The organism is Mesorhizobium sp. LSHC420B00, from assembly GCF_000503055.1.
Lineage (GTDB): Bacteria > Pseudomonadota > Alphaproteobacteria > Rhizobiales > Rhizobiaceae > Mesorhizobium.
In genome coordinates, this window is the sequence record NZ_AYVY01000035.1 from 56,972 (window position 1) to 114,442 (window position 57,471).

Here is a 57,471-nt window from a genome sequence, read left to right on the forward strand (position 1 = left end):
CGATACGTTGCGCTCGCTGGAGGAAAGGTTCGAGCACCTGGATGCTCCCATTGCAATTCGTGCTCGAAAGGGTGAGGATGCTCGGCGCTTGGCAACAATCCCCGGGGTCGGGCCGGTAACAGCAACCGCCATGGTCGGGTTGGCACCTTCCGCCACAACCTTCGAAAAGGGTCGCGACTTCTCCGCCTGGCTGGGGCTGGCACCACTCCAACGCCCCACCGGCGGAAGCAGAAGCTCGGCGCAACGACGAAGATGGGCGAGCGAACCCTGCGGCGCTTGCTTATCATCAGAGCGAGCGCCGTGGTTCGCCATGCGGCTCGGCGTGGCGTGCCGGAAGGATCGTGGCTTGGGCGCATGCTCACCCGCAAACCGCGCATGCTTGTGGTCGTTGCTCTTGCCAACAAGATGGCCGCATCGTCTGGGCGCTCATGGCAGCGTGACTCAAACGAAACGGCCTCCGGAAAACCCGGCGCGGTTCATGGCGCAACGGTCATAGAGACGGGATCGGGAAAACCAGAAGCGCGACAAGGGCTACCAGCCCGTCAGATTGATTTGGAAACCCGGTCCGCGAACTCCATACGGGCCGGCGGCACGTGAACAGCCGCTTCAGAGGCCGGATACATGACTGCACCCGACCACGCGCTGCCCAATCAAAAGATTCTTCTTGCACCGGGCGTCCATACGTGTCGCGCTATAAAGGCTATCAATCGAGCGATGCGCCAGGGTCAACAGAGCCTGAGGAAACTGGCCAAGCGCTTTGGTTTGGGATGAGTCAGAATACCGCGTGAAGCGGAGGAACGGACCTTGGTAGCCGGGGTGCCGACCGTGCAAGCAAGCCGAGATGGGCGGCGCTTGCGCCGAGGACGAGAGGCGGCTCCTCTTCTTCCGGCACACTACTGCCGCTGGACACGCATCCTATGCGCTCCACCGATTCCGCTTGCAGGGCAATATCGTCTGATGGCGACCCGGCTTGTGGAAGAGATCGGCGAAAGAAGAGCTGCCAGACACTTGGTTCCACATCAATATTGCCAAGGTGAGGAGCGAACAGGTCAAGTGCATATTGTCGTCACTATCGACCGCATGTCAACACTTTGCAAAATTGCACGACAAGTCCACCACCTGAGGTGGTCCAGCCTGATCGCCTCAAGCGCGACCTTGGCCTTGAACTCGGCCGAGAACCGTCTGCGTGTCTTCATGCTGGATCGTCCTTCTCATCGGGCGATCCACCTTATGCCCTGTCTCAGAAACCGGGCACCACCTCAACCATCATTGCGAGAGGGTTCCTGCTCCAATAATTGGATACCCACCAGGCAATTGCTGGCAAAGCCTAACTCGGAATGGGTGCAGGTCTTGGAATGGATGTCTGTCTTGCGAAGTAACGCTTGAAGACACGTCGCGCCACATGGAGATCGTAGACGCCCTCGCTAACCACGGGCCAGTTCTCCACATTGGCCAAATCCACTATAGGCAAACCGTTCGCGACGAGGATCGCCGGGACTTGCGTCCAGCCCAGTGCGGACAAGGCCGCCAGCCGATGGTGGCCGCTCATCACGATGAACCTTTCATCTTCGTGATCTCGCAGCATGACGACCTGTATGAATCTGCTGTCAAGCGCGCCGTCTGAGGCAATATTCGGCTTATAGCCGATTTTCTTTATACTTTCGTAGGTTGCTATTAAGCGCTCGTATTCCTTCCTGCTTTCCTGCTCCACGATGCTCGGGCTTAGGTCCGGCGCCAAGCTACCATTAAGAGCTTTCAAACCTTGTCTGTATCTTGAGATCTCGGAAGGCGTACTCCACGGCATGGGCAGGAACGGCCTGGTGATGTCCAGGGAGGAGACATAGTGTTGGAGCTGAGAAGCCTTGCAGTCATCCTCATAGTCCGTTTGCTGCCCAAATAGCACTTCCTGCAAGTTCCGGGGGCGAAAATCTGCCATGAACCTCCTTATCAAGGATTCCTCATATCTCACACTTGGATCGCTGATGTATTGCCTAAGGAATGCAACCTGCGGATTGGAGCCATTGGCATCAAAATCGATGGCATAACCGTTAAGACATTTATTGATCGGCACTCTGAATTGCGAGCCTAAGACCGTATCAAAATCCGCGACGCGCACCAAATATAGACCCGCGATCCATAGCGCTCTGTCAATCAAGGAACTTGTATATTCCCGCGACCAAGAATACATAAGCGATCTCCTAGGAAGCAAGTATTGCCGTCAAGTTAACTTTCGAAGTCGCAATTCGGCAAGGGTTTAGCGGGTCCGCGGTGTTGAGACCATGCGGGACCGCAATACTACAAGAATTCGAGGGTGACCGCGGAGGGATACCACCTCGCGAGAGCTTGGCGTGACGTCGTGGCGATACGACGGAAATCCAGGCGTCATCAATGCCCCCAATGATTTTCGGGCGGGCAGAGCTTTGAGGTGCATCCGCAGCACGGCCAAGTCCAACCTCTCCTAACCGGGCGTCAGAAGTTTCTTGCCAGCGACAAGCTTCCTCAGGCGCGCGTTTCGTTCACTTCATTGCCAGTCTCCTCTCAAAGACCGGAACAATCTCAATGCGAGGACATTACTGGGGCACGTCACCTTTGATCTCGCGCGGTTCCTGGCAGACGCCGTGCACGCGAAGAGTTGGTATCGGAAGAATGCGCAGAACAGACACCCCCCATGAAACAGCACAAGCTGCGGAACTTAACATAGAATTCATATCGAATTGATTTATAGAAATTAGAGGCCGGCAATCTCGGCTTAATGGCAGAGGCGGTGGCACATGTTGATCGCGGGATCTTTCTACTTGGCTCTCGGAATGCTGCTTGGGTTTTGGATCAATTCCAAACAGCTGGCGCTTGTGGCGGTAGCGCTGTGCGCGCTGGTGATCGGCGCGGGACAGGGCACCGTGCGTAGCACTCTTCTCGCTGCGGCCGCACTGAGTTTGCTACAGCTCGGATACTTTATCGCACTCTTGGTGCGGAGCATCCTTGTCCACCGTCGCGAGCAGACAAAGCCGCTTTACTGGCGTCACAACGGAGGCGCCGACGGCTAGTGGATGGACACGTTTCGGGTGGACTCAAATTCTCCTTCATTTCCTCTACTTGGCCTCCACAACTGCCAGGCGATCAGTAACCCCTCGTCGTTGCGGCCCGCAAACAAGGAGAGTGACGAGCGCATCCATCTGCTCACCGCATCAACAGGCGGCCAGCAATCCTAGTAGTAGCGGCAGCGTCTGCGCATTTGATGCATTCTGGGCAGATCAGTAGGTTCACCATCTTCACCCTTGGGATCGGAAGAGACGCCTCGCTTCCTGCCGAAAGATTCCCAGCATGAATCTGGGGATGACGCGGAAATAGCGCCCCGTAAGCCGCCCCGGCTCCTGTGATATGCGGTAGAGGAATTCCAGTCCGAACTGGCGGATAAAGGGAGGGGCGCGCTTTATTGCCCCGGCGCGAAAATCAAAGGCGGCACCGACCCCCATCGAGATTGCGCCGGGGATCTGCCGTGCATACCGCGCCATCCAAATCTCCTGCTTCGGGCAGCCCAGGCCGACCCAGATGATGTCGGGCTTGGCGACTGCAAGGCGGCGAATCTGCTCCTCCATCTCGACGTCGGTCAGCGGGCGAAAGGGCGGCGAGACCGCGTCTGCTATTTCGATGCCGGGATAGGATGCCTCGAGCGCAGCCACCAAGGACCTTAGGACCTCCGGTGTTGCTCCGTAGAAGGCATGCCGCCAGCCTTTGGCCAGCCCCGCCCGGCAAACCGCTTCGAGTGTGTCGGTACCTGTCACCCGGCCTGCGCGACGGCCCCTGAACCGACAAACCCACACCAGGGGCGCCCCGTCGGGCACGTTCATGAATGCGCCTCGATGCGCATCGGCCAAGGCCGGCTCGACGAGCGCGCGCACCACCCCATGTACATCGCGAAACACGACGTAGACACCAGCGGTGTTGGCCGTGCGCCGGGCAAGCCACTCGTCCACCCTCAGCAGGAAAGACTGCTCTTCGACCACGGCAACTGAAGTCGTCAGGATCTCAACAGCTTCAACAGGCGGCAGCCTTTCCGCAGGCTCGCGCGCATGAGCGATTGACAGGCGCGCCTGGCGGTGTTGCGTGGTCACATCTTTAAGCGGTTTAGTCATAATATTATCCTCCAGTTGACGTACTTCACGAAACTTCGAAGCGACTGGTATAGGCGGCAGCGTCCGAGGTCTCGTGAATCCCAGGGCCAAGACTCATAACCAGTAGCTGACGGTTGCGGCGATGCAGACGGCGGCGAGGAAGTTCCGGGCGAGTCGATCGTAGCGGGTTGCGATGCGGCGGAAGTCCTTGATGCGGCAGAACATGCGCTCAATCGCATTGCGGTCTGCGAAGGCCAGCTCGATCTCGACCCTGCGAAGCTCGTGTTCATCGACGAGACGGGATTGTCGACGAAGATGGCGCGCCTGCGTGGAAGAGCGCCACGCGGCGAGCGCTGCCGGGCCGGCGTGCCGCATGGCCATTGGAAAACCACGACCTTCACCGGCGCCTTGCGGCTGACGGGCATGACAGCGCCCTTCGTCTACGATGGCGCCATGAACGGCAACGTGTTCCTGGCCTATGTCGAGCAGGTGCTGGTCCCGACCCTGTCGAAGGACGACATCGTCGTGATGGACAACCTGCCCGCCCACAAGGCCGGCGGCGTGCGCGACGCGATTGAGGCCGCAGGCGCGAGCCTGCTCTACCTGCCGCCCTACAGTCCCGACTTCAATCCGATCGAGAACGCCTTCGCCAAGCTCAAGGCGCTGCTGCGAGCAAAGGCCGAAAGAACCATCACCGCACTGTGGAACACGGTCGGTTCGGTCCTCGACCTCTTCACCCCAGCCGAATGCGCAAACTACTTCAAAGCGGCCGGATATGACCCAGATTAAACAGGACGTGCTCTAGCGTCGACCAGCGTCCGCCGCTCTTCACCACATGGATGATGCCGCTGATCACGCGGCGATCATCAACGCGCGGCTTGCCTCGGGTGTCGGTCGGCAGATGCGGTTCAAGCAGCCCAAACTGCTCATCACTGAGCCAGAAATATTCGCGATTCATGAGTGGTCCCCCTCAGAGACCCCAGAATCACAATCCCGCCGTCAGGGGAACCCCTTTTATGGGTCCGGACCCTCGTTCGGATATTGAACCGGAGACGTTCTACCGAAGCTCGCCTGTATAGGTGCGGGACCAATCAGAGAGAAGCTGCTGCTCGAACTGATCCACTGGTAACGGTGCCAAGCTCTCGTTTCCGGTGCACAGCGTCGCCCCGGCTGCATCGACGGCGCAATCAGGTATCCAAAGATTGTTGGCCTCAAATACGCCCTTCCGATACGACTCGACGAATATTGAATTCGAATGAGCGACATTGGCGAAGTAGGATTCGTCGATCCCGCCTTCGCCGCAGCATTTCCAGACGTAAATCCCGACTGTCTTCGTTGTTATCTCGTTGCCGTCGATATACCGGGCGGGCCGCACGACAAAGTTCTCGAATACTTCGTTGTTATTTCCTGCCGCTAGCCCAATCCCAGCATTGGAGGCGTAGAGGATACGGTTGGCAAAGATTTTTATCCAAGCTGAGCCGGTCGACGCATCCGTGTTAACTCCGTCGATCATGATGCCGGACCCCGAGTAGCGCCCTGTGAACGGCTGGCGGCCCGGAAAAGCTCCGATCAACAGGTTGTTGGCTATCGTCACCGGTCGATCCTTCCTACCCCTGACGCGGAACAGGCTGATCACGTCCTCGACGGCGCTCTTGCCGGGCTCGTTGCGCACATAATTCCAGGAGATGTCGACAGTGCCCGCTTCACGGATGTCTGCAAGCTGCACGAAATTGGCAACGGCAATCCCCGTCCTGCCAACCCAGGCGCCCACATTCTCCGTAGAGCATTGGTCGCGACAAAGCCCGGCAATGTTCAATGCGTGGTTGAACCGAACTGTGATCTCACGTGCCGGCATTCTCGCGGGATCCGCATAGACCCAGATTCCGCGGCTTCCCTCGACCGAGTTGTGCTGTACATCGATGCGCCGAGGATTCAGAGCCACAATGAACCGTGGCGGGGCTCTATCGCGCAGCTCAGGCTGTTGCCCAATCGCCCTGCAATTCCGAACTGTCACGTCGGCATAATGGGTGTTCCTGGGGTTTACCCCGTCGCTTCGGTGCTCGGCCTCGCCGTAGCGGGTGCTGATCAGGGTTCCGACCCCGCTGACGACACAGTTCTCAATTGTAACCGGCTCGGTCGTTCGAATAGTGACCGCCGGGACGTCCGGATCGTCCGAATGCCAGCGGCCGCTGTAGGTGCCTCCAGCGGTAATGATCAAGCTCCCCGCATGATCGAGGTTTGCCTGCATGGGGACGGGGCTGGTGGCCTTGTTGCCAAGCAACAACGGAAGGCGCGGCACAGGGGGCGACACTGCCCCGCCTATGCCGAACAGTAAAACAGTTGCCAGCAGAGTGATCGGTTTCAGCATGGTCGTCTCCGGGTTGCAGGAAAGCGCGTTCCGCGGTGCTTGGCCAAAGCCCCTGTTGGGAAACGAAATAGCAGTCCCATTTCCCCTGAAGCATTGAAGTGAGCGCATGTGTCGGATTCCAACACGCCATTTGGGAAGTTCAGGGATAGGCCAGTCCCCGGCTTGATAATTCGCGCGCTCTGCTGGATCCTGTTATCGTCTCGCAGTCGTAGCGAAAGTGCGGGAAAAGGAGGGGTATAGATGTCCATTTTTAGAACGTCCCCAAAGCCGCAGACGAACGTTGATCCTGTGGCACCAGCCAATGCAACCGAAATGGACGTTTCGCAGCTTTTCACGCCGTCCGGCCCCGTTCAGGAGGAGTCGCTGTTCGCCGGGAGGCGACAAGAGGTCGACCGCCTTGTTGAGACGCTCTCGGAGCCATCCAAGCATGCCACAGTTTAGGGTGAGCGGGGCGTCGGCAAGACTTCACTCGTCAATATGTTCTTGTGGCAGAGGCGACGGGGGCTTCCTCAGTTCACCGTCGTCGCTCGGGTGCAGGCGGATCCCTCTGACGACTATTCCTCTCTATGGCATAAGGCGCTGAGTGAGCTTAGCAGCATCGACCCAGCCTCGGGTCACGCTTTTGCGGCAACGCCGCTCCCTACTGACCGACCGCTTAAACCAGATCTGTCAGGCGGCATCTGCAGCGTTGCTGCGTCAGAAATACCGCTTTGATAGTTGACGAGTTCGACCGGCTGCAGAGCACTCGCGATGCCGAGCTCACCTGCCGACACCATCAAATACCTTTCCGACTACAACATAAACTGCACAGTGATCATTGTCGGCGTTGCCGAATCTCTGGGCGACCTGGTCAGGAACCACGAATCGCTGCGCCGTTTACTTACCTGCATACCCTTGCGACGGATGCGCGATGACGAGTTCTCGGAACTCATTGAGTCTCGGCTTGACCGCGCCTCTCTGGAGATTGAGGGACCAGCAAAGCTCAAGATACTGCGCTTGTCTCGGGGACTGCCCTTCTACGTTCACACGATCGCCAAGCTTGGTTGCCTCGCTGCTGCGCGCAGCGCGTCCCGACGCATTGGCGTGGCGCAGGTGAATGCGGCGATCGAACAGGTCACTGACGAACTGCGGCAAACCTTCTGTGACGGCGTCACGAATATGTTGGCTGGAAGCCGCGGCAGCATCTTTCCCGAGGTCGTCCTTGCAAGCGCGCTGGCGGACGCGGACGACGATGGCTATTTCAGCGCGGAATCGGTGGCGGCGCCCCTGTCGCGCATGCTTCGCCGCCAGATGAAACCAGCAAGCTTCCAGCGCCATCTGGCCGACCTTGCCTCTGACGAGCGTGGGCGCCTGTTGGTCAGGCGCGGACAGCCCGGAAGCCACCGCTTCCGCTTTCGTGACGCATTGACCCAGCCATATGTCCTCATGGACAGTTTATGCCGCGGCTTAATCGACGAAGCAGAGGCACTGCGGCGGCCCGGCATTGACATCACTGCTCATGCAACCGCGCCTGAAGGCGATTGGACGTATGGCAGCGCACGTCCTGCAAACATGGTTTGACTGGGACCGGATCGCGATGCCCAACTCCGGGGCCCTGTGTTCTGATTTCGGCAACGGCCACCATTCACCGAGCACGGTAGTCGCTGCCATTAGACGCGGAAACCGGTCTTCTGCCGCTGCCCGAAGCGACGCTTGGAACTGTGGCGTTCATACTTGCGCAACCGCCTAAGGTTGACCTTGCTGTAGATGACACCTAGGCATTTCTCCCTAATGCCGTGATCCAAGGACATGGCCTTCTGCACCAGTTTGCGGGAGGTACGCGCCCACTCGATTATGCAGATGAAGGCGTCGATGCGGATGGCCGCCGCACGGGCGTCCATGCCTTCCGCCATAGGCGGCAAGTCGACGATGACGTATTTGAACGTAACCTCCGCTTCCCGAAGCAAGGTGGTGAAGCCAGGCGATGCCACCATATCGCTGGTTTGCGGAAGAGAGCCACGCTTGGATGCTGGAAGAAATGCCAGTCCCGTCTCCCCTTCAAAGAAGAAAAGCGCGTCTCGAAGGCTGCGGCCATTCATCACAACGTCGGCAAGTGTCACCTCGGCGGCAGGAGCCAGGGCTTCGCTCAAGCCCGGATTGGTGAGATCGGCGTCAATCAGCAGGGTCTTCGATCCGCGCGCGGCAAGAAGGGAGGCCAAGTTCTTCGCTGCAGTTGATCTCCCCTCTCCGTTCAGCACCGAAGTAACCCCGATAACCCTCATCTTCTGGTCCGGAAGTTTGAGGTCGGCTGCGACCGTCGCGCTGCGCAGACATTCGGCGAACCTCGAGGTCGGCTTATCGATCACGTCACGTAGGAGGTCATCCGCCCCCTTGGCCAGCGGCCCCGGCAAGGTGTTTCCCTCCGCCTTAGCAACTTGTCTCGGCCACGGCCGCGAAGACCAGCTGCTGCGCCGAACCTTCGGAAGCATGCCGAGGAAATCCAGATGAAGCAAATCTCGAACCTGAGCACCTCTTCGGAAACCTTGGTCTCTGAACTCGAACAGCGCCCCTAGACCAACCCCCAGAACGCCGCCAGCCAAGAGCGACAACACCAAGATTATGGTCTTGGGAGGATAGCTCGTCCAGGACGGGGTATCCGCCCGGTTGATGATGCGGGCGTCGGCAGATGGCGTGGTCTGCTGATGGAGCGCCTCTTGATAACGTTGCAGGGAGGAGGCGTGCAGGTTCCGGTAGGTCTCGGCTTCTCGTTCCAGAGCATTCAGCGCGACCAGGGCCGACGCATCCGCCGCAGTCCTTCTGGACCTGATGACAGCGAGTTCCGCGTCGGCCAGCTTCTGCCTCAGGTCGACAACCTGAACCCGGAGCCATTCGCCCGCCTGGCGCATCGACTCGTGCGTTCTTTCCCGTTGGTCATGCAGGTAGCCTTCTGCAAACGCATTGGCGATGTCTGCAGCAAGGGAGGGATCGGGCGCGGTGGATTCGATGCGGAGAATGAAGGCTGGGCCGACCCGCAATACCCGCACCATGGACTTCAACTTCGCAATGCCCGCCTTGATCCTTCCGTCCGCCGTCTCCTGCGGAGCCGGAGGACGGGCAAGTTGCTCACGAACGAACGACACCAGCTTCCAAGTTGGTGACGTCGCCTCAGAAAGAAAGCGCGGATCATCCATCAGCTGCAGTGCGTCGATCACATGACGGGCAACCGATTCCGACCTCAATACCTCCATCTCGCTGCTGACGATTCCGTCGAAAGCCGCAAGAGGATTGGGAAGATAACTGTCCCCCAGAAAGCTGATTTGACGATATTCGATGAGCAGTTCAGCCGAGGCCGTGTACTGCGGGGTTTCCGTCAGCGCGAACGCCGTGCCCAAGGCCAGTGCAGCGGCCCCGACGGCAATGATTACGCGGAACTGTCTGCCCGCGGCCGCCAGCAACTTGTCCAGGTCAAGCGTGCTGTCTTCGACCGAAGTAGGCCACCGTTCGTCCGTATAGGTAGCGGGAGATTGGGAATTGCGCTGCAGCATATGGATCTCCGCAGGTGATGCGGCTGCAAAGGCCGTCGTTGAGGTTTCGTTCAGCGGCTCTATTCCGCAGCAATCGAGGGGTGGAGAGAGGGAGCGAGTATCCAGTCGACGTTGAGGGTGATCTCCACGACATCTCCGGGCCACAAGTCGGTTTCTTCATTGGCGCTGATCCGGTCGACGGCGTCGGCAGATTTTCTGACGACGGTGATCTCCGGCGGCGACTGCCGGCCGCCGCGTGCGAGTTCCGAGCGCAGTCCTCCGACATAGACGAGCTTCTCCGCATTGCCTTGCAGCTGCGCGTTCAGGTCAGCCACGTCCAACATCGCAGCCGTCAGCTCGCCAAGAAGCTCGATGCGACGGGAATCTTCAATCCTGACGAGATTGCGTTGCAGATCATTGCGCTCTCGCTCCATCCGGGAAGCCTCCGCGAATGATTCCAATGCCCGCGTTGACCACAGAAGCACGGCCCTGCGCGCGTCGTTCAGAAGGGCTACCGAGGCCAGTCCTTTCTCATTGAGTCGTCTGACCCGCTCAAGCTCAATGGTGTCTTCTTCCTTGGCGGTCTGCTCGTTCTCTTGACGCCGGCTCAATAGATCAAGCCGTCGCTCGATGTGCTGGAGAGAAACGCGGACGGCCTGCTTCTCCTTGCTGTGGTCATCGACCCTGTTGGCGAGGAGCTCGCCCTGGACCTTCTCGATTTCCGGCAGCAGGCCCGCCGAAAGGCCCCCGTCAGCGGAAACGGCCAGGCCGGTTTCATCGCGGCCCTCGAGTTCGGCTCTGAGCCTTGCCACGCGGATCTGCGCCGCCGCCAAACGAGGCCAGGTCGTGTTGTACTGAGTTTTGAGGTCCGTCAGCTCCAAGATGGGATTGTCGATCCGTAGCCTGACCAAATCGTAGCCGCCCGCGACGGCGATTGCCTGGCGTACCGTCATTCCGCTGCGGAAGGGCTGTTCGCCAGGATTTGCAACATCGCCGGTCAGGTAGATGGGACGATACTCCACCACCTGCAGCACCACCGCCTCGGGATGCACGAACTGCCAGACGTCTCCCCCGACGCCTTGGACCGGGTAACCCTTCTGCGGCGCCCGGGCCACGACCGCGTCCCGAACCGCGCTGACAGTTCGTCCGGCAGCCTGCACCGCGCCGACGAGCGGTAAAAGAACCGTCCCGTCCATGCCAATAGGCGACCGCTGGCGCAGATCGGGAATTCCAAGCACCTGAAACTCAAGCACGTCACCCTTTGCCAACAGGTACTCCTCTGCCACTGCCGTGTTGCCGAAGCAGATCAGAAGGGCCAGCCCAGCTACTGTTGGCTTCAGGCACCTCGTCAGAAAAACTCCCAAGCTCTTCGACATATCATTCACACTCCACTTAGCGCTTGTGCGATCGCGGACTCCCCGCGCCCAAAAGAGTCAAACCGGCAGACGATGTGCGTCGGGGAGCAGATCAGCGGCCTTGCACAGCCATTGCGTTGACGATTGCTTCCGCCAGCATGGCTGCACCGATACTGTTGAGGTGATTGTCATCGAAATAGAGCGGATCCTGCCCAAGCAGGGCTACGCAGCGGGCCGGGGTGGAGGAGCTGCAGAAAATCCTTTCCGGCCTGATTCGCACCAAGTTCGGATGTCGGGGATCGCGTCCAGTTGGCGGTGTATGCCTTCAACCCTCTCTTCGAAGACGCTGTAGCTCGTCGACAGCCACTCTTCCCGTTGGATCCCGAAGTGCCACTCCTTTGCAAATGCCGCGGCACGTCCCAGCCCACATCGGGGATCATATAGACGAGGAGGACCTGCTTTCCGCTGTCCAGCAGATGCTGGGTCGAAGCGCGATTAAGGGCGCCAAGCTTGTCGATCCGGGAGGGATGCTCATTGGACTCCCGCGCGCCATTTCCTCGCCAGTTCGGCAAGACTGATGAAACGTGCAACCTTCGATAGCACCTCAATGCGTATTCCGATGAAGCCGGCCACCGATTCCGATTTGAAGCCGGCCAGTCATTCCGATTTCATTCCGGCCACCATTCCGATTTGAAGGCGGCCAGTTTTCGGTCTGATCCTGGGTCTCGTTGATGTTTGGGTTGGGTTTTGTTTCAGGTCAAGCTTCGGTGTTTTCGGGGACGATCGGCGGGCGCTGTTTTCGCATGCTTTCACCGGTGAGATCGATGCGATAGGCGTTGTGAACGAGGCGATCCAGGATGGCGTCGGCCAAAGTTGGGTTTGCAATAATTTCCCACCAGCGATCCACGGGCACCTGACTTGTGACGATGGTTGAGCGTCGTTCGTAGCGATCCTCAATGATCTCCAGGAGATCGCGGCGTTGGTCGTCATTGAGTTTTTCAGGTCCCCAGTCATCGAGGATCAGCAGGTCGGTCCTGGCAAGAGATTTGAGGATCCTGCCGTATCGCCCGTCGCCTCTTGCAAGCGCGAGGGCGGCGAACAGCCGGGGAACCCGGTGGTAGGCGACTGAGAAGTCTTCGCGGCAGGCCTGGTGGCCAAGAGCGCAGGCAAGCCAGCTTTTGCCGACGCCGGCTGGCCCGGTGACAAGAAGACCGTGATGCTTTCTGATCCAGTCGCAGCCGGCAAGCGCCATGAACATATTGCGGTCGAGGCCGCGTGCGGCGCGGAAGTCGGCATTCTCGATCTGCGCGTCATGGCGAAGCTTGGCAGCCCTGGCGCGAGCCTCGAAACGCTTCTGGCGGCGCATGGTCGCCTCGCGTTCGAGCAGCATGGCAAGCCATTCGCCATGCTCGAGGCCGCGCACTTCGGACTGTGCGTCGAGTTCCTGGAAAGCGGTTGCCATGCCGTAAAGGCCGAGCTCTCGCAGCATGTCGATGGTGGGATTGATCAGCATGGGTGGATCTCCTCAATGAAAGTAATCAGGGCCACGCAGATTGGCGTGATCGACGATGGCGGTTGGTTCGGTGGAATGGCGTGCGGCTTTGTGGTTGGCGATGAGCGAAGCAATGCTCTTGCAGTTCAGGCCACCGATCTCGACAGCGCGGGCTGACACGGCTTCGGCCCGATTGCGATCGATGTCGCGAAACAGGCGTAGGATGCCCAGACATGTTCGAAAGCCCTGCTCGGGATGCGGACGGCTGGCGAGAATTGCGATGACCAGACCTTCGGTTTGCGGCCCGATCGACGTGGCCCAGCGGCGAAAGCGCTCCGGCGTCCATTCGGCATAGCGCCGGTGGGAACTGGGCATGTGATCCGGATCGGTTCCATGGCGAGGACCTCCATAGCGGCGCTGATGCACCGCGACGCGCTTGCCGCGGTGGAAGACCTCGATGGTGCGCGCCGTTGCTCTCAGATCGACCTGCTGACGAATGAGGCTGTGGGGCACGGAATAAAAGAAGGTCTTGAACTCGACATGATAATCCGTCGAGACGCGGGCCAAACGCCATTCGGCAAACTCGTAATCCTCCAGTGGAAGACTGGCCAAAGCCGGGCGCTCGACGGTCTCGAAGAGCTGCCGGCGACTGACGCCCAGCCGGCGNATGACGTGGTCGTTGATGCGATCGAGCGCCTGGGCAATGGCGGCATTGGCTTCAGCAAGCGAGAAGAAGGTCTGATTGCGCAGACGCCCCAAAATGCAGGACTGGGCGAAACGCACTCCATTCTCCACTTTCGATTTATCCCGGGGCTTTCTTGGCCGTGCCGGAAGAACGCCGACGCCATAGTGGGAAGCCATCATGCCGTAGCTGCGGTTGATCTCGGGATCGTAGAAACTGGCTCGACTGACGCCAGACTTCAGATTGTCGGGAATGACGAGTCTGGGAACGCCATGAAAAAAACGAAACATNAATCGGAATCTTTTTGCCGGAATAATCCACGAAGACCTTGTCGCCGGCCGCATGCTCCTGGCGCATCGTCGGTGACAGTCGCTGCTTAAATCCCCTTAGAAGTTCACAAAAGCGACTATAGCCGTAACCGTCGGGATGCGACCCACGATACTCCTCCCACAGGATGAGCAAGGTGACGCCGGGCTTCTTGAGCTCGACCGCAAGATCGGGCCAGTTCGGTTCCGTGCGTCGTCGCGTGCCCTGTTTGACGCCGTTGCGACTGAAGAGCTTGTGCTCAAGCGCATCGTCGGTCAGCTCGCCCGGCAAGGGCCAGCTCAATCCAACCGCGGCTGCACGCTGCAAATTATCCTGCACCGTACTGCGCGCTATCCCCAATACGACCGCAATCTCGCGGGAGCTCGTCCCGCTTCCGGCAAGCCGCAGCATTTGTCTCAATTGTCTCATGGTCAGCCTTCTCTTTGCCGGCATCAAAATGTCCCCGTTCATGGCGAGGTGATTGATGCCAAAGTTGCTGACCCAGGAGGTAATCTTCAGTGCCGAAAACTGGCCGGCTTTTGATTGGAACGGTGGCCGGCTTCAAATCGGAATGGTGGCCGGTCTTTGATCGGAATGGCGGCCGGCTTCACGTCGGAATCCGCACTCTGGCCGTCGTTGTTGCTTCAAATCATTCTCTCGCAAACTGTCCCGTGATCGAGTGGTCGGAGCTAGGCCAGGAGACGCTGCTGGTGCGCAGGGGCGAAGCATTTCTGCTCGCCGACGCTGTTGGAAATGGCGTGCAGCTTCCCGCAATCGTCGAACATCACGTCAGTGCGGGCATCCTTCTGAGCCTCGTCGGAAACGGTCTGGGAGTCGCTCTGATCCACGACGGAGATGCCAACCGTGTTCCTGAAGGTGCCGTCTGCCGTAAGCTGCGGATCGGGGGCAAGCCAATCCAGATCTGCAATTTTGCCCGTTGGCGCCCGGACAACGCCAATCCTGCCCTGCCGATGTTCATCGCGTTCCTGCGCGATCGGTATTCGTCCTGACTGACGGCGGCAATGACCCGAATAGTCATCCCGCCTTCAGGGTTCGTCGGGCTCTAGCAAAGGCTCTGTCCGTTGCCATGAACCGGGTCAGCATCGGCGCTATCAGCTTGCCGGATCGGCGACTATCTGTCCGGTCTCGCGGCCGAGCAATTCAGCATAGGCGACGAGATCGCGATGAACGGCGCCGGGCAGTTCGACCGTGATCTTGACCGGACGGTCATCGGGAATGGTGGAGAGTTTCAGCTTGGTCATGACGGATCCTTCGGCGCCGCACCCGGTCAGCACCAAAGCCTTCGGCGATGCGCACCAGATCGCTGAGCGCAGAGCGGATTTGCGGCCATGGAAATTCGGAGCATCCCTCTGCCTCGCCCTCGCGCAATACGGCATCGAGTTTGCCTGCCACACCGGCGAGAGTCGTGGCTGGGGTGGTTGAGAAGGCTTCAAGAAGATCCTTCGCCCGGTCGCAAGCCTCTCGTTCGGCCCTGAGCGCAGCGGTGTAACCGGTCTCCTCGGCCGCCGCATCCCAGCGTGCCTGATGCGCCGCCAATTCAGCTTCGGCCTTTTCGCGCAGAGCCGCCATAGCCGGCCCTTTGCCGAGCACTTCATTGAGCGCCTCGATCGAGTGGACTGTCACGTCCTCACCCTCGGGCAGGCGGACGTCCACACAAGGAAAGCCGACGCATTCGACAAGCTTGGTCTCCAGGCGCTGCTGCCTGCGGCAAAGCCGATTGGTTAATTTGTGGGCTGTCTGCCATTCCCGCCGAAGCGCCAGCGCTGGGTCAGAAGGCACAGTGGTCGTTCGGGCGTCGCCTGCGGACGCGTTACTTTCAAGCGTCCACGCGGTAGTAGCCACCACTGTTCCCGCAAGCACTCGCCTGCGGGTGACGAATGGCAGACTCGTGATATTGTCGGAATCAGTCATGATCCGAGCTCCTCAGAAGCCTAGGGTTGTGGTCAGGCCGGGTAAGGTGTTGCACCACCTTATTCGGCCGTTTCACACGCGCTCGTCCTGCCACCGGTCAGTATTGTCCAGGGCTGAGCAAGCGCAGTATCCACTGTACAGTCTTAAACGAAACCGTCGGCATAGTCAAGACTTTTGGCATCAAATGATGCGTTAGGTATAACGATGATAACGAGTGAGCAGTTGCGAGCAGCCCGCGCACTTTTGCAATGGGATCAGAAAGCCCTCGCCGCAAAGTCAAAAGTGTCGGTCGCGACCATTAAGCGGCTTGAGCCACTCGCTGGCATGTTGAAGGCCAACCAGGTGACGATCGAAGCACTGAAGCGTGCGTTGGAGGCCGGTGGCGTGGAATTCATTCCCGAAAATGGCGGCGGGCCTGGCGTACGGCTGGCACGCCCTCTGGAAAGCAAATAACTTGTTGCAAACGGGCGGCAAAGGCTTGGTTCATCCATCTCCGGCATAGTGTCTTCGATGGTGGTTGCGCATGTCCATCTGCCAGCTCAACTTACGATTTTCATTGTTACGGATCGATTGCCCTCACCCGGAATGCGAGAGCATCCCTGGCGAAGCTGAGAGCCGAGGTGGTGAGGAGGCAAGCGATTGCACAGAGCAAAAATCAGTCGACTGCCCGGCTGGCCAACGGGTGGGTGATTGGGACGTTTCCGGCCCCTGCCCCGATCGACGGCCGAGGAGCGGCCAAGCCAAGTGCTGGCCGTCGTATCGTAGACCGGCGGGCGCACTCTCTTCTTACAATCTCATCGAAGACAGGACCGACAAGACTCGTTACGGTCGATCTTGCCAATGCGGAACGGCTCGCTGCCAACAGTTCGGCAGCTCTGGCCGACATTGGCAGCACCACGGCGGCGGATTCTCGACCTTTACTCCGCCGCTCCGCGCTCAGCGCGATTGTTCAAGGCGATGAGGTTTTTTGCCCGGGCCAGGCAATCGGGCTGCTCGTTGCGATAACGGGGTCCGATTTCCACGATGAGGACGGTCCCCGGCAAGAAGGCCAGCTCACTGAAGATGTCATCCCATTCGATATCGCCCCAGCCGAGAGGCATGTGCAGGTCGCCTATACCCAGCGCTGCATCCTCCTGCGGGAGATAGGTCCTGTGGAAGCCCTGCGGGCGCCCAAAGGAGTCATGGACATGCAGGTGCCCTGCCACTGGCGCCATCGCCCGCAGTTGCTCGCGGAAGATCAAGCCGCGATGGGTGGATTCAATATAAGCGTGGCTGAAATCGATGAGCGCCACCAGGTTGGGATGGCCGATCCCCTTCACAGTCTGCGCCACCTCGGCCGGGCTCTGCCGGCACTGACCCGGTTCCATGGCGAAGAGGTTCTCGAAGGCGATGCGCACACCATAGGGCTTGCTGAACTCGGCAAGCTCGAACAACGCTTCGCGTTCGCGTTCGCGTGCTCGGCACCGGCTCGTTCGAGAATCTGGTCGGCGCGAAAATGCCCGCTATGCTGGACAAGCACGCGCGCATCGATCCGATCGCAGAGTTCGACCAAGGCCTTGGCTGCATCAATCTGGTAACGACAGACCGCCGGGTCCATGAGGTTCGATGAGACGACGCCGTGAACCGTATAGCGGAAATCGAACTGCCTCGTCAGCGCGATAAGCCTCTCGGCTCTTTCAGGGACTATACGGCCACCGGCTATGAGGTCGAGGTCGTCAGTCCCAGTTCGACGGCTTCGACGCCCATGTCGGCAAAGCTGCGAAAGTCCGCCGCAAGACTCTCCAACCCGCCATTGGCAGAAATTGAGTTAAAACCTGGGGCGATAATGTTGCTCATATGCATCCCCGATGACGGGCGGCCAGGAATCCCAGGCCGGTCCGGATCACTGTCAGGTGAGATGGCAATCGCCGAACCGATGCCACTCTCGAAACAAGTCTTCGTTCGCCCCCAGGTGCGATCGAGGGGTCTACCGCTGTGATCAGTGGGCCTACATTAACTCGGACCGGACCGCAACGACCTCGAATCTCACAAAGCAGACTGCCTGCCCCGATTCTGCAAGCTCTCAAAAGCACCTCTAGCTCCGGACAGACTTCATACAGAGAATCCCTTTCTCAGGCTAAACTATTACGGTTTCACGCAAATCACCCTGTCATCCTGGCGAATTCATCAGCCTCAGAGCTGGTGGAACTGGCAAGATGCGCCGCATGAGGCAAATCATTCGAACGTCAGAGGCCCAGCCTCTGCAGAGTTTCCGGGTTTTAAGTTTCATTGGTGCGGCGTGCTCGCAGAGCCCACGAAAAGACCGGTGAAGTTCGCAACACGTTGAATTCTCGGCGACACGCAGAGGTTACAGCCCGCCTGTATGCACCCCGCAGTGGCTCAGATTTGTCTGGGTACGGTCTACTCGGCGCCTGGAGAAGGCGAAGATTCCCGGATCGAGGCGCTTGGGCACTGCGCCAGCGCAGAGCGATCAGATTCGTGTCATACCGTCAGAGGCAAGACACTGGCAATTGGGGAAGCAGATGAAGGAAGAGAACGACGTTCAGAAGCTGGTGCGCACGCTGCGTGCTCGAGCACCTGATGACGCGGCTGAATTGCTTGCCCGAGAGTCTCCCGAGCTCATCCAGGACGCACTAAAGTTGTTGCCGGATAGGCTCGCCCGGAAGGTGGTGGAGCATTTGCCGCCGCATATGAGGCCTATCAAGGCTCATAGCGATGGCAAGGGCCTCGCGATCCCGGAGTCGCTCGTCGAGCTGATGGACCCGATTCCCGGCAGCGTTCCTGTCGGTACGGCGGTCGCCGCCGCAGTGGAGGNGCAGTGGAGGCTGTCAGGCGCACTCAGGTGCCGACCGAGCTCACTTATCTCTATGTCACGGACGAGGGCGACAAACTGGTTGGCCTCGTAGTCCTGCGCGATCTGATGCTGAGCGAACCGGACGCAACCGTGGATCAGATCATGCTGCCGAAACCGTTCGCCCTTCCCGTCAGTATGTCTTTGAGCGACGCATGCAAGGCGGCGGTACGCCGTCACTACCCTATCTATCCCGTGGTAGACGCGGAGAACCGGCTGCTCGGGCAGGTTCGCGGCTGGCGGCTGTTCGAGCAGCAAATCATCGAGATTTCCGCCCAGTCTGGCCAGATGGTGGGTGTCCAGAAGGAGGAGCGTTCTTTTACGCCGCTGTTTTCAGCCTTCTTGAAGCGTCATCCGTGGCTGCAGCTGAACCTGCTGACGGCCTTCATGGCCGCTTTCGTGGTCAGTTCGTTCACAGGCACGATCGAGAAGATCGTCGCCTTGGCAGCGTTCCTCCCGGTCTTGGCCGGGCAGAGCGGAAACACCGGCTGCCAGGCACTGGCTATGACGCTGCGTGGCCTTGCCCTGGGCGATGTGGACAAACGACCGAAGCTGCACCTGGTGATGAGGGAGGGCGCGCTCGGGATCGCCAACGGCGTGCTCGTCGGTCTTGTGGCGGCTGCGGCGATGTGGTTCTACGCCTCGCGGCAGCCGGAGTCGGCAGCCCAGGCGCCCATGCTGGCACTTGTGATCCTGCTCGCAATGTCCGGATCGTGCCTCATGTCCGGAATCTCCGGCGTGCTGATCCCGCTGGGCCTGCGCCGGGTCGGCGCCGATCCGGCCGTAGCTTCGGCGATCTTTCTCACCACCGTGACCGATATCGTAGGCATGGGCCTGATGCTGGGGCTGGCCACCATGCTCGTGCTGTAGCAAGGCGCGTCCGCCGATGCGCGTCCTGCACAGGACGCGGTCGGCGGGATCATCACGTTGGATTTTTGGAGCTTTGAACCACCGTGACTGAGCAGGTTGCGATACAGACGGATTTTGCGCGTAATTTAAGCGCAGGCATGGGCTTTCTGGCCCAGGAACTCACCGCGGGCGTGACGACCGCGGGCGTAGCATTGCCGATGTGCGTCTCCTCCGGCGTCCTTGCCCTATCACCGCTCGGCGCAGATCGGGTGGCGGAAGGCGCGCTTGCCGGCGTCATCGCTGCCATTGTCGGCGGCATTGTCGCGTCCGCATTTCAACGGTCGTGCTTCGTGACGACCATGCCCAGCAACTCGCTGATCCAGGCGAGCCTGCTGGGATCCCTGTTGGTCGCTCTCGACGGCAACACGACACAAGCGCTGCTTGCCTTCGTCGGTTGCGTGATGCTGACCGGCCTATGGATGATGCTTATCGGCCCGACCGGACTCGCCCGGATCGTCAAGCTTGCCCCCCATCCGGTTGTCGCCGGGTTCGTCTCGGGCGTCGGAATCCTGGTCATCAAGAGCCAGACGCCGATGCTTCTCGCAGTCTCCTCCTGGAGCGGCATCATGGCGGCGGACTTCAGCCTGGCGACGATCACAAGACTTCCATTCGGACTTGCGCTGATCGCGGCCATGGCGATGATCACGCGGCTTGCGCCCAAGAATCCGGCGCTGCTTGCCGGCCTGATCGTCGGCTATGTGATCTACCACGCAGCCCGCCTGTGGGCGCCCGACATTGAGTTCGGCCCCGTTATCGGCTCGATCGATATAGAGGGCTGGGCACCGGTCAGCATGATCGAGGCTGCCTCAACGCTCCGGCTGGGGCTGAAACATATCTGGTGGACCCTGATTGCGGGCTCGTTGACCTTGGCGATCGTGGGAACGCTCGACACCGTATTTACCCTGCGCACTGCGCGCAATTTGGCCGACATTCAGGTCGGCCAGGACCGCGCCCTTATCGGGCTGGGCATGGCCAATCTTGTCTCTCCCATGATGGGGGGGCTGTTCGTATCCACGTCGGCCGCGCTGACCGCCGCCAACTACCGTGCCGGCGGGCGCATGCGCACGTCGACGTTTGCGAGCCGGGCGGTGCTGCTCGCTGCCATCCTTGCGTTCCCGGATCTGATCTTCTCGATGCCGCTGGTTGTGCTGTCCGCCATTCTGGTCTTCGTCGGCATCAATACCATCGACCGTTGGGCGCTGCGGACCGCGCGGCAGGCACTTCTCGGCGACAGTGCGGCGGGCCGCACCCAGGCACGGCGCAATATGGCCGTGGTCGCCGCTGTGGCGCTCGCCACAGTCCTTGGCCAACCCGTTGTCGGCGCCGTGGTCGGCGTGGCGCTGGCCTGCATTGTCTTCATGATCGAAATGAGCCGACCGGTGGTGCGACGCAAGGAGATCGTCGGCAAGACGCGCTCCAGGCGCATCCGCTCCACTGCTCAGACCGAGTTGCTGGCGATTCACGAGCGCGAGCTGGCGGTCCTCGAGCTGCAGGGCGTGCTGTTCTTTGGCAATGCCGATGAGCTCGCGGAGGAAATTCCGCCTGCCCAGCGTGGTGCGAGTGATCATTCTCGATTTCCGCGCCGTCAGCGACGTCGACGCCTCCGGCGCATTGACCTTGCAGCAGATCTCCGCTCGCAGCGCCCGGCGTGGTCAGCGATTGTTCTTCAGTGATCTCAGGGATGCCGAGGCCCTGGAGGAGTTTACGTCACAAAGCGATGGGCCCAACATCTACCCCGATCTCGAGGCAGCGCTGGAGCGCTTCGAGGAGGAAATCGTCGAGCGCACGGACAGTACTGCCCGCTCGGTGATAGCGGTGCCGCTCGAGCGCACCGATTTCGGCATGACCATGGCGCCGGAAGATTTGAAGGTGCTGATGAGCTATCTCGACCACGTCGAGTTCCCCAAAGGCGCCGTGCTGTGCCGCGCTGGCGATCAGGCGGACCGACTGTGGATGCTGACGCGCGGTTGTATCAGCGTCTGGGTGGATGCGCCTGGCGGACGGCGGCGGCTGGCGAGCATCGGGGCTGGATGTACTGTGGGGGAAATGGGCTTCCTGACCGAGCGACCGCGCTCGACCGACGTGATCGCGGACGAGGACGTTGTTGCCTATGAGCTGGCCTCGTCTGCCGCCAACAAGATATCAAAGGCCAAGCCGCATATCGCGCAAGCCGTGTTGAGAAGCATTGCCCGCCAGCTCTCCGATCGCCTCCGCAATGCGACGGAAGACCTTCGGATGAGCCATATGTGACATCGATGGGGCAGGCAGCGCCCAAACGCGTGCAGAATCACGCGAACTATATTGATCTTGAAGCACACTAGTTTCGTTAGCGGGCGATGAGTTTTGTTAGTTTCTATCGCTACGGAATACTTAAACCGATACAGCAACGCCGATAAGATGTTTTGGCAAGCAGCGCAGCCGAAATACGAATTAACTCGATAGTTTGTTGCGCGGCTGCAACAGCTGTTGAAAACTCGGACGATTTCGTCACAGGTCAGTCGCCTTTTTCTTGTAGTCGTGCTAAATCGTTCGCACTAGTCGGGTTTGGGGTGGGTTCTCGGCATGCAATCTTCGTTTCGGACGATCGTCGGCTGCGCCGCAGCGCTGCTTTGTACCGGCGAATTGCCGGCCGGCGCGCAGGGTCTTTTTTCGGCCTATGAGGATGCTTTTTCAGCCCGCATCGCCAGTCCGGCCGACAACGGAACGCTCGCCCAATTCGTCACGGTTGCCGTTAACGCCGGGCAGTACGATCAGGCGATCTCGTCAATCGAGCAGTATTTGATCAAATATCCCCGCGATGCGCGCGCCCGGCTGGCGGCCAGCCGGTTGTACTATCATGTCGGCTCCTATGAATTGGCTCGGCGGCAGGTGCAGTACGGCATGGAAGTCGGCGGCCTGACCGCAAGTGAGCAGCAGGAAGCTGTTCGCCTGCTCGCCCGCATCGAGCGCGCGTTGCGTGGCGTCACCTGGGAACTCGCCCTGACCGGCGGCGTGTTCAGCGCATTTACCGATTTTGGGCCCGGCGGGGCGCAGGACGACGACAGCTTCGTCTCGCCCTATGGGCGGGCGGAAGGCTTTGTCCGATGGGACCTCGGCACGCCAAGTGCCGACGCTCTCGTTCTTTCGGGGTCATTGACGGCGACACAGCGCTTTTTCACGCCAGACCTGTCGGTTCCGGGTGGCAAGGAGACCTTCATCCACGGCAACGCCGCGATCACCTGGGACAAGGGATTACCCAACAGTGGGATCGATTCGCTGCGCCTGCTGCTTTCGGCGTTCACAGTTACGGATCGCTTCGACAGCGATATCCAGGAAACCGGCATCGGCGTCAGTGGGCGCTTTCTTGTGCGCCCGACGGTCGAGACGACGCTCTTCGCCGGTGGCGGCTACATCGATCTAGGCGCCTCGCAAGGCATTTTCGCCGATAGCAGGCTTTTCTATGAGGCAGGCGGCAGCTACCGCTTCCGCAATGGCCAGGCGCTCGGACTGCGCTTTGTCGGCTCGAATGACTTCGCCTCCGGATCTGAAATCGGCCGCAGCTACACGGGCGAGGTCCGCTATGGCGGCCTGTTGATGAACGTACCGGATCTTTTCGCATGGTCGCACCAGGTCGCTTTCTCGGCCGGACATAGCGACGCTCCCGATCTGTCCATCGGCATCGGCACAAGTATCAAGAGCGACTTCTGGCGCATTGCCTCGGAAAGCGATTTTCAGCTGACGGAGTCGCAGAAGATCAGCGTCGATCTTGCCTATCGCGAAACCAACTTCGACATCGCCAGCCGCGACCGAAAATCGTTCGAAATGCTCATGAGCTACACGTTGACGCTCAATTGAAAGAGGCCGCGATGAGGACCCCGTACCGTCAGATCGCCATTTTTGTCGCCTGCCTTGCCTTTGCGGCACCATCTGCCGCTGAAACGGTCGGGTCGATGACGGCCTACCAGACCAACATCGTCCGCAACAACGGCGGGACAATGAACGTCGGCGCGGGCGTCGAACTCGGCGACCAGCTGCGCAGCAATCCCACTGGTCTTGGAATGCTGGTGTTCCGGGACGAATCGAGCGCCAAGATTGGTCCGAACACCAGCCTGACGATCGATGAATTCGTCTACAATCCGGGATCCGGATCGGGAAAGATCGACATCGGGATGAACAGCGGCCTGGCCCGATTCTATGGCGGCCAGGTTTCGAAAGGCGGCGTCATGCAGGTTGCGACGCCGCACATGGTGCTCGGGGCCAGAGGCGGCATCATCGAAGTGCTGGTGGCAGCCGGCCAGACCGTCGGCATACTGCGCGCCGGCCGCATGACCTGCACGATGAATGGCAAACGGCTGGTCATCACAAACCCGGGCTTCGCCTGCACGTCGGAAAATGGCAAGCTGCTGACCGGCTACGGCGGAATCGACACCTTCCCGATATTGGACAGCATCGACCGGATTGCCGGCACCGGCCTGCCAGGCGCACCGGGTCCGGGATTGGACGTAAGCGCGCTTTGTGCGTCGGCACTCGGCGGCTCGCTCAAGGTCTGCGAGTCCAGCGATGGCGCATTGCCAGGAGTGGTCATGGAGTTCCCCGACAGCCCAACGCCACCTGCCGGGGGCGGGGTGAAGGATGAGGGCGATGGCGATGGCGAGGGCTGCGACTACTACTGCAATTAGGCCCGGCCGCACGACATGAGCCTTTTGGCCGGTTGGCGCTGGGCTGATTGGCGGCAAGCTGGCAGGCGCAAAATATCCGGCCTTGTGGTCGTGCTCCTGCTGCTCGCTTGCCATTTGGCTTTTGACGGGCCGTTGTCGCGCCTGCGTGAGCGGACGTACGACTTCTACCAGTTTCTCGCCCCACGCCAGGCGACGAGCAATCCTGTCGTGATCGTCTCGATAGACGACGCCAGCCTCAAGGCACATGGGCGATGGCCCTGGAACCGTGGCCTCTTGGCCGATCTGGTCGATGGCATCACCGCATCCGGCGCGGCGGTGGTCGGGCTTGCGCTGGTACTCCCCGAGGCCGACACCTCGCCTGAGGGCATCGGCGGAGACAAGCGCCTGGCAGCGGCGCTGGCGAAAAATCGAACGGCGCTTGCCGTCAGCCTAGGCAATGAGGCGACGGTTTCAGAAGCAGAACCCAAAGCCGGCTGGTCGATCGTCGGGCAGGTACCCGATACACTTCCCGGCTTCACCGGCCTGACCGGCTCGCTTGCCGAATTCTCCAACGCCGCCGCGGGCCTCGGCGTAATTCGCACCTTGCCCGATCCCGACGGCGTACTGCGCCATGTGCCGCTGCTGTGGCTTCGCAATACCGCTCAAGGCGTGCAGCTGTGGCCGTCCTTCGCGCTCGAGCTTCTGCGCCTTTACGCCGGGCAGGACGGCTACATAGCCCGGATGAATGCCGCCGGGTTCGACGCACTCAGGATGGCCGGCGCCATCGTGCCGCTCGAGCCGGAGGGGAGCATCCGCCTCTGGGAAACCGCCACGGATACGCCCCGTATATCTGCCAGCACTATCCTTTCGGGCGGCAGTGATCCGCGGCTGCGGGACGCCATCGCCATTGTCGATCTGTCGGCCGTGGGACTGACGCAGTACCTGCCCACCCCGACACGTCCAGCGCGACCAGGCGCGGACATCCACGCCGATGCAATCGGCCAGATGCTTGCCGGGCGCTACCTGGCAGAGCCAACGCACGCGCGTATGCTCGAGCGGCTCTGGTTTGTCCTCAGTGCCGTCGTTTTCATCGGACTTTCCGGAGTGCTCGCCTGGCGTGTCGTGCTTGGTGCCCTGGCTCTCGTGCTGCTGGCCGTCACGCCGTTCGTGTTCGGCGCTCTCGAATACAGCCTGCAGGGTGCACTCTATGACCCGCTGCAGCCGGCGCTTGCGACGATCCTGGTAGCCGGCTTCGAAGGCTATGTTCTCTACAGGCGCAGCGAGCAGCGCCGGTCCACCCTGGCACGGCAGTTCTCCCAGTATCTGTCGCCTTCCGTGGTGCAGCGCCTCGCAAGCTCGGACACCGAAGCGATCCTGTCCGGCGAGAAGCGCGAGATCACGATCCTGCTCAGCGACATACGCGGCTTCACGACGATGAGCGAACAACTCGATACCCAGGAAATCGCCAAGGTGGTCAATCACTTCCTCGGCATTGCGACCGATGAGATCCTCAAGCGCGACGGCACCATCGACAAGTTCATGGGCGATGCGGTGCTCGCCTTCTGGAACGCGCCGCTTGATCAGCCGGACCATCGCGAGCGCGCGCTCGACGCGGGCCTTGCCCTGATCGAACGGGTGAAGCGTGAAGACGCCGCCTTCACCGCGGACGGCCACCCCTCCATCGCAATCGGCGTCGCCATCGAGACCGGCATCTGCTCGGTAGGCAATTTCGGCTCCGAACGGCGCTTCGATTACACTGCGATCGGTTCGCCCGTGAACCGCACAGCACGGCTCGAGTCGACGACCAAGAAGCTGGGCATCCCGCTGGTGCTTGGTCCCGGTTTTGCCGCAGGAGCATCGATGCCGGTCGTCCAGGCAGGCGCATTTGAGCTCCAGGGCTTCAAGGGGGAGGTGCCGGTTTTCACCGTTCCGGAGATGCAAGCTGCTCACCAAGGTATGAGCCGCGAAGTAGAGAGCCAACGTGGTGCGCAATCTGGCGCCCCTGCCGTGGTGGTTGGTTCGCCGCCATCCGTGCAAATGGCACCGCCTGATCTTGCACCCCGAACCCGAAGCACACGCTGACCGGATCCAGCGGATGGCAGGGGTGCCGACCTGCTTTGTGAACTAATACTGCTGGGGAGGCCTAGGTGTCATCAAACGGCCCTTTAATTGCGGGTGGCTGTCAATCCGGATCAGCGCGACAGCCGATGAGACGCGGATAGACGGCGAAGGGATCCGTCGAGGTAACCCCGGCAATGATTGTCGAGGCCGCCGAATTTTCGAGCGATAAGATAGGCCGTGTTATCCAGTTCACCACGAATGGCAGCACGGCTTCGTTGAGTTAGCCGGCGCCATCATGTGGAGGCAGCGCGTGGTTCAGATTGTTTATCCTCGCCGCCGGATCATGCGCTCGGGATGTTCCCAAGAGCATCCAGCCGTAGCACTCCCCGAGCTGCCCTAACGAGAGAGTTCGCTGGGCCGGGATTATGGCCGTTATGAACCTGACGCAATCGATGCAGCGCTGGCCTCGTCGGGCGCGTGGGCGGTCTATCGACATCAATCGGTCGCCGCGGATGTTGGGATGCGCAGGCGTCGGCGTACGTAGCACCGATGCGCCTTGGGCATGTGGGCGTTGACAGTGACATGGCCGCAGCGACGTGTTTCAGACGCCGAGCAATTCCAAGGACTGAGCACCAGAACCGAACCTTCCGACGGATTTTCGCGAGCTGCATTCCTCCCTCCCCTCCTTATCAAAACCGCCGCTCGCGAATTCGCTGGCCAGTATATCTGCGATATGACATACATATATCACTCAGAGGATATACAAATGCCGCTCTTCATTCGCGATCCCGACGTCGATGCCATGGCCGTCGAGCTGCAGCAGATTACCAACGCGCGCAGCAAGACCGAGGCCGTCAGAACCGCCTTGCGCCATGAGATCGAGCGCAACCGCGGCAGCGTCCCGCTGCGCGAGAGACTTGCCAAAGTCAAGGAAATGGCGCGGCGGATCGGGCCGGCCAACCCTGATTTCGATATGAAGAAATTCACCGACCAAATGTGGAGCGACGACTGATGTTCGTCGATGCCTCGGTGATCGTTGCCATCCTGAACGAGGAACCTGGCGCGGAAGAACTGGAAAAGCGGCTCGCGGCCGCGACCAAGCCGCTGTATATCTCCCCGCTCGTCCGGTTCGAGGCAGTCCAGGGTCTCGCGCGAGCATCGGCCGAAGCCATCAAAAAGAACGCCAAGCCCACGGCCGACATGCTGGCGCAAGCCCGTGAGACCGTCGACGCCTTTTTGATCGAGATCGCCGGCAAGGAAATCATGATATCCGGCGACATCGGCGACCGGGCGATCGAAGCCAGCATGAAATACGGCAAAGCAGTCGGGCACAAAGCCGATCTCAATTTCGGCGATTGTTTTGCCTACGCTTGCGCGAAGGCTCACCGGCTTGCCCTGCTTTACAAGGGCAATGACTTTTCACAAACTGATCTGGCGTAAGGCTTTCCTGGCCTTGCATCGCGGCGCGAGAGCCGATGGGCCCTTTTGCATGCTTTGGGCGAATCGTCGTCTTTCATGGTTAAACGCAATATTACGAGGAACGTTCGCTGCAGCACTGGTTTTCTTCGGCACGATCACCGTCCAGGCACAGCGGGCAGACGGCATCTTCTGGGTGCTGCGATCGGGTGCGCCATGCCGCGATCTTCCAGGGGGCGATACGGCCCACGCACCACCTGCTACAATCGCTTCGTTCGATGGCGGAAAGCAGGTGTGTGGGACCGCCTCATGCATGGCATCACCAAAGCCCATGATGCAACGGTGCAGATGATCGATACCTCCATTGTTCGCGTCCATCAGCAAGGCGCGACAGCAAAAAGGGGGATCGAGATTATTGTCTCGGTCGTTCCCGATGCGGGCTGACGACCAAAATCCATGCTCTTGTCGACGCCGAAGGCAGGCCGATCAAGCTGACGCTCACGGCAGGTCAAATGAGTGACATCGCCTACGCAGCGGACTTGATCAAGGATTTGCCCGAGGGTGCCATGCTGCTCGCCGACAAGGGCTATGATGCCAACGCCTTGCGCAATGCCGTCACCGAGCAAAAGGCATGGGCCAACATCCCGCCCAAGGCCAACCGCAAGGACCCGATGTGCTTCAGCCCCTTTCTCTACAAGGCCCGCAACCTCGTCGAACGTTCTTCAACAAGGCCAAGCAGTTCCGTAGCATCGCAACTCGATATGACAAGCTGGCAGAAAACTAGCTTGCTGCCCTGAAACTCGTGTCAACTCGCATCTGGCTACGCGGTGATGAGTCTACGTCCCAGCGCTTTGCGTGCCCTGCCCGGTTGTCATTCGCCGCGCATGGTCGCCTGGAACGTCGGCAGGTGCTTCTTCTGCGCCTCGAGCATTTTCTCGCGATAGACGCCATAGATGACGTCGGTGTCGTGCAGTGTGACGCCGGCAATTGTCGGCGAGGCAAAAACCGGCAGTTCGATGCCGCGTTTCGAAAGCGCCTCGGCGGTGCGGGCGATCAGCTCATGCGCCAGGATCATGGCAAGCACGGTCGACGAACCGGAGACCGGCCGGCTCCAGCCCTCGACCGGCACGATGGCATCCTCGATCGGCGAGCAGGTGTCGATGACAAGGTCGGCGGCATCGGCAAGCCGTTTGCCGGAAGAGTGCGTCGCCGGCTTGTCGAGATTGTTCTTGCTAGTTATCGCAACGACGAAGATGCCGCGTTTTTTCGCATAAAGCGCGGTGTCGATGCCGGACGAATTGCGGCCGCTGTGGCCAAAGATGATGATCGAATCGCCTTTGTTCAGCGGCTGGTGGTCGAGGAATTTCTCGGCGTATTTCTCGGTCCGCTCCAACCACAGAAGTTCGCGCACGCCGCCGGCGCCGAGCACGTTATGCCACATGACACGCGGGTCGGTCAGCGGATTGAAGCCGACATAGCTGCCGTAGCGCGGAAACACTTCCTGGACCGGCAACACCGAGTGGCCCGAGCCGTAAAGATGAACCAACCCGCCGCTCTCGAGCGTGTCGGCAAAGCGGCTGGCCGCTTCGCCGAAGGCTTCGGCATTGGCTTTCGAAGCCTGTTCGATGAGGGCGGCAAGGCGGGGTATGTAAAGATCGGACACGTCGGTACTCCTGTTATGGGTCGGCTTGGGTATGGCTCAGCTTCTTGCGGTTGGCGCGGCGCGACCGGCACGCAGCGTCGAGCGGATTTCGTAGCGGTCGCCACGCATCACCGAGACGGTGAATTCGAACGGGCCGCGCTCGTCGGTGGTGATGCGCTCGACCACGAAAGCGGGGCTCCCCGCAGGCAGATCGAGCAACTCGGCATCCGCCGCCCCGACAGCGCCGACACGGTAGTTTTCACGCGCTGCGACCGGCACGATGCCGTAATGGCGTTCCAGCGCTTCGTAGAGCGAGCCTTGCAGCAGGCCGGCATCGAGAAAGCCCGGCACGCGCGCGGCCGAGAGTTGCGCAGTCTGAATACCGATCGGTTCGTTGTTGCCGAGCCTGAGCCGCCGGATGCGCACCACCGGGTCGCCCTCCTCGATCTCCAGCGCTCCGGCCGCGGCGGCATTGGCGGTGGTCAGGCTGCAGTCGAGCAAGCGCGAGCCGGCGACCACGCCCATATTGCCCATTTCCTGCGTGAAGCTGGTGAGTTCGCGGGTGCCGGCGACCAGCGTGGTGGAGCGCACGAAGGTGCCACGGCCATGTTCGCGCCTGAGCAGCCCGTGCTCCTCAAGATTGCGCAAGGCGTGTCGCAGCGTGATGCGGCTCACCCCGAACAAGGCGCACAGTCTGTCTTCGGCCGGAATCTGGTCGCCGGTCGCCCACTCGCCACTCTTGACGATGGCGCGGATGGCCTCTTCCACCTGATACCAGAGCGGCTCGGGCCTTCTGCGGTCGGGCAGATGGAAGCTCGCTTGACTCATCTTATCTGCCTCCACTGTGCTCCGGCGAGACCGGCCAGCGAGGCGCCGACGAGACCGGCGCGGGAGCCGAATTCGCCGGACCGCAGAACGACGTCGCGCAGATGCGGCGGCAACTGACGCCGCAAAGCCGAAAGCAGCGGCGGCCCTATCACGTCCAGCGCATCGGCAAGCCCGCCGGAAATCAGAATCGCCTGCGGATCAAGCAGCGCGACCGCACCCGCAAGGACAGTGCCCAGCCGGCGCGCCGGCAGCTCCAAGGCGTCAAGTGCGGCCGTGTTGCCAGCCCGCGCGGCCTCGACTAACCTGCCGCCATTGGCCAGCCCGATCTGGCGCGCCGCGGCGTCGAACGCCCGCCCGGAAGCGAAGCGCTCCAGCCAGCCGCTGCGGTCCTCGCCTTCATCCTCGATGTCGGCGCAGGCCCAGCCGAATGAGCAGGCGCCGCCACGTGCGCCTGCAACGATGCGGTTGTTGGCCAGAACGGCGGAGCCGATACCGGTGCCGATCGCCAGCAGGATGGCATCGGACAGGCCCTTTGCGGCACCTTCGATCGCTTCGGCCAGCATGGCGATCTGTGCGTCATTGCCAACGACAACGCGCAGACGAGGAAACAAGGCCGCGATGTCGATGCCGTCGAGATAGGGAAGGTTCGGAATCCAGCGGCAGACCGAGCCCTCGACAAGTCCGGGCACCGCAAGCCCGAGGGCGTCGACCGGACCGGCCTCGGCGCGCAAGGCACCGATACGGGCGACGAAGGCATCCAGGCTTGTCGGCGCAGGCTCGCGGCTCAGCATCTCCAGCCAGCGAACATCGCCGCTATGGATTGCGGCGCGCAAATTGGTGCCGCCAAGATCGATAGCCAGAATGCGTGTCATCGAGAGCCGCTCCGATTGGCCGGCGCGAACAGGCCACTGCCGGCTTGCCAGGACTGCGAAGCCGCCGCAAAACCCTGCGCGTAGCGCGTGCCGCGCAGGCAGCCGCGAAGCCGATAAAGCGCACTGTAATAATCGACGTAGGGGAAACTGCTCAGGCCGCGTGCCAGTTCGTATTCCCGCACCGCCTCGCTCCAGGCCTCGAAGCCGTCGCTGACGTCGACGAGGTGTTCGGGGCGAAAGCCTTCGTCGTCCTCCCAGTTTTCGCCGAACAGCAGCAGTTGCGGTGTGTGTGCAGCATGGTCGCGCTTCAGCGTCGGCAATGCCGCAAAAAAAATACCGGTCTGTGTCAGTCGGGCCGCGGCGCGATGGTCCTTGTGCCAGCTGCCATGCCAGTGAGTGATGACGATTTGCGGCTTCAACTCGCGCACAACATCGCAAACCTTGAGCGCCGTCTCGTCGTCGCAGGGCAGGAAGGCGTCGTGCAGCCCGAGACTGCGCATGGCAACGCCCAGCCTGGCTGCGGCCTTTGCGGCCTCCTCCTGCTTCTGGACGCAATAGTACTCGGGGGCGAGGCTTGGATGGCCCTGCTCGCCCATGCTGAGATGCAGGAAGGTGACTTCGGCACCGCCTTGCACCGCCGCCGCCGCCAGTGGACCGGCAAATCACCTCGGCATCGAAGGCATGCGCCCCGACGAGCAGAATCGAGCGTGCGGCATAGACCTTGTCCTCGATCATTTCGCGCCTCCCCCGGAGCCGACGCCCTCGCGAATCTGGCGGGCAAGCAGACAGTACATGATCAGGATGGGCGCCATGGAGATGGCAAGCGAGGCGAACACGAGGCCCCAATCCGTGCGGAACTGGCCGACAAACACGCTGATGGCCAGCGGCACGGTCTTGTAGCGGTCGTCGAAAATGAAGATCAGCGGGAAGAAGAAGTCGTTCCAGACGGCGATAGCGGTGAAGATGGCAACGATCGATATAGCTGGCTTCACCATTGGCAGCACGATCTGGAACAGAATGCGCGCCTCGCCGGCCCCATCCATGCGCGCAGCCTCGTCGAGCTCGGACGGCAGTACGCTCATGAAATTTGCGAAGATGAAGACGGCGAAGGGAATGCGGATGGCTGAATAGACGAGGATCAGGCCGATCAGCGAATCGAGCAGGCCAAGGTTGCGCATCAGCGTGAACAGCTCCACCGAGGCAAGCCGGATCGGCAGCATGATGCCGGACAGGAACAGGCCCAGCATGATACCGTTCCAGCCCAGCCGATAGCGGCTCAGCGGATAGGCGGCCATTGCCGACACGATAATCGTCAGGATCACCGCACCGCCGGTGACGATCAGGCTGTTGATGAAATTCTGGCCGAGATCGGCGCGCGTCCAGGCCGCAACGAAATTGTCGAAGGCAAAGCTTTGCGGCAGGCCGAGCCTGTTGTCGTAGATCTCCGCCGTGGTCTTGAAACAGGAGACGACGAGAATATAGAGCGGCAGCAGCACCGCTGCGGTCCACAGGACCAGCGCCGTCCAGCCGGGCAGCCGAGCAAGCTGTCGAGGGATGGCGAGCATATTCACAGTTGCACCGTGCGGCGGTCGAAGAAGCGCAGCATCACAAGCGTGCCGATGCTGAGGATGAGAAACAGCAGCGTTCCCAGCGCAAGCGCCAGGCCTATATCGGTGATACCGACCGCGCCTTCGGCGCCGAAAGCGAGCCGGTAGAAATAGGTCACCAGCGTGTCTGTGGAATAGCTCGGATTGCCCTGCACGCCTTGCATGACATAGACGATGTCGAACTGGTTGAAGGTGTTGATGAACGACAGCGTCGTCAACGTGCCGACGGCCGGCATCAGCAAAGGCAGGGCAACCGAGACCAGCATGCGGCCGCTGCCGGCGCCATCCAGCCTGGCAGCCTCGAATATCTGGGACGAAATCTGCCTGAGGCCGGCGGTGTAGATCAGCACCGGCAGGCCCATCCAGTTCCAGGCGTCGACGGCGATCAGCATCACGAGTGCCGTGTGGCTGTTGCCGAGAACCGTCAGGCTGCCTTGATGCAGGCCAAGGCCGTTGAGCATCCATTCGATGGTGCCGCCGGGCGCCAGCAGCAGCCGCCACAGGGCGCCGACGATGACCGGGCTCAGCACTGCCGGGAAGAAGAAGACCGACTGGAAGAAGGCCGCCCCTTTGGCGCGCAGGAACAGCAGCCAGGCCAACAGCAGACCAAGGCCGTTCTGGAACAGCATGATGCCGAAGAACCAGGCGACGTTGTGCCAGAGCGCTCCGTAGAGCCGCCCACCGCTCGGGAAAACGAACAGGCGGGTAAAATTCGACAGGCCGGCGAACTCCAGCATGCGCAGGCCCCTCCAGACGAAGAAGCTGCCCCACAGCGACATCAGCAGCGGATAAAGGACAAACAGCGCATAAACGGCCAGTGCCGGCACGATGAACAGCACGGCCATGCGCTGCTGGGTGCGCTGAAGGCTGCTTTTGCGGCGACGGGCGATCATGTGCTGTTTCGCGCAGGGTGTGACGGCCTACTGCTTCGGCTTGAACCAGCTGCTGACGGCGGCCTGCATGTCCGCCGCCAGCTTCTGCGGCGTGATGTTGCCTTCGACCATGTCGATGATCTCGGACTGCAGGATCGAGGAGGCCGTAGGCGTCTGCCAGCGGAAGCCGACAAGCGTCAGATAGGGTGTGGAATTCTTCGACATCTCCATCATCGTGGCGAGTACCGGGTCCTTCACGGTGACGTCGGTACGGGCCGGCGGCCAGCCCAACTCGTCGGCGAAGAGCTGCGCGAACTCGGCCGAAGCCATGAAGTTGAGCACCTTGATCGCTGCCTCCTTGTTGGTGCTTTCAGAGACCAGACCATAGGAGCCGTCTGAAAAGGCCCAGGTGTAGAGCTTGGTGGCAGGATCGTCGGCGGGGAACGGGAAGATCGAGAATTTCAGCTTCGGGTTCTGCGCCTTGAAGCTGCCGTTCTCGAACGAGCCGCCGAAGAACATGGCCGCCTTGCCGCCGATGAATTGCTGTGTCGAGGTGGTGTAATCGACCCCGGCAAAGCCGTCGGAGAAATACGGTTTCAACTCGGCATAGCGTTCCAGGGCAGCCACGTAGCGCGGATCCTCGAAGGTCGCCTTGCCGCTCATCATTTCGTCGTAGAAGCCCGGGCCATAGATGGTCGGGCCGACGACGCCGACGCCGATCTCCAGCGCCCAGGCGGAGCCGTTGGCGCCGCCGGCGGCTATTGGCGTTATCCCCGCCCCTTTCAGCCTCTCGCAGGCGGCGACGAAATCTTTGTAGGTCTTGGGAATCTCGATGCCCTGGGCGGCGAAGATGTCTTGATTGTAGAAGACGCCCATCATCGGCACCGAATAGGGCACGCCATAGATCTTGCCGTCGGCAACGCCACGAGCGCCGCCCAGCGCGCTATCGGGCATGTTCTTCAGCTCCGGCACGCTGTCGTCGAGCGGGTCGAGATAGCCACCCTCGATGAATGGCTGCAGTTCGCCGTAAGCCTTGAGCTGAGCGATATCAGGCCCGCGGCCGCCACGCAGCGCCGTACTCAGCCGGTTCTGGTAGTCGGCGTCGGGGGTGAACTGGATGTTGACCTTAATGCCGGGAGTCTTGGCCTCGAAGGCGTCGAAGATGCGGCGCATCGCAGCCTCGTCCTCGGTGCGCCAGCTCCACAGGGTCACGGTGTCGTCGGCCTTGGCCGGCAGTGCGGTGAAGACCCCAGTGCAGACTGCGGCAAACCCGCCGATCAGGCCGAGTGCGGCGCGTCGATGAATTGAAAGCATGCTCAGTCTCCCATTCTTGTCGATTGTCATTCCCACGGCGGTTCAAAGCCGAGAGGCAGTCATAAGCTTCTCTCATGTCATTATAACGACATGACTTCGACCGCAAGTGCCTTGCAGTATGTTCGGGCATGGCCGGCAGCGGAGAATCATCTCGAACTGTATCAGATAATCTCTTGTTTCCACGATATAATCTTGCATGCTTTGTTGACCGCAGTAAGAAACGCCGCAACACCGGCAGGAGCTCTCCACGAAGATAGCGCTTGCATCGTTGCTTCAAGTTGTCATAACGTCATGGACGTCGCTGTGTGGCTATGCGGAGGGTCGGATGTCTTTGGCTTGGATTTCGAAACTGGCGCTGGCTGCAGGGTTGTTGGCCTCGCCCACCATTGGCTGGGCCCAATCGGTCAACATCTCCTATCTGACCCACTGGTCGCCCGAAACGGTCGCTTTGCTGGACTCCGCGGCCAAGGACTACGCCAAGAGCAATCCGGATGTGACCGTCACCGTGCGCGCCGTCCCCTTCGGCGATCTCCTGACGACACTGCGTTCCCAGGGCGGCAGCTCGGACGGGCCGACGATCGGCGGCATCTATGATTTGTGGCTGCCCGAACTGGCGCGAGACAAGCTGGTCGCGCCGGCCCCCGATGCGGTTGCCGGCGAGGTCAAGAGTGCGTGGCCGGCCGGTGTCGTCAGTGCGGCCTCTGTTGGCGCCACGCTTTACGGCATTCCAAACGAGATCGACGTCTATGCGCTGAACTACAACAAGGAGCTGTTCAAGCACGCAGGCATTACGGCCGCGCCGAAGACCTGGTCCGAATTGAAGGATGCGGCCCAGAAGCTGACCAGGAAAGATGCCGGCCAGCAAGGTTTCGGCATGATCAATTCCTGGGCGGCGGGCGTCGTCCATCCCTTCGCCTCGCTACTGGCCTCCAATGGCGGCGAGCTGGTCAAGGACGGCAAACCGGTGCTCGACAGTCCTCAAGCCGGCGAGACTTTCCAGCTCTACGAGGACCTGATCAAGTCCGGTGCCAGCGATCCGGCGATGGCCACGGCCGACGCCAACACAACCGGTCCCTTCCTCGACAATTTCGTTTCCGGCAAGACCGGCATGATCATCATGGCCAACTGGTGGGAAAGCGCATTGAAGAGCGGCATGGGCGACAAGTTCTCCAATATCGCCACCGCACCCATCCCGGTGGGTCCGAACGGCGACAAGCCGCACTCGATCTCCTATTCGTGGATGACCGTCGTCAACGCCAATGCCGGTGAAGCCGAGCAGAAAGCGGCATGGGATTTCCTGGCGTGGCTGAACAGTCCGAAGTCCGGCGAGAACGGCGCCTCGGCAATGTCGGATATTCTGATGTCGATGGGCATCCTGCCGACGCGGACCTCCGACATCGAAGCCCATAAGGACAAGCTCGGCTCCGAGTTCCTGTCCGGCTATGTCAGCGTCCTTGCCGACGCCAAGCCCTTCCCTGTCGTGCCGGGCGGCCAGGAGTTCAGCGAATCGCTGCAGCAGACGCTCGAGGCGTTGCAGTATGGTCAGCTCTCGGCCAAGGATGCGCAGGCGAACGCGCAGGCCGATGCCGTCTCGATCCTGGAGCGTGCCGCCAAATAGCGAAGGCGCTGTTTCGAGAGCCCGGCGCTTTGGAAGCAGAGCGATGATCAAGAACTATCGTGCCTCGGCGGGCATCATGCTGGCGCCTGCCGTGACATTGATCGGTGTTTTCATCCTGCTGCCGATGCTGCTCACCATCTGGCTGTCATTCCAGGACTGGTCGACGCAGACGCCTTTTTCCAATGCGAGCTTCATCGGCTTCGACAATTTTCGCGAAGTATTCGGACCGACCTCGGTCGGGCGGCATTTCAAGCGAGCACTGCTCAACACCGCGATCTACACGGCATTGTCGGTGATGCTCATCCTGCCCCTTTCGGTCGCGTTCGGTTTGATGGTCTACCAGCGCGATGTCGCAGGCGGCACGGCGCTGCGGGCCGTGTTGTTTTCCACCTACATGGTGCCGATGATCGCCGTGACGCTGGTCTGGTCGAAGCTTTATTCGCCGAGCGAAGGGCCGCTCAACCAGATGCTCGGCCTCGCCGGCATCGGCCCGCAACCCTGGCTGTCCTCGCCAAGATCGGCGTTGATCTCGATCGTCGTCCTCAATGTCTGGCAGCAGATCGGCTATTTCACGGTGCTGGCGGTTGCTGGACTGACTCAGATCCCGGGCAGTCTTTACGAGGCGGCGACGTTGGACGGCGCCAACCGACGCGAACAGTTCCGCTTCATCACGTTGCCGCTGCTGCGCCGCACGCTTCTGTTCAGCGCAGTCATCGCCATCATCAACGCCGTGCAGGTGTTCGAGCCGGTCGCGCTGATCACCCAAGGCGGGCCGGTCGGCTCGACCAATGTGCTGACCTATCACATCCGCCGTGTCGGCATCGAGCGCGCGCAAGGCGGATTGGGCTCGGCCATGGCAGTGATGCTGATGTTGGCGCTGATCGTCGTTGTGTGCGCGCTGTTTGCATTTGCCAACCGGAAGGATGACGAATGAGCGCGCCGGGCCGATCAGCATCGAGCCAGTTGGCGCGCAAACGCCTGGCGGGCCGCAGAGCACTGCTCGCCACGCTGATGCTGCTGGTTGCCGTGGCCTCCGCCTTTCCGCTGTTGTGGATGGTGCTCTCCAGCCTGAAGACGCCGGCCGAAACCATGCAGGTGCCGCCGGTGTGGATACCGCGCACGCCGAGCCTCGAAGCGTATGAGAAAGTGTCCGGCGTCATCAATGTCGGCCGCTCGATGTGGAATTCGCTCGTGATCGCCACGATCACCACCGCCGGCATTCTGGTCACCAGCATGATGGCTGGCTATGCCTTCGCCAAGCATCACTTTCCCGGCCGCTCACTGCTGTTTTCGGTGCTGATCGCCACCATGTTCCTGCCGCCAATCGTCACGCTGATCCCGCTTTATCGTCTCGTCGGATCTATCGGGCTGAACGCCAGCCTTGCCGGCATTATCGTACCCAATCTCGCCAATGCATTCGGCATTTTCCTGATGCGCCAGTTCATCGCTGGCGTGCCGGACGATCTGATCGACGCGGCGCGGATGGATGGAGCGTCGGAACTTCTGATCCTGTTCAAGATCGTCGCGCCGAGCGTGGCGCCCGCGATTGCAGCACTGGCGCTGTTTGCCTTTGTCTATCATTGGAACAGCTATCTGTGGCCGCTCACCGTGCTGCAGGGCAATGCGGAGCACTATCCTCTCGTCATCAGTCTCAGTCGGCTGCTCAGCTACAACAGAGGTGCTCTCAACACCGGACTGGTGATGGCCGGCGCTACACTTGCCGTGCTGCCGCCATTAGTGCTCTTCGTCTTGCTGCAGCGCTTTTTCGTGGATTCGATCGTCGGCTCGGCGGTCAAGGGATAGCGTCGGCGGCACTGCCGGCATCCGCCTGGCTGTCATCGGGACGCGCTGGTGCGCAGGACGGAGCTGAGCAGATGGCCGCGTTCTGAGAGCTATCAGTTCATCAGTGAACCCGGACGCGAATGCCTCCACCGCCTTAGCTGCAACTAGGAATCGCACGCTTGGTACCCGCCCGAGGCCGTCTTCACAGCTCGCAGAAAAGCGGCGCGGCCCTGCTCGTTTGCAGACCTTCGGAAGGTCACGGGAGGGTGGTGATTGGACGCTGCGCTTAACGGGAGTCGGACTGTCTCGTCAGATCAGGCGAATATTTTCATGTCGCACCTTTTCGACGCGCCGGAGCGCGTCCCGCTGCCGAGCAGGCGGTATGGGAGGCTTTTCCCGGTGAGCACGAAGGTGATCCCCCACGCCTCGACTATTCCGGGAACGACGTGCTGACCCCAGCCGATGGTCGAGCTCGAACGCATCATCGCCGGCATCCACACCGATCTGGCGGCATCGCCCGATGCGGGCGGTGACCTGCCTCATCTCGGGAAACCAGCCCCGATCGAGGAGTTTGCGCCCCGCGAGAAGCTCTCGCTCGAACAGTTGCTCGAACTCATGCGACGCGAGCTGGGGCGAGAGCAGAACCGCGATCTTCAGCTGTTCGCTTCACCCAGCCTGGCGATCATGCCGCTCCAGCCTATCATCTGCCGCTCGACAAGGCTGTCGAGGTGCAAGCGCCCAAGGGTGGGCCGGGCGACCCGCATGAGGACGCCGTCTATCGCTCGACCGAGCGCATCCCGCTGCCCGATCCGGCAGACTCTCAAAAAGCGCATCGATTTTCTGCGAATCGCCTCGGCGCTCGGCCAGCATCCCCATCTGATTCGGCTAACCGGACTGGTCGTGCCGCCGGTGGGACCGGCGCAGATCAGTCTCGGCGATCAGGACTTGTCGGTGGAGGTGCGCAGGGCCGATGACGGCGTCGAGACCGAACGCGACGTGCTCCCCGCGACGCGGATCACGCTCACCGGGCGTAGCTTCCAGGCGAAGCCACGCGATGCGGCGCTGCTGGAGGGCGGCTGGCTGTGAGCGTCGGACGACCGGTCGCGCTGGTGAAGATGGATGTCGACGGTGCAGGACTCAACCTGCTTGGAAGACGCACTGATGGAGACTGCCTCTGCCCTCACCCCGCCCGGCATGCCGCAGCACCGGCCGACGTCACGTCGTACGCGACGTGCTCGTATGCGCCTGGCCTGTCGCAATGGCGACAAACCGGCGCTTGACCGCGGCAAACAACGCCGGCGGCAGCGGCCCGTAATAGCCGCTCTCCGTCTCCAGCGGCCGGATGTCGGGCCCCGGCCAGGCGAACCGGTTGCTTTCCGTCAAAACGATCCACGACCGCTCACCGTCAAGGCGCAAGCGCAGCTTGACCGCAGCCGGGATCTCGATGGCATCATCGGGATCGGACGGCGGCGTGTGGGTGATCGGCAGGACCCGGACCGGCGAGCCGTCCTCCTGCATGGCGACCAGCGCCAGCACCAGGCAGGGCCGGTCCTTCTCGCCGTCCTCGCGGCCTTCGCGGTGTTGCCAATGCCAGAGGTAGGAGTAACGGAAGACGTGGCCGACCTTGATTTCAGCCGGCAGCATTTTTTGCCGTCAGGCTTTTTGTCCCGGCGGATTTTGACCCAGAGAGCTCGTCGTTGAGATGGTCGAGACCCGGCTCCATTTCAGAGGCTTCGACCGCAGCGATTTCGTCCGCGCTGAGCTCCGCTGTCAGCTCGACCCGCCGGTCGCGCTTCGACAGCCGGACAAAATCCTCGTAGGCCAGCAGCACCGTGCGCGGGCGACCGTTCTTGGTAATGATGACAGGGTCGCGGACCGCGGCATCCTGATAGGCGCCAAAATTTTTCGAGACGGCGGCGGCGGTGACGGTGGTGGTCATCGGCGAGACTCCTTTATTCCGGAATATACGGGCTTTCCGGCTTTCCGCAAGTGTCGGGCGCCCGCCAGATGGAAACAAGGCAGCGACAGGGCAGCTTCCAAAGGCCCTCGTCCGTTCGCCTGAGTTCGTTCTGCGAGTGCGCCGCCGCCGATAGCGACCAAGACGCAACGTCCAAGACACCTCCACTTGCCGTAGGCACCTGCAACTGGAAACGATGCCGGACGTTGCTGTGACGAACAGGATATCGGGCTGTCTGTGGCGGCAAGCCTGGTTGAGGAAAGCCCCGATCATCATGAAGCCAATGACCGAAGAGCATCCCGCGGCACGAAGCACAATACGTCTCGCGGCAGCTCTCGACTGGCGAAAAGACTGACGACGACGATGTCTGTTGGGGCCGAACTTGCCTATTGGCCGCTTTCCGGAGAGTAGACATTCGGCGCGGACCGCCACACTGCTATGGCCAACGCTACGGATTGACTCCAGCACCTGGTGCCCGCGTGCGGCGGCGGTGATGATTTTGTCGGCATCATCGGTCCAGACGAAGGGCTTTGACTGCAGCTTGTGGTCGATGACGGAGCGGTTGATGGCGGAAACCCACATGCCCTCGCCTGCCGTGCTGCCGCCATTGGTGCTCTTCGTTTCCTGAAGCGCCTCTTCGTGGATTCAATCGTTGGCTCGGCTATCAAAGGATAGGGCCACCGGCACTTGCAGGCTTCCAAGCCTAGTTATCTCGTGTTTCGTTACGGCAACGGCGGAAGTCGCCGAGAACGTTCAAGAGCATCGTCAGGGCGGACCTGGGGTTTTCCACTATGATGATCGGCCGGTGCCCGAATTTTCTATCCAACGTCGCCGACTCAAGTATTAGATTTTGGTTATGGAGCGTCGGCACGCCATCCGAAGGATCAGGGACGGGCTTTGGGAGGTCTACGACATAGACGATGACAAGGTCGTCTTCGTGGACAGCGTACCTCTGACCAATTTGCGGGACGAAGAGGCCCTCGAGGCATTGGAGTTGCTAATGGGTGGATTTCTTGTTGCGAGCAGGTCTCCAAGGCTCAGTTGATGGTTTCTCCGGGGACATGTTCGCGCGGACTTCAGGCGAAGCGACCCCACGCCTTTCATTGTGGGTTCCATCAGAACCGCACGGCACGAGCTTCCAGCGCCGGTTGCCCTGCGACGGAACGTGGGGCGGCACCAAGCAGGCGGGGAGGACGATCGCGATTGCGCAGCGATTTATGCGGCAAATCTTGGCTCGGGAACTCCCGTTACGCCGAGGCCGGTGATGGCAAAAAGGCTGCCGCGTAAAACTCCGTCGCCCGGAAAGCGCGGCAGCGGCGGCTTGGCCATCGACGTGACGTACAGGGTATCGAGCTTCGGCCCGCCGAACATGACGCTGGTGATCTTCTTGACGGGCATGTCGATGATGCGGTCGACGCTGCCGTCGGGCGCGTAACGCACCAGCCTGCCGTCATAGACCAGCGCGTTCCAGAGGAAGCCCTCGGCATCGACAGTTGAGCCGTCGGCCGCGCCACCGCGGCTGGTGTCGACACGCACGAAGGTACGCCGATTGGTGGCGGCACCGGTTTCGATATCATAGTCGTAGGCCCAGATCTCGCCGGTCCAGGTGTCGGCGAAATAGAAGGTGCGGTCGTCGGGGCTCCAGCACGGGCCGTTCGAGCAGATGATGCCGGAATCTATCCTGGTGACGGAGAAATCGGGATCGAGCCGGTAGAGCCCGCCGGAGGGTCCCTCTTCCATGGTGTCCATTGAGCCGGCGAAGAAGCGGCCGCGCCGATCGACCTTGCCGTCATTGAGCCGGTTCATCGGCCGGTCCGGCTCCGGATCGTGGATCGGCGTCACCTCGCCGGTAGCGAAATCAAGCAGATGGAAACCGCGCTGCAGCGACACCACCGCGCCACTGCCGTCCTTGCGCAATGCCATCGAACCGATCTTCATCGGCACGTCCCAGCAACGGATCTCGCGGCCGTCGGCGGTCGCCCGAAACACACGCCCGTCGAAACTGTCGATCCAGTAGAGGCGCTCCTGTTCAACGTCCCACAGCGGTCCCTCGCCCAGCGTGGTCTTCACATCCACCACGACCTCGATCTTCATGCCGTCCTCCTCTGTTCGAACCTTGCAGAAACCGGTCAGAACGCGACCTGGTCGCCGCCCTTCAATGACAGGATTTCGCGAGCCTCGTCGGGCGTCGCCACTTCCATGCCGAGGCCTTCGATAATCTTACGGGCAAGCACCACCTGCTCGGCGTTCGATTTGGCAAGCTTGCCCTTGCCGGCCCACAGACTGTCTTCGAGCCCAACGCGAATATTGCCGCCAAGCGCTGCCGATTGCGCGGCAATGCGCAGCTGGCTGGCGCCGGCACCCAGCACCGACCAGCGGTATTGATCGCCGAACAGGCGATCGGCGGTGCGCTTCATATGGGCGACGTCTTCCGGGTGCGTACCGATGCCGCCGAGCAGGCCGAACACGGACTGTACGAAGAACGGCGGTTTCACCAGCCCGCGATCGGCGAAATGCGAGAGGTTATAGAGATGGGCAATGTCGTAGCACTCGAACTCGAAGCGCGTGCCGTTGTCGTAACAGGTCTCCAGTATGTACTCGATGTCCTTGAACGAGTTGCGGAAGACCAGGTCACGCGTCGCTTCCAGGTGCGGCCTTTCCCAGTCGAACTTGAACGTTTCGTATTTGTCTACGAGGTGATAGAGCCCGAAATTGATCGACCCCATGTTGAGCGAGGCGACTTCCGGCTTGAACTGGGCGGCGGGGCGCACACGCTCCTCCACCTTCATGTAAGGACTGCCGCCGGTGGTGATGTTGATGGCGGCATTGGTGCCTTGCTTGACGCGCGGCAGGAAACGCGCGAACGCCTCCGGCGCCTGGTCGGGCTTGCCGGTCTCAGGGTCGCGGGCATGCAGATGCAGGATTGCCGCACCAGCCTCGGCCGCCGCAATCGCCTCCGAGGCGATCTGGTCTGGCGTGATCGGCAGATAAGGCGACATGGTCGGCGTATGGATTGCCCCCGTCACCGCACAGGTGATGATGACCTTGCCCTTGGCCTGCGGGGCGCCGGGCTTGCGGCTTGTTTCCATCATCGTCCAAACTCCTGATCCGATTTTTTCTTGTGCGCCGCCAGCGCCATCAGCCGACGGTCGCGCCAGACCTGCCGTTCGCCGAGTTCTTCCCGCGGCAGGCGCGTGCGGCGCTGGGCCTCGATCGTCTCCATGACCTCGCCGGCCCAGTCGACCCGACGCAGCATCTGCGGGAAGATGTTGGAATAGATCGTCTGGTAGCGCTCTACATAGTCGCGCACACCACCAGGCGCGTTGAGGTCGATCGTTTCGAACGGACCCATGAACGACCAGCGCAGCGCCAGCCCCTCGCGCAAGCCCGTGTCGACGTCCTCGACGCTGGCATAGCCGTCGGCGACGAGCCGGAACGCCTCCTCCAACAGCGCGCCCTGCAAGCGATTCATGATGAAGCCGTCGAGTTCGCGCTTCATCACCAGCGGCGCGTGGCCCGCTTCGACAAGAAAGGCGCGGGTCCTTTCCACCGTTTCGGCGGAGGTCCATGGCGCCGGCACGACTTCCGCTGCCGGGATGAGATAGGGCGGATTGATTGGATGTACGACAAGGCAGCGATGCCGCGCCTGCAGATGATCGGTGAATTTCGACGGCAACAGCGCCGAGGTGGAACTGGCGATCACCGCCTGCGGACCGGCAAGGACGTCGATCCGGGAGAACACGTCACGCTTCACCTCCAGGTTTTCGGGTGTGTTCTCCTGGACGTGGACGGCATCGGCCAGGGCCTCGCCAAGCTCCGCCACAATGGTGATGCGGCCAAGCACGGCATCGACCGCCTGTCCCCGCAGCAAATCGTTGGCGGCGAGGTCGCCGAGCACGCCGGCGATATAGTCGCGCGCACCGCTGGTCGCGGCCGGCGCCTGGTCCCACATCCGCACATCATGCCCCGCACGAGCGAAGCTGATCGCCCACGCTCGCCCGATGAAACCGCTTCCGACAATTGCTACCTTCGCCATGATCGCCCCCTCAGAGTGTCTCGACATTGCCGTCGACGCCAAGCGACTGGCCGGAAATGTTGACGCCCGCATCGGAAAGCAGGAAGGCCACCATCGCCGCGACATCGTATGGGCTGGTCATCCGGCGCAGCGAGATGTTCTGCAGATAGCGTTGTGTCATCTCCTCGTTTGACACGCCGAGCTGCTTTGCCCGGTCGGCAATGACCTTGTCGATTCGCGGCCCTTCGATGATGCCGGGCAAGATGGCGTTGACCCTGATCCCATGCGGTCCGAGTTCCTTGGCAAGACTCTGGGTCAGGCCGACAACGCCGAACTTGGCAGCCGAATAGGGGGTGCGGAACGCGTAGCCATGGCGGCCGGCGGCCGAAGACATCGAGACGATCGAGCCGCCGCCCGCCGCCTTGATCAGCGGCACGGCACGCCGCGCGCACAGGAACTGGCCGGTCAGGCAGATATCTATGCAACGCCGCCAGTCTGCCGGATCGATCTCGTCGACGCCGCCGGTTGGCCCGGCAATGCCGGCATTGTTGATCAGGGCGTCGAGCCCGCCGAGCTTCTCCTTGACGATCTCGAACAGTCGGTCGACATCGCCGTCGCGCGAAACGTCGGCCTTGACTACGGCGGCGAGCGTAATTCTCTCTGGAGCAGCGGCCAGCGCCTCGTCCGAAATATCGCAGATCGCGACGCGTGCGCCGAGCCGCGATAGCGTCTCTGCAATGGCAAAGCCAATGCCGCCAGCGCCCGCCGTGACCAGCACGCGCTGGCCTTTGAGCCCGGTCAGGAATTCGTCCGCCGATGCCGGTGAGCTTGAGCTCATTGTTCCATCCCTTTCACTGAATCCGCCTTTCGCGCAGCGCCATGACGGCACCGAGCACCACCAGCCCAAACAGAATCGCCCGCGTCGCATAAGGCAGCGTCGTGCCGGCGAGCAGCATCTGCAACGCGGTCAGGAGCAGCACCCCACCCAGCATGCCGAGATAGTGGCCACGCCCGCCGGTAATCAGCGCACCGCCGACCACGACGACGGCGATGGAGGGCAGTAGATAATCGTCGCCCATGCCGAGGCTGGCCTGGCCGGAAAAGCCGGTCAGCATGATGCCGACGATCGCCGCGCAGACCGCCGACAGCACATAGACGAGGATGAGCGTGCGACCGACCGCGATGCCGGAGAGCTGGGCTGCGCGCAGGCTGTTGCCGATGCCATAGACGCGGCGGCCGAAAGCGGTGCGGCCGAGCAGCAGTACGGCAAATACGACGAAGGCGATCATGAACAGCACCACCGGCGTGATGGCGAATATTTTGCCGGTCATGAACCAGCGCAGCATCGGCGAGGAGAAGCCGGCCGGCGTGCCTTGCGAGTAGAGCAAAGCGAAACCTTGCAGAATGCCGTTGGTGGCCAGCGTCATAACGATCGGCGAGATGCCGAGAAAGACGATGCCGATGCCGTTGGCGAGACCGNGAGACCGATCAGGCAAGCGACGGCGAGCACCATCGGCAGCGCATAGGCAAGTGCAGCATCTGACCCGTTGACCATGCCGGCAAGCAGGATTCCTGACAGGCCGATCGTCCACGGCACTGAGAGGTCCAGCCCGCCGGTAAGAATCACGCTGCCTTGCCCAAGCGCCAGGATGGCAAGGAAGCTCGACAGCACGAACAGCGAGTTCCAGTAGTTGAAATTGACGATGGCGCGTCCGAGCCAGATCTGGGTGACAATGACGACGATGGCAAGACAGACATAGGCCGGCAGCGCATAGCGCAGCGTCTCGGCGTTACGGACATGGAAGGCAGGCCGCCGCGCCTGCTGCTCGCCGGCGCTGCCTCGCGCGATTCTCAGTCGCCGGTCGGTGCGATCGATCTGCGAGGGCAGCATTCCGGCGCGCCAGGCGGCCAGCCGAGCCCGCAGCGCACGCAGTTGGCGGGCAAGCACGGAGCCATGCGACAGCGAGCCGGCAAGCACGGCAAGGATCAGGATTGTGCCCTCGGCGATCGTCGAATAATAGGCCGAGACGTTGAGCACGAGCAGGATGTTGACGACCATCATGAGGATGTAGGCGCCGAAGACGGTGCCCACCGGCCCACCTTGACCGCCGCCCAGTCTTGTACCGCCGACGACGACCGCCGCGAACATCGACAGCAACAATGGGTTGCCGACCAGCGGATCGCCGCTGCCGGTCTGGGCGCTGATGAAAACGCCTGCAAGCCCATAGCAGCCGCCGGCTATGACATAGACTAGGAAGCGCACGAGAACGACGCGCACGCCGACCGCGGCGGCGGCATCCGGATCGCTGCCGAGCGCATAAAGCGCTGTCCCGAAGCGTGTGCCTTTGAGCCAGAACCAGCCGAGCAGGACGACGCCGATGACCACCAGCGGCATCGGTATCCAGCCGGCGATAGCATCACCGAGATAGAAGGCGCCAAGATCGGGCGAGACGAAGCCGCCCGGCTTGTCCATGACCAGCAGCGTTACCCCCTGCAGGATGAACATGGTCGACAGCGTGACGACGATAGGCTGCATGCGCAGGACGGCAATGAAGAAGCCGTTGAAGGCGCCGACCAGCATGCCGACGCCAATTCCGGCCAAAGTCCATAGCGCGACACTCGTGCCGGGCGCCATCGGATCCATGCCGTTTGCCAGGACGACATTGACCAGCGAGATCACCGCGCCGGCGGACAGGTCGAAACCGCCGGACAGGATGACAAGGGTCTGGCCGATCGCCGCCAGTGCGGAAGTGGCGCCGCCGCTCGATAGGAACGAAATGTCGAAATAAGTGAGCCGCCCGGCACTGACCAGATCGACGATCAGCAGGAGCGCCGCAAAGACGATCGCCGCGATGATGGCGCCGCGATGCCGCGCTAGGAGCCGCGACAATGTCGCGGCCGGTGCCGCGGCGGCCAAGCTCGTCACACTCATTCCGCCGCCTCCCGGACCATGTCCCGGTGGCCAAGCGCCGGCCGCATGATCGCGCCTTCGGTGATCTCGTCGCCGGCAAGCTCCGCCACGAGATGGCCGTCATAGAGAACGAGCACCCGGTCGCATTGATGGACCAGCTCGGGAATTTCGGTTGAATGCAGGAGGATCGAGCCGCCGGCCGCCACATAGTCGCGCATCATCACGTAGAGCTCGTGCTTGGTGCCGACGTCGATGCCCCGGGTCGGATCGAAAAGCAGCAGGATCCGGCTTTCGGCGACGAGCCATTTGGCAATGGCTATCTTTTGCTGGTTGCCGCCCGAGAAGGCCCCTGCCCTCGTCCACAAGGCACTGCGGTCGACCTCCACGGTCGAGAAGGCGGACTGTACGGCCTTTGACTCCTCGTCTGTTCCAATCAGGCCAAACCGGGTGAAGCGCGCGACGACCGGCAGCGATGCATTCTGCCGGCCCGAGAGCTTCAGGAACAGGCCCTCCGTCTTGCGGTCCTCCGGCACCAGCCCGATTGCCATATTGGGCTTGAGCGCATCGGCGGGCGAGCCGAGCCATACTTTGCGGCCGTCGACCAGGATATGGCCGCGCTCGATCTCGGCCATGCCGAAACAGGCGAGGAACAGGTCGAGCTGACCCATGCCCTGCAGCCCGGCAATGCCGAGGATCTCGCCCTTGCGCAGGTCGAAATCGACGCCGTCGAGCTTCCTCCCCGTCTTGAGATCGCGCACACCGAGCACCGGCGGACCGAAGGCGGCCTCACTTTGAGGTTTCGGCGGGAAGGTCTGGGCGATGCTGCGGCCGATGATCTTTTCGATCACCTCACCATCCGAAACATCGGCAACCGGCGCGGTCACGATGTGGTGGCCGTTCCTGAGAATGGTCAGCGTGTCGCAGAAAGCCCGCACCTCGCGCATGCGATGGGTGATGAACACGACCGTGGTACCGGCCGCTTTCAATTGCGCGATGATGGCGCCCAGCCACTCGACATCGCCGCCCGACAGCGTCGAGGTCGGTTCGTCGAGCAGGAGGATGCGCGGCTTGCGATAGAGCGCGCGCGCGATTTCGATCTTCTGGCGCACGGCAAGATCGAGCGTCGCCACCTCGGCATCGAGATCGACCGAAAACCCCAGATCGGAAATGTGCTTGCGGACTGCCTTGCGTGCCGCCGAGCGCCTGATCAGGCCGATCGGGCCGGCGGGCGCGTAAGGCAGCAACATATTGTCGAGAACGCTGAGATCGCGTACCAGCGTCATTTCCTGGAAGGCCGTCTGCACGCCCTTGGCGTGTGCGGCGCGCGGCGAACCGAGGGGTGCGGGTTCGCCAAGAACGGTGATTTGCCCTTCGTCGGGCCGTACCAGCCCCGACAGCAGCTTGACGAGGGTCGACTTGCCCGCACCGTTCTCGCCAAGCAGGGCATGCACGCTGCCGGAAGCGATCTCGAAGGAAACGCCATCGAGGGCAACTGTTGCGCCAAACGCCTTGCGGACGCCCTCTATGCCGACAGCTGTCGAATGCGCTGACATCATGATCTCAGTCCCAGCCCGCATGAAAGCTGCGTGGAGCGCCTCGAAAGCACCCCACGCCCCACTTCGGAAGGCCTACTCCTCGGGCTGGCCTACAAGGGCGGCCGCGAGACCGATCTCAGGTGTCTGATCGGAGAAGATCGAGGCGAACCAGCCTGGGTTCGAGACCAGCGACGGTTTGAACGCATTGCAACCAGCCTTCATCTCCGCCCAGGTGCCCTCGTCGCAAAGCTTTATCGTCTCGTTGGTGACGACCGGCAGCGGCAGGATCGTCTTCTTGGCAACGTGCTTGCCTTCAAGCGCCTCGACGGCAAGCTTGAGAGCGAGCGCCCCGGAATAAGGCGGCGAGGCGTAGGAAATGCGCGGCGCGCCGAGCGGCGCATAGGGAGAGGTTGCGCCCTCGACCTCCGTGCCCTCCGGCAGCATCTGGATGCGCCCGCCATTGGAGCCCTCGCCGGCGCAAGGCAGGAGTTCGCTGACCTTCTTGCCGGCCTCGAGCTGCATGGAATTGGCAGTGAAGCAGCCTACCTGCATCCACAGCCCATTTATGTCATCCCAGCTGCGCGTCGCCAATATCTTGGACAGTTCGGTACGGGCCACCGCCTGGCTCCACATGCCGACAGCTTCGCCGACGATCTTGATGTCGGGATGCTTGGCAAACACCTCCTTCGCGGCCTTGGTGCGCAGATCATCGACCGACGTGCCGGGAACGCCGGTCACCGCGATGATGTTGCCCTTGCCATTAAGTTTCTTGACCAGCCACTCCGCCGTCACCCGGCCAGCCTCTTCCTGGTCGATATGGACGTTGTAGGCGCAGGGCTCGGTGATCTCGGCATCATAGGCAAACACCTTTACCCCCTTGTCGCAGGCGTTCTTCACCACCTGGTTGAGCGCTGTCGGCGAGATCGGGAAAATCACGATGGCTTCGGCGCCTGCCTGCACCATCGCGTTGATCTGCTGGATCTGGCGCTGTGCGTTCGGCCCCGCCACCTGAACCTGGAGGTCGACCTTGTCGGCCATGCTCTTGTGCGACGCCATCGCCTTGAGCATGTTGGCGGCCTCGGCCTGCCAATCATTGCCGATGAAGCTCATGCTGAGAAATATCTTGTGCTTTCCGGCCGCTTCGGCGGCGGACGTACCACAAACGCAAACAGCCATGCCGGCAAGCAGCGCAAGCCGCCGGGCTTTCGATCCGATACCCATTCGAAACTCCTCCCAGTTCAGACGACCGAATGCCTCCCAAGGGTACGAAACGTACTCCTTGTCATTCGATGCGGCTGACCGTATCATGATTTGATCAAAGATCAATGATGAAATGGCTAAGAGGGAAAAGTCGGAAACGCGGGCGCTTGACGCGGCAATCCGAACCTTGCATTCCGGACACAGGCGCCGGGTATGACAAGAGCGTCGCCCGAATGGGGGAAGGTTGACAGAAATGGCTGGGGCGGCATTCAGGAAGCCGGGCGTCGAGATCACGCCGCTGTCCAGGGAAACCCTGCAGGACAGGGTTTACCGGCACGTTACCGAGTTGATCCTCGACGGCAGCATCGTTCCAGGTGAAATGGTGACGGTGCAGAGCCTCGCAGACGCTTTCGGCGTCAGCCCGATGCCGGTTCGCGAGGCTCTGAGGCGTCTGAGCGCGGCCAACGCCTTGATGGTGGTTTCGGGCCGTTCGATCGGTATCCCGGCATTAAGTCGTGCGCGGCTTATCGATCTCAGGAACGTCAGGTTCGAAATCGAGGCGATCGCCGCCGCATGGGCCGCAGAACGCATTGACGATCACGGCGTGATGCTGCTGGGCCAGCATCTGGAGGCACTCGAGCAGGCCAATGCCGCTGGCGACGTCAAATCCTATCTCAGGGCCAATTACGCCTTTCACTTTTCCATCTACCGGGCCGCGGGCTCGGAAAACATGCTCAGCATCATCGAGAACCTGTGGCTGCAGATCAGCCCCTATTTCAACATGCTGCACGATTCCGGAAACTATTCGACCGCCAACCAGCACCATCAGGAGATGTTTGCAGCGCTGCGAGACCGCAACGCGGAGGCGGTCCGGGCTGCGGTTCGCGCTGACATCGACGCGGCTTTCACTGTCCTGATCAAACTGCTGAAATAGTCGCAGGTCGCCAAGCCCGACATGGCAGGACGGTGATGCTCACCACGAACCGAACCGCCGAGCATCAGCGGGCATTTCCGGCGCCTTGCTGCGGTGATTCATCCAGAGGGGACGATCCAGCGCTCACAGGGCCGAGTTGGTCAGGGGTAGCGCTTGCCAGAGCCTACAAGCTCATCCTTGAATGCTGGCGTTGCGGTGTGACCGTCGGCACGGGTGAAGGCATGCCCGAGCGGCTTGTCAACAAGAACGGGAGACGGCAGTGTTCTGACGTTATCAATGAGCCGCGTTTCGCCGAGCCAGGCCGCTGCAAACAGGCGTGCCGGCCGATCCAGGCTTGCTATCGGTTGCAGATCTGCCTCGCCACGGAGTTCCAGGTACTCGACCTCGCGATAGCCCGCGGACAGGATCGCTGCGCGCGCGTCGGCAAGCGTTGGCAGGACGGGAGAGCCGTTCGAGAGCCCCGCCGCCGTATCGAGTAGGACCGATGCTAGCCTTGGGGCGACGGCGCGCTCTGCCGGCGAGAGCCGGACATTGCGCGATGACAAAGCGAGACCATCGGCTTCCCGGACTGTCGGACAGGGGACGACGGTGATCGGAATATCCAGGTCCCGGACCATGCGCCTGATAAGTTGAAGCTGCTGGAAGTCCTTCTCTCCGAAAAAGGCGATATCAGCGCCGGTCTGCAGGAAGAGTTTTGCAACGACGGTCGCCACCCCATCGAAATGGCCGGGCCGGAACGCACCGCAAAGGCTTTCACTGACGCCGGACACGGACACGGTCGTGGCGAAGCCGTCAGGATACATCTCAGTCGCATCCGGAACATAAAGCAGGTGGGCGCCCAGCCGCGTGAGCTTTGCAGCGTCTTCGTCTTCCGTGCGGGGATAGGCGGCAAGATCCGCCGCACTGTTGAACTGCTTGGGATTGACGAACAGCGTCACGATCACGCGATCGGCCTTTTGAAGCGCAGAACGCACGAGACTCAAATGCCCTTCATGCAAGGCTCCCATCGTAGGCACCACGGCGATATTGGCACCAGAACGGCGCCATCCCGCCACAACGGTACGAAGCCCGGCAATGGTGCGGACGATCGGCACGCTCACGCGGTTTCTCCGGCCTGCGGCGCGTCGGCGAAGAGATGTTCGGCCGCCGGAAAGCGCCCTCCCCGCACATCAGCCGCATAAGCCGCAATGGCAGCTTCGGCCTCTGAGCCCAGTTCGGCATAGCGCTTGACGAATTTCGGACGAAAACCGGTGAACATGCCCAGAATATCGTCGACGACCAGAACCTGGCCGTCGCAGGCGGCGGAGGCGCCGATCCCGATGGTTGGAATCGTAACCTCCTCGGTTATTCTTCGTGCGAGCGGCTCGGCCACCTTTTCCAGCACAACGGAGAATGAGCCGGATTCGGCAACAGCAACAGCGTCCCGCAAAATCCTGTCGCCGTCTCTGCCCCTGCCCTGGACCTTGTAGCCGCCAAGCACATTGATCGCTTGCGGTGTCAGCCCGACATGGCTCATGACGGGGATGCCGCGGGCAATGAGAAAGCGGATCGTGTCAGCCATGCTCTCGCCGCCCTCCAGCTTGACCGCAGCGCATCCGGTCTCCGCCATCAGCCGGGCGGCGTTGCGAAAGGCCTGTTCGCAGCCCTCCTCATAGGAGCCGAACGGCATGTCGACGACCATCAGCGCCCGTTCAAGACCGCGGCGCACGGCCTTGCCGTGCATGATCATCATCTCCAGCGTAACGCCGAGGGTTGACGTCAGGCCATGAAGCACCATGCCGACGCTGTCGCCGACCAGGACCACGTCGCAATGCCTATCGGCGAGGCGCGCAACGGGCGTTGTATACGCTGTTAAGCAGACAATCGGCATCTTGTGCTTTCGGGCCGCAATGTCCGGCGGCGTCAGCGCCTTTGTTTCGACCGCCACACTCATCAGCACATTCCCTTGGGTCAAGTTCCAGCGGTGACGGTTTTGCATAGTTCTGTGCAGGTGCGAAGGCCAAAACCGCACTGCATCAGAAAAGTTTGTGCGTCGCGAAGCAGGCTCTCCGCAAAGCAAAGACAGAGGGCCAGCGTTTCTCTGCTTCGGTGATCCTGCGCGACAACCGTGTTGCTGATCGGCTGAGCAATCGGGCTCCGGCCGTTTTCAACTCGAACAGTTTAACTGCCGCACGGCGGTTCACGCCAGAAGCGACCTTGGTTGCAAGCCTACCAGAAATGCGTTGTGACGGAAGCATGCGCCCGCACTCCAGACACTACGATTTGAATCAAAATCGCTGGTTCGAATCAGTTCCGAAACAAGGTGCACGCTGGCGGTGTTGGCATCTTCCGCATATTAGCAATCCCTTGACTACCGTCAAAGCCGCTCCAGAATCAGGGGCATGGCTTGGGAAATTGCGGACATCAATATCGGCGATGAGGTGGCGATCACCGTGACGGTGCTGAAGCTCCTGGACGACGGAAGAGCTAGCGTCAGCATCCCCTCCTATGGTTTTCCGCATTCGATCCCTGCTCCTAAAAAGTCCAAACCAGGTGACGAGCTCCAGCTCACTGGCGAGGTCACGCGGGTCGACGAGGAAAATCGAAAGGTGACCGTAAAAGCTGGCGGGCTAATCACCGTCGATGCTGATACAATCATCGACTGGACGCCTGTCCGCCGCAAAAAGATGTCGCTCAGAGATGAGGCGGATTAGCGAACGCAGATCAAACCATCGATGCCGAAGACAAGTCCGCAAGGCCTGGCCGCCCTTGCTCTGGTGCGCGTGGCATCGAGGAGACCTGCCCGGCCGGCGTGCTGCCGATCGAGGAGGCTGTCTTCCTGCTCTTATGGCCAAGAGCCCATGCATGAGGGTGAGGCGCTTGCCAAGGCTATCATTGAAACAGTTGAACGGCTAACTGCTTGCGGAAAGGCAATCGGCCCCAGGTGGCGCACTGTACGAAAATTACCAACTTCGTTAGCCGGAACAAGCACTCAACATCAAACGTTTTTTTGCGCGAGAACTCTCCTCCGTTCTCCAGTCTGGCTGTAAAGGCCCGCTGCTCTGCACGGGCAGCGGGCCTGAGGGTTCGCACATGCCGCAGCGCCAGCGTACCAATCGCACCTGCCTTAGTCCTCATGATTTGGCTATTTGCCAGCGCGTTTTCGATCGGATTTGCGCAGACGAAGACCTCGACCCTTTAAGCCAACAGGGCAAAATCCTGGCGGAAACGGTAGTGGCGACTTTTCGAAATGCTCACACTGACGAGCGGGAACTGCTGAAGGCAGTCAGGTCTCATCGAGGAAATTGAGCGGCAAAATTTCACCCGACCGACAAGGTCGGGCTTGACCCATTCGGCCTTGTCCCCGGAGCAGGCCCGGGAGCTAACGAGGCCCTAACTGCCAACAAGATAGGCGTCACCGATTGCGGCGTCGCTGTGTTGACGGTCGTTTTGCGCCCTCATCATTCCGCTCTTGCATAGCAGTCCCAGTCTTCAGCCGCTGTTCCCGTAGTCTGGCCGTTTTTGCGTCCCGTGCCGTACGCTCAGTGCGGTCCTTGCTTTCCTGATGAGCAGCCATGCCTCACCTACGTTTTTTGCTGGTGCCCAAACCTTCGTCAAAACCCGCTGTTCCACTCCGGATCCTACCTCAGGGCTAACTACACCTTTCATTTCTCCATCTATCGAGCCGCGGGCTCGGAAAACATGCTCAACATCATCGAGAACCTGTGGCTGCAGATCAGTCCCTATTTCAACATGCTGCACGATTCCGGAAACTATTCGACCGCCAACCAGCACCATCAGCAGATGTTTGCAGCGCTGCGAGACCGTAACGCGGAAGCGGTCCGCGCCGCGGTTCGCGCTGACATCGACGCGGCTTTCACAGTGCTGATCAAACTGCTGAAGTAACATTCAGGTCGCCGTAAGCGACATGCCGCCTCCATTGCTGATCAGACTTCCAGTTCTTTTTCCGCCCACTCCGCGAACTTTTCCAACTTGTCGAGCAAGCTCTCCGCTTCGGGTAATGATTTTGCCCTTATTCCGTATTGAGTTTCGTCCTTCTCATCGAGGATGCTCCGCAACCTGCTGGCCTGCGCTGCAGGAAGGCGATTTCCAAGCGCGTCGCGCATGGTTTTCACCACGGCCGCATGATCCGCGCGGTTGATCTTTCCTGCAAATCGGGCAGTGAGCGCATCGGCGTATGCTATTGCCGCATTCACGATCTGCGACATAGCCGGATTTCCGATGTCACCCGTTCCGGACATTGCCACCTCTAAACGGGCAGCCTTCAAATATGAGCGGGCGATGCGCAATCGCCCCTCGCCAAAGCCTGTCTCGACTGCTTTCGTCGCACCTCTTCTGGTCATGCCAACGCCTGCCGGCGAGTTTTTGTTGCGAGTTCGTCCGGGCGTGAACCCAAGACGAGCAGGGCATTGGCTTCGACCCCGCCCCACCACGGGTCTCGCGTGCTCGACAGCCTTGCCACATCCTCCGGAGTGAGTCCCACGACCGAGGGATTGAAGCCAAGCTTTTGACCTTGGGTCACCAGTGCCTCACGGATTTCTTGGAGCGCGCTATCTAGCTTTTCGGATGGCGTAACCACTGCGATGTCGAGATCGCTGTCTGGACGGTCCTCGCCCCTCGCTACGCTGCCGTAAATCCAGGCCGCGAGTACTTTCGGCCGAACTGCGGAGACCGCCTCAGTGATTACGGCGCGAATATTGGAATACCGAAGCGCCTCCTGCTCGAAGAGAGCTTCCAGTGATGTCGCCAGCGGATGGCGATCATTCAACCGGTAAAGACGAGCCCTGCCCGTTCCCTCCGAAGATACGATGCCAATCTCTTCCAAGGTTGCGAGAGCAGACCACACGCTTGCCCTTGCAAGCCCGCTACGAGTCGCAAGCAATGGAGAAGAAAGCAAGCCGCCGTGGCGCGACAATTCCCGGAGCAATCTTACGCTTGCTTCGGTGCCGAGCATAATGGTGAGTGGATAGCGCAAAGCGCTTTGAGCGGTCGAGCGTGCCATGCGCAAGTTCCTTCTGCTGTGGACTCATAGCACATCAAATCGTCGGATATCAAATCGGATGTTTTGTTTTCTAAACGAACGTCCTGTTGTCTGAATCCTGGGCGGTTGCTGCGCCACGTTTGCATCTGGACCTGATGCTGGTCGCCGTCGGCCATCTGTTCAGAGGATATCGGCGGCTTGGGCAACCCGCTCCAAGTGTAGATAGTGTTCCGCGACCTGCACGGGCTCCTCAAAACGGTGGTCTTGCATGCGCACCTCCCGAGTCTCGAACACGACTCAATCCTCGGTCATGTGACAGGTTCCTGCCATGTCTGATCATATTCTGCCCGGTCAAAAGAAGCCCAAGCTAATCGTCGTAGTGGCGTTCGATCGTGGCGAGGACGGCGAACTGTTTCCCGCCTTTGGTCCCGCCGATCAGCAAAGCGAGGAACGCGCAATCCGCACCGGTCAGGCGCTCGCAGGGAAGCACGTTGGCGTAATCGCATGGAGCCGCGACGCCGACCCGGCTATTGGCGACTATGGCCCGCCGACCGTGCTATTCACCTGCGGTGACGTGCCGGATATGGAGTAAATTCAGCCCCGAGATTCCATTTCGCGGCGTTCGGAGAACTCCCCTTCACTGCCCTTCACTGGGTATTTTGTGAATCATTTATTGGGTAACGCCGCTCTTGGCGATGCGCTCTTCGAAACTCGGGGCCGGCCCGACGTGCTGAAGCACTGGCCAGCGTCCATCGCGGCGGCAGCTTCTGGGCTAAGCGGATGCCTTCTGTTACTTGCGGACGTTTGATGTGGCGCAAAGGATCAGCAGAAGCTAACATATCTTGTTCTTGGAGGCTGTCGTGCGTACGAAACGTTTCAGAAAGCCCGTCATCATTCAACCCGGCCGGATCGATCGCGACAGAGTTGTTGCGTCGGTATCCGACGCGGCCGAAGTTCTGCTGAAGGATTGGCCGAGGCCGGAGGGCAAGTCGCGGCGCGCCGCAATCGAAGCATGCCTTGCCGTAATCCGTGGAGAAAAACCACCAAGGATAGCACGCCAGGCGTTCATCGCTGCTGCCAAGGAGGCCAGGATATTGCTCGGGGAAGAAATTTAGGCTTACCCAGCACCCGTATGGCCATGCCCTTGAAGCACGGAGCGCTGCTGGATTCAGCGGCTTTGTTGCTTTGTGGCATCGAGCAGAGCTTGATGTATCGATGTAGTGCGATTTTATCGACATGATTTGATTATCTGTCGAGAGCGACGATGTATCAGCTCGACTTGTCGATCGCACATTGGTCGACCTCTCCTGCCCCCGCCAGGATACGAGGACGTGAAGACGCAAGCAGTGCTGAAGCTTGTGTTGTGGCGTGAGCGGCGCTTACTGAACTGCGAAGCCAGGCAGCTCATTCCCAGCCACGCCACCTGGACCATCTAGACCTGATGGCATGGCCCGAATTCGTGCACTGTCAGGCTTTGGCCTTGCGCTTTGCTGGTGCTTTCTTTGGCGGCGTTTTGGCAACCGCCCTGCGGCCGAGACCGGCAGCTTTGGCCAGCGCAGACCGCTGAGCCGCATAGCTTGGCGCTACCATAGGATAGTCCCGCGCCAAACCCCACTTGGCTCTGTACTCATCAGGTGTCATGCCAAGCAAGCCCAGGTGGCGCTTCATCGACTTGAACTTGCGCCCGTTCTCAAGGCTTATAATGTATTCGGGAAAGATCGACTTCTTAGGATTTGCCGCGGGCGTAAGTATTGGCGATGGTGCAGCGACCGGCTCATC

49 protein-coding genes and 9 pseudogenes (1 of these 58 running past the window's edge) are annotated in these 57,471 nt (G+C 61.1%); 24 read left to right on the forward strand and 34 right to left on the reverse strand.

Going from position 1 to position 57,471, the window contains the following annotated elements:
- The first annotated feature begins 130 nt into the window (after positions 1–130).
- Positions 131–496: a transposase gene (locus X760_RS79230; RefSeq protein WP_348633259.1), complete on the forward strand. Its 366-nt coding sequence runs from the start codon at positions 131–133 to the stop codon at positions 494–496.
- Positions 497–1,327: 831 nt separating this feature from the next.
- Here the strand turns inward: X760_RS79230 and X760_RS69150 are convergent.
- On the reverse strand, positions 1,328–2,188 hold the full coding sequence (locus tag X760_RS69150) for a ParB/Srx family N-terminal domain-containing protein (protein WP_023722215.1): 861 nt from the start codon (positions 2,186–2,188) through the stop codon (positions 1,328–1,330).
- A gap of 583 nt (positions 2,189–2,771) precedes the next feature.
- Here X760_RS69150 and X760_RS69155 point away from each other — a divergent pair.
- Positions 2,772–3,044 carry a hypothetical protein gene (locus X760_RS69155; protein ID WP_023722216.1) on the forward strand — a complete coding sequence of 91 codons (273 nt, stop codon included), beginning with the start codon at positions 2,772–2,774 and terminating at the stop codon, positions 3,042–3,044.
- Positions 3,045–3,269: 225 nt separating this feature from the next.
- On the opposite strand, the gene X760_RS69160 is transcribed toward X760_RS69155, so the two are convergent.
- The gene (locus X760_RS69160) at positions 3,270–4,223 is read right to left on the reverse strand and encodes a WecB/TagA/CpsF family glycosyltransferase (RefSeq protein WP_156948273.1); all 954 of its coding nucleotides are present in this window, start codon (positions 4,221–4,223) and stop codon (positions 3,270–3,272) included.
- A gap of 3 nt (positions 4,224–4,226) precedes the next feature.
- Positions 4,227–4,355, reverse strand: a pseudogene (locus X760_RS75570) (transposase); the annotation flags it as partial.
- Between the two features lie 6 nt (positions 4,356–4,361).
- On the opposite strand from X760_RS75570, the pseudogene X760_RS69165 reads away from it, so the two are divergent.
- Positions 4,362–4,901 (forward strand): annotated as a pseudogene (locus tag X760_RS69165) (IS630 family transposase); the annotation flags it as partial.
- 19 nt (positions 4,902–4,920) lie between these two features.
- Here X760_RS69165 and X760_RS69170 read toward each other — a convergent pair.
- Together X760_RS69170 and X760_RS69175 are read right to left on the reverse strand one after the other, a co-directional pair.
- Positions 4,921–5,070 (reverse strand): annotated as a pseudogene (locus X760_RS69170) (transposase); the annotation flags it as partial.
- A 99-nt stretch (positions 5,071–5,169) separates the two neighbouring features.
- The gene (locus tag X760_RS69175) at positions 5,170–6,480 is read right to left on the reverse strand and encodes a hypothetical protein (protein ID WP_023722220.1); all 1,311 of its coding nucleotides are present in this window, start codon (positions 6,478–6,480) and stop codon (positions 5,170–5,172) included.
- A gap of 750 nt (positions 6,481–7,230) precedes the next feature.
- Here X760_RS69175 and X760_RS69180 point away from each other — a divergent pair.
- A complete protein-coding gene (locus X760_RS69180; protein WP_023722222.1) occupies positions 7,231–8,040 on the forward strand; it encodes a hypothetical protein in 810 nt (269 codons plus the stop codon).
- A gap of 89 nt (positions 8,041–8,129) precedes the next feature.
- Here X760_RS69180 and X760_RS69185 read toward each other — a convergent pair whose 3' ends face one another.
- The 4 genes and pseudogenes from X760_RS69185 to X760_RS69200 form a co-directional block, all read right to left on the reverse strand.
- A complete protein-coding gene (locus tag X760_RS69185; protein ID WP_023722223.1) occupies positions 8,130–10,004 on the reverse strand; it encodes a Wzz/FepE/Etk N-terminal domain-containing protein in 1,875 nt (624 codons plus the stop codon).
- 59 nt (positions 10,005–10,063) lie between these two features.
- Positions 10,064–11,359, reverse strand: a complete 1,296-nt coding sequence (locus X760_RS69190) for a polysaccharide biosynthesis/export family protein (protein WP_023722224.1) — start codon at positions 11,357–11,359, stop codon at positions 10,064–10,066.
- Positions 11,360–12,095: 736 nt separating this feature from the next.
- On the reverse strand, positions 12,096–12,851 hold the full coding sequence (gene istB, locus X760_RS69195) for an IS21-like element helper ATPase IstB (RefSeq protein WP_023722228.1): 756 nt from the start codon (positions 12,849–12,851) through the stop codon (positions 12,096–12,098).
- 12 nt (positions 12,852–12,863) lie between these two features.
- Positions 12,864–14,271: pseudogene (locus X760_RS69200) on the reverse strand (IS21 family transposase).
- A gap of 65 nt (positions 14,272–14,336) precedes the next feature.
- Between X760_RS69200 and X760_RS69205 the strand changes: the two are divergent.
- Positions 14,337–14,828 (forward strand): LysR substrate-binding domain-containing protein, encoded by a 492-nt coding sequence (locus X760_RS69205; protein WP_031195026.1) that lies wholly within the window; start codon positions 14,337–14,339, stop codon positions 14,826–14,828.
- Between the two features lie 25 nt (positions 14,829–14,853).
- Here the strand turns inward: X760_RS69205 and X760_RS69210 are convergent.
- Positions 14,854–15,080, reverse strand: a pseudogene (locus tag X760_RS69210) (DUF2274 domain-containing protein).
- Positions 15,046–15,750, reverse strand: coding sequence for a hypothetical protein (locus tag X760_RS75575; RefSeq protein ID WP_084643045.1), 705 nt, complete (start codon positions 15,748–15,750; stop codon positions 15,046–15,048). Before X760_RS75575 ends, X760_RS69210 begins: the two are co-directional and overlap by 35 nt.
- Positions 15,751–15,924: 174 nt before the next feature.
- On the opposite strand from X760_RS75575, the gene X760_RS69215 reads away from it, so the two are divergent.
- Positions 15,925–16,203, forward strand: a complete 279-nt coding sequence (locus tag X760_RS69215) for an XRE family transcriptional regulator (protein WP_348633258.1) — start codon at positions 15,925–15,927, stop codon at positions 16,201–16,203.
- A gap of 464 nt (positions 16,204–16,667) precedes the next feature.
- Here the strand turns inward: X760_RS69215 and X760_RS69220 are convergent.
- Positions 16,668–17,586, reverse strand: a pseudogene (locus X760_RS69220) (sugar phosphate isomerase/epimerase).
- Between the two features lie 1,006 nt (positions 17,587–18,592).
- On the opposite strand from X760_RS69220, the gene X760_RS69225 reads away from it, so the two are divergent.
- From X760_RS69225 to X760_RS78395, 9 genes and pseudogenes are all read left to right on the forward strand, one after another.
- The gene (locus X760_RS69225) at positions 18,593–19,471 is read left to right on the forward strand and encodes a magnesium transporter (RefSeq protein WP_051409756.1); all 879 of its coding nucleotides are present in this window, start codon (positions 18,593–18,595) and stop codon (positions 19,469–19,471) included.
- A gap of 197 nt (positions 19,472–19,668) precedes the next feature.
- Entirely contained in the window at positions 19,669–21,183 is a 1,515-nt protein-coding gene (locus X760_RS69230; RefSeq protein WP_245278739.1) for a SulP family inorganic anion transporter, read from the forward strand.
- Positions 21,170–21,760, forward strand: coding sequence for a cyclic nucleotide-binding domain-containing protein (locus tag X760_RS73950; RefSeq protein ID WP_023722242.1), 591 nt, complete (start codon positions 21,170–21,172; stop codon positions 21,758–21,760). Before X760_RS69230 ends, X760_RS73950 begins: the two co-directional genes overlap by 14 nt.
- Positions 21,761–22,072: 312 nt before the next feature.
- A complete protein-coding gene (locus tag X760_RS69235; RefSeq protein ID WP_023722243.1) occupies positions 22,073–23,344 on the forward strand; it encodes a tetratricopeptide repeat protein in 1,272 nt (423 codons plus the stop codon).
- 11 nt (positions 23,345–23,355) lie between these two features.
- Entirely contained in the window at positions 23,356–24,168 is an 813-nt protein-coding gene (locus tag X760_RS69240) for a FecR domain-containing protein (RefSeq protein WP_031195034.1), read from the forward strand.
- 15 nt (positions 24,169–24,183) lie between these two features.
- Positions 24,184–26,229 (forward strand): adenylate/guanylate cyclase domain-containing protein, encoded by a 2,046-nt coding sequence (locus tag X760_RS69245; protein ID WP_023722245.1) that lies wholly within the window; start codon positions 24,184–24,186, stop codon positions 26,227–26,229.
- Positions 26,230–26,974: 745 nt separating this feature from the next.
- The gene (locus X760_RS69250) at positions 26,975–27,220 is read left to right on the forward strand and encodes a type II toxin-antitoxin system VapB family antitoxin (RefSeq protein ID WP_023722247.1); all 246 of its coding nucleotides are present in this window, start codon (positions 26,975–26,977) and stop codon (positions 27,218–27,220) included.
- The gene (locus X760_RS69255; RefSeq protein WP_023722248.1) at positions 27,220–27,648 is read left to right on the forward strand and encodes a type II toxin-antitoxin system VapC family toxin; all 429 of its coding nucleotides are present in this window, start codon (positions 27,220–27,222) and stop codon (positions 27,646–27,648) included. Before X760_RS69250 ends, X760_RS69255 begins: the two co-directional genes overlap by 1 nt.
- A 148-nt stretch (positions 27,649–27,796) precedes the next feature.
- Positions 27,797–28,405, forward strand: a pseudogene (locus X760_RS78395) (IS5 family transposase); the annotation flags it as partial.
- Between the two features lie 90 nt (positions 28,406–28,495).
- Here X760_RS78395 and X760_RS69265 read toward each other — a convergent pair.
- The 7 genes from X760_RS69265 to X760_RS69295 all read right to left on the reverse strand — a co-directional run bounded on the left by X760_RS69265 (position 28,496) and on the right by X760_RS69295 (position 34,759).
- Positions 28,496–29,287, reverse strand: coding sequence for an SIS domain-containing protein (locus X760_RS69265; protein ID WP_023722251.1), 792 nt, complete (start codon positions 29,285–29,287; stop codon positions 28,496–28,498).
- A 36-nt stretch (positions 29,288–29,323) separates the two neighbouring features.
- Entirely contained in the window at positions 29,324–30,094 is a 771-nt protein-coding gene (locus tag X760_RS69270; RefSeq protein ID WP_031195039.1) for a GntR family transcriptional regulator, read from the reverse strand.
- The gene (locus tag X760_RS69275) at positions 30,091–30,966 is read right to left on the reverse strand and encodes an ROK family protein (protein ID WP_023722253.1); all 876 of its coding nucleotides are present in this window, start codon (positions 30,964–30,966) and stop codon (positions 30,091–30,093) included. Before X760_RS69275 ends, X760_RS69270 begins: the two co-directional genes overlap by 4 nt.
- The gene (locus X760_RS69280; protein ID WP_023722254.1) at positions 30,963–31,601 is read right to left on the reverse strand and encodes a PIG-L family deacetylase; all 639 of its coding nucleotides are present in this window, start codon (positions 31,599–31,601) and stop codon (positions 30,963–30,965) included. The genes X760_RS69275 and X760_RS69280 overlap by 4 nt, the downstream gene beginning before the upstream one ends.
- Before the next feature lie 96 nt (positions 31,602–31,697).
- Positions 31,698–32,531 (reverse strand): carbohydrate ABC transporter permease, encoded by an 834-nt coding sequence (locus X760_RS69285; protein WP_023722255.1) that lies wholly within the window; start codon positions 32,529–32,531, stop codon positions 31,698–31,700.
- A gap of 2 nt (positions 32,532–32,533) precedes the next feature.
- Entirely contained in the window at positions 32,534–33,466 is a 933-nt protein-coding gene (locus tag X760_RS69290; RefSeq protein WP_031195041.1) for a sugar ABC transporter permease, read from the reverse strand.
- Between the two features lie 27 nt (positions 33,467–33,493).
- Positions 33,494–34,759 (reverse strand): extracellular solute-binding protein, encoded by a 1,266-nt coding sequence (locus tag X760_RS69295; RefSeq protein ID WP_245278735.1) that lies wholly within the window; start codon positions 34,757–34,759, stop codon positions 33,494–33,496.
- Positions 34,760–35,084: 325 nt separating this feature from the next.
- Here X760_RS69295 and X760_RS69300 point away from each other — a divergent pair, with 325 nt between their 5' ends.
- The 4 genes from X760_RS69300 (at position 35,085) to X760_RS69315 (ending at position 39,245) form a co-directional block, all read left to right on the forward strand.
- A complete protein-coding gene (locus X760_RS69300; RefSeq protein WP_023722258.1) occupies positions 35,085–36,377 on the forward strand; it encodes an extracellular solute-binding protein in 1,293 nt (430 codons plus the stop codon).
- A 43-nt stretch (positions 36,378–36,420) separates the two neighbouring features.
- Entirely contained in the window at positions 36,421–37,311 is an 891-nt protein-coding gene (locus X760_RS69305) for a sugar ABC transporter permease (RefSeq protein WP_023722259.1), read from the forward strand.
- The gene (locus X760_RS69310) at positions 37,308–38,180 is read left to right on the forward strand and encodes a carbohydrate ABC transporter permease (RefSeq protein WP_023722260.1); all 873 of its coding nucleotides are present in this window, start codon (positions 37,308–37,310) and stop codon (positions 38,178–38,180) included. Before X760_RS69305 ends, X760_RS69310 begins: the two co-directional genes overlap by 4 nt.
- A 441-nt stretch (positions 38,181–38,621) precedes the next feature.
- A complete protein-coding gene (locus tag X760_RS69315) occupies positions 38,622–39,245 on the forward strand; it encodes a hypothetical protein (RefSeq protein WP_023722261.1) in 624 nt (207 codons plus the stop codon).
- Between the two features lie 129 nt (positions 39,246–39,374).
- Here X760_RS69315 and X760_RS69320 read toward each other — a convergent pair whose 3' ends face one another.
- The 10 genes and pseudogenes from X760_RS69320 to X760_RS69365 all read right to left on the reverse strand — a co-directional run bounded on the left by X760_RS69320 (position 39,375) and on the right by X760_RS69365 (position 49,798).
- Positions 39,375–39,803, reverse strand: coding sequence for an mRNA interferase PemK (locus X760_RS69320; RefSeq protein ID WP_023722262.1), 429 nt, complete (start codon positions 39,801–39,803; stop codon positions 39,375–39,377).
- Entirely contained in the window at positions 39,790–40,098 is a 309-nt protein-coding gene (locus X760_RS69325; protein WP_023722263.1) for a type II toxin-antitoxin system Phd/YefM family antitoxin, read from the reverse strand. Before X760_RS69325 ends, X760_RS69320 begins: the two co-directional genes overlap by 14 nt.
- A gap of 471 nt (positions 40,099–40,569) precedes the next feature.
- A pseudogene (locus X760_RS78400) lies at positions 40,570–40,689 on the reverse strand (IS630 family transposase); the annotation flags it as partial.
- A 642-nt stretch (positions 40,690–41,331) separates the two neighbouring features.
- Positions 41,332–42,210 carry an SMP-30/gluconolactonase/LRE family protein gene (locus X760_RS69335; protein ID WP_023722265.1) on the reverse strand — a complete coding sequence of 293 codons (879 nt, stop codon included), beginning with the start codon at positions 42,208–42,210 and terminating at the stop codon, positions 41,332–41,334.
- A gap of 35 nt (positions 42,211–42,245) precedes the next feature.
- Positions 42,246–43,208, reverse strand: a complete 963-nt coding sequence (locus X760_RS69340; protein ID WP_023722266.1) for a 3-keto-5-aminohexanoate cleavage protein — start codon at positions 43,206–43,208, stop codon at positions 42,246–42,248.
- Positions 43,205–44,152, reverse strand: coding sequence for a 3-hydroxyacyl-CoA dehydrogenase (locus tag X760_RS69345; RefSeq protein ID WP_031195046.1), 948 nt, complete (start codon positions 44,150–44,152; stop codon positions 43,205–43,207). The genes X760_RS69340 and X760_RS69345 overlap by 4 nt, the downstream gene beginning before the upstream one ends.
- Positions 44,153–44,162: 10 nt before the next feature.
- Complete coding sequence (locus X760_RS69350; RefSeq protein WP_023722268.1) at positions 44,163–44,969, reverse strand: SDR family oxidoreductase; 807 nt, start codon at positions 44,967–44,969, stop codon at positions 44,163–44,165.
- A 13-nt stretch (positions 44,970–44,982) separates the two neighbouring features.
- Positions 44,983–47,063 (reverse strand): annotated as a pseudogene (locus tag X760_RS69355) (ABC transporter permease).
- A complete protein-coding gene (locus X760_RS69360; protein ID WP_031195048.1) occupies positions 47,060–48,595 on the reverse strand; it encodes a sugar ABC transporter ATP-binding protein in 1,536 nt (511 codons plus the stop codon). Before X760_RS69360 ends, X760_RS69355 begins: the two are co-directional and overlap by 4 nt.
- Positions 48,596–48,670: 75 nt before the next feature.
- Positions 48,671–49,798 (reverse strand): sugar ABC transporter substrate-binding protein, encoded by a 1,128-nt coding sequence (locus X760_RS69365; protein ID WP_023722272.1) that lies wholly within the window; start codon positions 49,796–49,798, stop codon positions 48,671–48,673.
- Between the two features lie 232 nt (positions 49,799–50,030).
- On the opposite strand from X760_RS69365, the gene X760_RS69370 reads away from it, so the two are divergent.
- Positions 50,031–50,711, forward strand: coding sequence for a GntR family transcriptional regulator (locus X760_RS69370; RefSeq protein WP_023722273.1), 681 nt, complete (start codon positions 50,031–50,033; stop codon positions 50,709–50,711).
- Between the two features lie 140 nt (positions 50,712–50,851).
- Here X760_RS69370 and panC read toward each other — a convergent pair whose 3' ends face one another.
- On the reverse strand, positions 50,852–51,811 hold the full coding sequence (gene panC / locus X760_RS69375) for a pantoate--beta-alanine ligase (RefSeq protein WP_023722274.1): 960 nt from the start codon (positions 51,809–51,811) through the stop codon (positions 50,852–50,854).
- Positions 51,808–52,644 (reverse strand): 3-methyl-2-oxobutanoate hydroxymethyltransferase, encoded by an 837-nt coding sequence (gene panB / locus X760_RS69380; RefSeq protein ID WP_023722275.1) that lies wholly within the window; start codon positions 52,642–52,644, stop codon positions 51,808–51,810. The genes panC and panB overlap by 4 nt, the downstream gene beginning before the upstream one ends.
- A 448-nt stretch (positions 52,645–53,092) precedes the next feature.
- Between panB and X760_RS69385 the strand changes: the two genes are divergently transcribed.
- On the forward strand, positions 53,093–53,404 hold the full coding sequence (locus X760_RS69385; RefSeq protein WP_023722276.1) for a hypothetical protein: 312 nt from the start codon (positions 53,093–53,095) through the stop codon (positions 53,402–53,404).
- An 817-nt stretch (positions 53,405–54,221) separates the two neighbouring features.
- Positions 54,222–54,596 carry an FCD domain-containing protein gene (locus X760_RS0139835; RefSeq protein ID WP_245278740.1) on the forward strand — a complete coding sequence of 125 codons (375 nt, stop codon included), beginning with the start codon at positions 54,222–54,224 and terminating at the stop codon, positions 54,594–54,596.
- 41 nt (positions 54,597–54,637) lie between these two features.
- On the opposite strand, the gene X760_RS69395 is transcribed toward X760_RS0139835, so the two are convergent.
- Both X760_RS69395 and X760_RS69400 read right to left on the reverse strand, forming a co-directional pair.
- Positions 54,638–55,054, reverse strand: a complete 417-nt coding sequence (locus X760_RS69395) for a hypothetical protein (protein WP_023722279.1) — start codon at positions 55,052–55,054, stop codon at positions 54,638–54,640.
- Entirely contained in the window at positions 55,051–55,713 is a 663-nt protein-coding gene (locus X760_RS69400) for a nucleotidyltransferase domain-containing protein (protein ID WP_031195054.1), read from the reverse strand. The genes X760_RS69395 and X760_RS69400 overlap by 4 nt, the downstream gene beginning before the upstream one ends.
- Positions 55,714–56,020: 307 nt before the next feature.
- Between X760_RS69400 and X760_RS69405 the strand changes: the two genes are divergently transcribed.
- Together X760_RS69405 and X760_RS69410 are read left to right on the forward strand one after the other, a co-directional pair.
- Complete coding sequence (locus tag X760_RS69405) at positions 56,021–56,284, forward strand: hypothetical protein (protein WP_023722282.1); 264 nt, start codon at positions 56,021–56,023, stop codon at positions 56,282–56,284.
- Between the two features lie 268 nt (positions 56,285–56,552).
- Positions 56,553–56,807 carry a DUF982 domain-containing protein gene (locus tag X760_RS69410; RefSeq protein ID WP_031195056.1) on the forward strand — a complete coding sequence of 85 codons (255 nt, stop codon included), beginning with the start codon at positions 56,553–56,555 and terminating at the stop codon, positions 56,805–56,807.
- Positions 56,808–57,159: 352 nt separating this feature from the next.
- Here the strand turns inward: X760_RS69410 and X760_RS69415 are convergent, their stop codons facing one another.
- On the reverse strand, positions 57,160–57,471 hold the 3' portion of the coding sequence (locus X760_RS69415; RefSeq protein ID WP_023722284.1) for a MucR family transcriptional regulator. Its footprint extends 102 nt past the window's final position; the window shows 312 of its 414 coding nt (coding positions 103–414); its start codon lies beyond the right edge, outside the window; the stop codon is at positions 57,160–57,162.

Bases quoted from the DNA above. Each gene is read 5' to 3' on its own strand.
- X760_RS79230 (WP_348633259.1), top strand. From the start codon at position 131: ATGGTCGGGTTGGCACCTTCCGCCACAACCTTCGAAAAGGGTCGCGAC.
- X760_RS69150 (WP_023722215.1), bottom strand. From the start codon at position 2,188: ATGTATTCTTGGTCGCGGGAATATACAAGTTCCTTGATTGACAGAGCG.
- X760_RS69155 (WP_023722216.1), top strand. From the start codon at position 2,772: ATGTTGATCGCGGGATCTTTCTACTTGGCTCTCGGAATGCTGCTTGGG.
- X760_RS69175 (WP_023722220.1), bottom strand. From the start codon at position 6,480: ATGCTGAAACCGATCACTCTGCTGGCAACTGTTTTACTGTTCGGCATA.
- X760_RS69180 (WP_023722222.1), top strand. From the start codon at position 7,231: ATGCCGAGCTCACCTGCCGACACCATCAAATACCTTTCCGACTACAAC.
- X760_RS69185 (WP_023722223.1), bottom strand. From the start codon at position 10,004: ATGCTGCAGCGCAATTCCCAATCTCCCGCTACCTATACGGACGAACGG.
- X760_RS69190 (WP_023722224.1), bottom strand. From the start codon at position 11,359: ATGTCGAAGAGCTTGGGAGTTTTTCTGACGAGGTGCCTGAAGCCAACA.
- istB (WP_023722228.1), bottom strand. From the start codon at position 12,851: ATGCTGATCAATCCCACCATCGACATGCTGCGAGAGCTCGGCCTTTAC.
- X760_RS75575 (WP_084643045.1), bottom strand. From the start codon at position 15,750: ATGACTGATTCCGACAATATCACGAGTCTGCCATTCGTCACCCGCAGG.
- X760_RS69230 (WP_245278739.1), top strand. From the start codon at position 19,669: ATGTGCGTCTCCTCCGGCGTCCTTGCCCTATCACCGCTCGGCGCAGAT.
- X760_RS69235 (WP_023722243.1), top strand. From the start codon at position 22,073: ATGCAATCTTCGTTTCGGACGATCGTCGGCTGCGCCGCAGCGCTGCTT.
- X760_RS69240 (WP_031195034.1), top strand. From the start codon at position 23,356: ATGAGGACCCCGTACCGTCAGATCGCCATTTTTGTCGCCTGCCTTGCC.
- X760_RS69245 (WP_023722245.1), top strand. From the start codon at position 24,184: ATGAGCCTTTTGGCCGGTTGGCGCTGGGCTGATTGGCGGCAAGCTGGC.
- X760_RS69250 (WP_023722247.1), top strand. From the start codon at position 26,975: ATGCCGCTCTTCATTCGCGATCCCGACGTCGATGCCATGGCCGTCGAG.
- X760_RS69255 (WP_023722248.1), top strand. From the start codon at position 27,220: ATGTTCGTCGATGCCTCGGTGATCGTTGCCATCCTGAACGAGGAACCT.
- X760_RS69270 (WP_031195039.1), bottom strand. From the start codon at position 30,094: ATGAGTCAAGCGAGCTTCCATCTGCCCGACCGCAGAAGGCCCGAGCCG.
- X760_RS69275 (WP_023722253.1), bottom strand. From the start codon at position 30,966: ATGACACGCATTCTGGCTATCGATCTTGGCGGCACCAATTTGCGCGCC.
- X760_RS69285 (WP_023722255.1), bottom strand. From the start codon at position 32,531: ATGCTCGCCATCCCTCGACAGCTTGCTCGGCTGCCCGGCTGGACGGCG.
- X760_RS69290 (WP_031195041.1), bottom strand. From the start codon at position 33,466: ATGATCGCCCGTCGCCGCAAAAGCAGCCTTCAGCGCACCCAGCAGCGC.
- X760_RS69295 (WP_245278735.1), bottom strand. From the start codon at position 34,759: ATGCTTTCAATTCATCGACGCGCCGCACTCGGCCTGATCGGCGGGTTT.
- X760_RS69300 (WP_023722258.1), top strand. From the start codon at position 35,085: ATGTCTTTGGCTTGGATTTCGAAACTGGCGCTGGCTGCAGGGTTGTTG.
- X760_RS69305 (WP_023722259.1), top strand. From the start codon at position 36,421: ATGATCAAGAACTATCGTGCCTCGGCGGGCATCATGCTGGCGCCTGCC.
- X760_RS69310 (WP_023722260.1), top strand. From the start codon at position 37,308: ATGAGCGCGCCGGGCCGATCAGCATCGAGCCAGTTGGCGCGCAAACGC.
- X760_RS69315 (WP_023722261.1), top strand. From the start codon at position 38,622: ATGGTCGAGCTCGAACGCATCATCGCCGGCATCCACACCGATCTGGCG.
- X760_RS69320 (WP_023722262.1), bottom strand. From the start codon at position 39,803: ATGCTGCCGGCTGAAATCAAGGTCGGCCACGTCTTCCGTTACTCCTAC.
- X760_RS69325 (WP_023722263.1), bottom strand. From the start codon at position 40,098: ATGACCACCACCGTCACCGCCGCCGCCGTCTCGAAAAATTTTGGCGCC.
- X760_RS69335 (WP_023722265.1), bottom strand. From the start codon at position 42,210: ATGAAGATCGAGGTCGTGGTGGATGTGAAGACCACGCTGGGCGAGGGA.
- X760_RS69340 (WP_023722266.1), bottom strand. From the start codon at position 43,208: ATGATGGAAACAAGCCGCAAGCCCGGCGCCCCGCAGGCCAAGGGCAAG.
- X760_RS69345 (WP_031195046.1), bottom strand. From the start codon at position 44,152: ATGGCGAAGGTAGCAATTGTCGGAAGCGGTTTCATCGGGCGAGCGTGG.
- X760_RS69350 (WP_023722268.1), bottom strand. From the start codon at position 44,969: ATGAGCTCAAGCTCACCGGCATCGGCGGACGAATTCCTGACCGGGCTC.
- X760_RS69360 (WP_031195048.1), bottom strand. From the start codon at position 48,595: ATGTCAGCGCATTCGACAGCTGTCGGCATAGAGGGCGTCCGCAAGGCG.
- X760_RS69365 (WP_023722272.1), bottom strand. From the start codon at position 49,798: ATGGGTATCGGATCGAAAGCCCGGCGGCTTGCGCTGCTTGCCGGCATG.
- X760_RS69370 (WP_023722273.1), top strand. From the start codon at position 50,031: ATGGCTGGGGCGGCATTCAGGAAGCCGGGCGTCGAGATCACGCCGCTG.
- panB (WP_023722275.1), bottom strand. From the start codon at position 52,644: ATGAGTGTGGCGGTCGAAACAAAGGCGCTGACGCCGCCGGACATTGCG.
- X760_RS69385 (WP_023722276.1), top strand. From the start codon at position 53,093: ATGGCTTGGGAAATTGCGGACATCAATATCGGCGATGAGGTGGCGATC.
- X760_RS69395 (WP_023722279.1), bottom strand. From the start codon at position 55,054: ATGACCAGAAGAGGTGCGACGAAAGCAGTCGAGACAGGCTTTGGCGAG.
- X760_RS69400 (WP_031195054.1), bottom strand. From the start codon at position 55,713: ATGGCACGCTCGACCGCTCAAAGCGCTTTGCGCTATCCACTCACCATT.
- X760_RS69405 (WP_023722282.1), top strand. From the start codon at position 56,021: ATGTCTGATCATATTCTGCCCGGTCAAAAGAAGCCCAAGCTAATCGTC.